The organism is Sulfitobacter sp. AS59, from assembly GCF_038899995.1.
In the GTDB taxonomy this organism is placed as follows: domain Bacteria; phylum Pseudomonadota; class Alphaproteobacteria; order Rhodobacterales; family Rhodobacteraceae; genus Sulfitobacter.
Map to the genome: position 1 here is coordinate 1 of NZ_JBBMQK010000007.1, position 57,671 is coordinate 57,671.

A 57,671-nucleotide genomic window follows, 5' to 3' on the forward strand; every position below is an offset into this window, starting at 1 on the left:
CAAACAACCCCGATCAGCAGGTGCAAAGAGTAGCTTAATTTATCTCAGATCTTGTCCAAGGAATGGGGAGTAGCTCACTGTGATGCGCGCAACAGAAGTTGCTCTTGAGCTACTTCTGGCATCCCCATTTGGGAAACTCTTTCAGCTTCTGCCAAAACCGCGGGTTTTGTCGCTTCCAAGACGCACTCGAGACGTCGCAGCAAAGTAAATGGTAATATGATACGTCCGTATTGGCTTTGCTTAAAGTCGCCGCGCAGAAGATCGGCCAAAGACCAAATGTAAGACGCGAGGTTATTGGTTGATTGTGTCACGGGCAACTTTCTCAAATAACATGTGGATTATGCAGGAAGCAAAAACACTCATATTAAGAAGCTACCCTCGCCAGCCTACGCATGCCACCGAGAACCGACCGGCCAATCAACATTAAGCGCAAATTTTCACCGGCATGACCAGGCATTGCAACCCAATTGACGAGTGCACGGAAATTGCGGAACCAACTTACGTGTTTAGCCTGAAACATTTGGGCACTTTGTAGCGGTTCGTTGATTGCTTCATAGCTTGCAAAACCTTCTTGCTCGAGAGTTCGCAACTCGACGTGCCAATCATATTTTCCTATGTCGCGTTCGAATTTATCAAAGTTGATCCACATACCCGCTTGCTGGCTGGCTTCCGCAATCTTTCTCACTAAATCTTGCAAGTAATTTCTTCGTCTCAAAAACGTTTGGCCAATGTCATATTTAGTAGCCGAGCCGATCGGTTTGGCCATCAGATTTAAGGAACCACAAATGCCGCCCGCCACCGACTAATCCTCGCGCTTTCATCGGGAAGCGCGAAGCTCAGCAGCCAACGATCACATGACCCTCCCAGCAATCCTGACACGACCGGAAAGAAATCCGGATTTTAATCTACACTCAGGAGACATCATGTATCATACGACCATCGTTCCCAATGGCGAAGTCGCTCAAAAGAAGCCCTGTAAAATCGCTATGCGTGCGTTTTTTCTGGAACATCCAGAAGCTCTCGAACATGTAGCTGTGCTACTCGGTGGACGCCGCGGCGCACGACTTATCAACACGATCCAGAACGCGCTTACACAACCTGGGCCGGTCACGCATCGCTTACGTTGTAATTTCTTCGACCTCCGTCGCCTGCTGTTTCTGGAGCATGCTTACGATGAAAATTGGGAAGACGATGTATGTTCCGTATTGCCCGAACCCGATGATCCAATCGTCCCGACAATCTGCTTACTCGCCGATGGTTTAGATCAAGCGTTACTAAATGCCGGGCTGATCAACATGAGGGTTGCCAAGACTGATTGAGTTGTCGCCCGCACCGCTGACCTTAATCAGGGGTGCGGGGGATACTCCTAAGAGAAATATTTGGCTGATCGATACTTTCTACTTCGTTCGATCGGAAAACGACCAACATCATGAATACCAGCACGTTGACCCACTCGGAGAAATCGACAAAAGGACCCAACCACCGAAACACCTACCTCCATCCATGCCGGGATTATGACGCCGCAGAAAAGGCACTCGATCCAGCTTACCCCATCGCATGAACAGGAGGTTTCTCATGCTTAGTAATACCACTGAAAACGCCAAACAGGCCGCATATGACAGAATTGCGGACACTGAACGACACTTGCGCCGCCACGGTGCCGCCCTTTGCGAATTATTTAACGTTTTCGATGCCCCGTCAGGCTTCGATGCGCTCTGTGACTTGCATGGCATCTACGGAAATCAGCGCCCTCAAGCAGCGGCGATCAAAGCCGCTCTCGAAGAAATCAAAGTCGCCTTGGCAAAGCAAACATCACAGGTTGCCGATACTGTTGCCCACGACCTGAATTTCGATGCACACGCAGCGTTGTGCTGGCATGGCGCACGGATCAGCGAACTGTATGCAAGATTTCACCATGCCGAATAATGCTGGCGTGGGTTGTCAGCTTCAAAGGATACGCCGTAGCCGAGATCCGAGCCACGGTGCCCCCTATTTGGATCGGGATATCTGCAGTATTACTATGTGGCTCTTGGAGAAGTACCAAGAGCCACATGTGCATCTCTGGATCGATCGTTATTACTTTCAAAGCAGTTATTTAATTGCCCGCTTGCTGTTGGATGTGCCCGATGAGCGAAACGAACCGCTAACTAAAGCCGCATTGGAAGCCTTCTCGGCGCTTGGCTACCAAATCTTCGACAGCGGAGAGACAACCTATCCTTACCCCTGTTGTGACGGAAGCCATTCAAAGCACGATGCTTTGCGTGCCTACGCACACATCGAGACAGCGATCAGAGCGCAGGTTGCACCTTGGTAGTCCCGAGGAGGACATTCGCAGATAAGATTTATTTGAAATCTAACCGCCAACGCTCGCTCTTTTACTCAAGTTTGGGATCAGACAAATATAAATATCATTAGTTATCAGTGTGTTATTAGATATTTCAAAAATATTTTCAGTTTCTACAGTTTTCGGCTTCTGGATTTTCCAAATCAGCCAATTTTCTAATCATAACCAGTGCGCTTTGCACATGGTCGAACAGATAAGGAACGAAAAATTGAAAACCACACAGAACAAAAATGGTTCAAACACGAACCCAGTAGTGGATGACCTCCTTCGCGTGAGCACCCGAAGTGATCTGCCTGCACGCACTACCACAGCGCGCACGCCAGGCGTTGGCGCAAAGAATCACTTCTCCTGTGCTTTTGTGTATGGTCCGGGCGCGGGCTGCGTCATGAAAACTGACAGCCTCACAGAAAAGCGCCTGGCGTTGGTGTTACTTGCCCGAGCCGAAGTTGCTGACTTAGAGAACCAAGTGCTGTTCCACTGGATCGATAAGGATGGGACGGAGAAAAAACACTTCTTCGACTTCCGCGCCACGATGATGGACGGCAGCCGCGTCGCGATTATGGTGAAGTATCACAAGAAGCTCGAACAGGAAGGTTTTCGTGATGAGATCGCCTGCATTGCCTCACAAGTCACGCCAGATTTCGCGGACCGCGTGACTCTGGTAACGGAAAAACATCTCGATCCGATCGAGTTACACAATGCAACGCTTTTCAATGCCGTCCGCGATCCGGATCCCGCTGCAGATAGCGTCATGCGCGATGCTGTTGCCAACCTGGTAGGTGCGGTGAAAATCAGCGATCTGATAGCACACACTGGCCTTGGCGGCCGAGGATTTCGCGCGATTACGCGCCTCATTGGCAATCGCGAGGCCTCTCTTCAGCGCGCGGCACGTATCGATTACAACAGTTTTATTATCCGGAGTGCAGCTTAATGCTCGATATTCAACCAAGCCCCACACTGCCTCGTTTCACCTTCGGAAAATACGATGAAGTGATAATGGATGGCATCTCGTACCGCATCACTGATTTCTCCGACGATGGTTACGTGTTTGTCCGCACCAATGGATCCGGGGTCGCGGAGGCCTTTTCCCATGCGGTGCTGTCGCAGCGTGTTACACTCGGCAACCTCGAGCACCGACGCGATGCCTTCCTTCCGGAACACGCCAAACGCCGCCTTAAATCTCCATCACAAGTGCTCTCGACTCTCACGTCAAAGCAACATCAAAAAGCCAAGCGTCCGGAAGCTCTGGTCCGCGCGTTTTTCGAGATGGAAGCCGCAGGAAAGGTAAAGCGCACAGACAAATCCATCGAGGCCGCTCTTCCTCAAATCCAACTTAGAGCAGGTGAGATTCTCTCTATCCCAAGCGAAGGCGATATCGGCAAAGCTGGCAGCAAGACGATCATTGTTCCCAAAATCAGTGCAAGCCGACTTCGCAAGATCGTCACAGCTTTCAGCCGCGATGGTATTTCTGCTCTCTACAGCCAAAACTCCAACAATCGCCGCAGCCGCCGCATTGGCCCCGACGAACTCGAACTCCTTGCGAAAACCGTTCGAAATTTTCTCATTATGGAACAGCCCTCGATCGCGCAGATCGTCGAGGACGTAGAACACGCCTTCATCGCCGAAAACCTTCAGCGAGAAGAGGCTTTCAAGAAGAATGGGAAGGGCAAGTCGCCTTTGGTCACACCATCGCGCGAAACGGTCCGCTTGGCAGTAAAGAAACTTGACCCTTTCGAGGCCGACATCGCGCGTTTTGGTTTGGAAGAGGCCCGCAAGCGAAACGCACCAGTCGGAAAGAGCCTTGAACTTACACGGCCGCTCGAACGGGTCGAAATGGATGAATGGAAGGTAGACCTGCGCGCGCTTATGTCCGCAGCGGGTATTTGGTCTTTCCTAACCGATGAGGAGAAGATCAGCTTGGGCTTTGAAGAGGGCAAGAAGGCACGCTGGTGGCTGACTGCCGCCATATGCTCGACCACGCGCTGCGTCCTTGCCATGAAACTCTCGAGGGCTCCGAACAAGCGTAGCGCGATGCAGACAATTGATATGATCGTACGCGACAAAGCTGTCTGGGCAGATGCGGTCGGCGTGCTGACCCCTTGGAATATGTCTGGCACACCAGAATTGATCGTCACCGATTGTGGATCCGCATTCATCGATTTTGATACCCGTGTTGGGGCGACAGATCTCGGGATTAGCATCGAAGCCGCGCCAGCCGGTATTCCCGAGCTCCGAAAACATATCGAACGCTTGTTCGGCACTATGGCGAACAACTTTGCTGGACGTTTCACAGGTCGAACGTTCAGCAATACCGTGGTGAAGGGGGACTATGACGCAGGGGCACGTGCAGCATTAACGACTGAAGACCTGAGCGAAGCGCTGATCCGGTGGGTTGTCGATATATACCACCGCCGCCCCCATGCTGGACTGGACGGCGAAACGCCACTCAACTGCTGGAACAGACTCGTCAACCAGTATGGCGTCGCGCCGATGCCTTCTGTCGGATTGCGTCGCAAGGCACTGGGCACACGCTTGAAGCGTACTGTGAGCAAGAAGGGGATTAAGGTGCTCGGCATTTGGTATCACTCCAAGGCCCTTGCACGTTGGTTCATGCATAATTCCTCGAAAGAGGTACGCACTCGCTGGTACTCCGAAGATATCGGGGCCATCGCCGTCGAAATCAACGGCGAATGGATCGAAGTACCGTCTGTGTTCGAGAAATACCGAGGTGAACGCGCCCAAACCTGGTTGCTGGCTCTGCGGGAAATCCGCGCATCGGTCGCGGCACAGAAGTTAGTGGATCAAATGGTCATCTTCAAGGCGATGACCCGCATTAAGGAGATCAACGCCAACGCAATGGCGCGACAAGGCATGGTGGTCGATGACTACTCCCCAGAGCGCGTCAAATCGCTGGAAGACACGCTGCTCATTGGTTTCGAAGTCGACGAGATGCCCTGTGACACATCAACCCAGCCCGCAACGGATGGCTTGGGCTTGGAGTTGTCCACCGCAACAACTGCGAACCAGCACCATGCGCTACCTGCTACGGCTGCCTTAAACATCAAGGCTCCGCCCGCAGAAGAGCCCGACGATGATTGGTCCTTGGAAGAAAAGTAAGTCTTCAAAATAGCCCATCCATTAAGCCCCCACAGCCCGAAACGGCTGCGGGGGCTTTTTTGCTCGCCCTGCCGAATCCATATGAAGGGACCACGCGTTAAGCAGCGCGCAATATTGTTGAGTATGGAGTATTCTCGCAACGGTCATATTCGTTTCCAAGTGTACTAAAAAACTGCCCGCACTAAGTCGCGACTTGCGGAAGCGCAATGGCCGCTCCGAGCCCACTTCGACTGATGCTGCGCTACGCGTGAATGTCAGCTTATGATCGAAGGTGTTCCAGAATTCAGGCTAATTCGACGGAACAACGTAGTCAAAAAGCTGCTGGAACGGTATTCGATTTGCCGGATGCTTCGGACTTCCTTCGCGAGCTTTCTTGGTAAAGCTGCAATATCCGTGCAGCAATGACCAAATTGTAATCTCAAGCGTCAAGGGTCCAGTATTCGTGTCTCGAAGGGGTGCGCAGCACTGTTCCAAAATTTCGAATGAGGCGTGAGATTTCGAGCCAAGATCTGGATCACAGAAATCTATCTGGCCAGAATTAAACATCAATCCATAGAGGGCCTGATTCGACGCAGAAAATTCCAAGTACCCTTCACATATGGAATAAAGGCGATCTCGGTTCAGGTTCGATGCACGACTCAGGTGAGCAAGCATTGTCGCAGCAAACATTTCATGTCCGCGTGCCGCAATCGCAGTGAGCAGTCCTTCTATACCGTCAAAGTGATGAGCCGGTGCCGCGTGAGAGACCCCGGCGCGTGCGGCACATTTACGGAGTGTCAGCGCATTTGCACCGCCGCTTTGTAACAACTCTATTCCCGCGCTGATGAGCGTTTGGCGCAAATCTCCGGCACGCTTCGTCTTTTCATTCAAGTTCATATAAGTCCAATACTTTTACAACTTGACAGTGTCAAGGTGATTGACGTACATGGTGAGCTTTACAGTGTCAAGGAACGCCCAGCGATGTTGCCAAAAATGAAGATTCAACGAGGCTTGTTTTGGTTTTTGTCCATTGCTGTCGCACTCGTGTCTTACCGGTTTGTCGTACTTGGGATGAAGACAGGGTTTCCGAACATGGCCCACCAATTGGTGTCGTCCAATTACGCGTTTTACATGCATGTCATCTTCGCCCCTATCGCGCTTGCCATCGCTCCGTTCCAACTGTCCGAGAAGTTTCGGGCCAAGTCGCTCAGTCGGCATCGGTTGTTGGGCCGTATATATGTTGGCGCAGTTTTGGTGGCTGGCCTGAGCGGTATCATGATCGGTTTCGACGCTATGCATGGCCCAATTGCGCAAGCGGGGTTTATCTTACTGGCCGTAATCTGGCTTGTGGTGACGTTTAAGGCAGTCAAATTCGCGAGACGACGCGAAATTGGCTTGCACCGTGAATGGATGATCCGCTCAATCGCGTTAACTTTCGCAGGTGTAATGTTGCGTGTTTGGCTTCCCGCTCAACTCATCTCAGGTGTCCCATTTGACGTGGCATATCAGGTTGTGTCCTGGCTTTGTTGGGTACCCAACCTAATTGTGGCTGAGTACTTTGTGCGAGAACTGAGAAACACCAAAAGCAGTCATTGATCTTACATGGCGTCAGCGTCGCTTTGTCCGCATAGCCGACACTCGAGATGGAACCGATCCCACAAATTTTCTCGAGGGTGAGTATCCGTTCAAACCACGGCTTCACGCCGCTCGCACTTTTTCTCCGCTGCACCACATTCGGTCAGGGATTTGGTGAATTACAGCTCACTTTCCATATTTTGCCAAGCCAAGCCCAACCGAAAGCTGAGGGCCCGACCTGATCAAGCCCAGCAGGCCACCATTCTTAATCATAAAAAATGGTACTTTCAGTTTCCGCCGACGACTGAACGCACCTATGTTCCACTCAAGGTACTAAAAAGGGTCAATTCCTAAGTTGGATGATTAAAATCCCAAATCGGCTTCGAATTCGTCAGTGGCCGCCCCTAACTTGTAGAATGGCCACTTTCACTACGAAAATGGCCAAAACAAGCTTGTGGACATACCAGAAAACCCGCTACAGCACTAGCCGCACTTACTATGGCCGCAGCTGCCACATGTCATACAGCCTTCGACCATGCGCAAATCGTATTGACCACAGCTGCTGCATGCTTTGCCCCGAGGTGGGGCTAGGCCCACGACTTGGGCGCTTGGGTCGGATTTCAGCCCCTGCCCCTCGCCAGCAATAAAGCCGGTGGCGATCAGGTGTTGTTCGATCACCCCACCAATCGCGGCCAGCATTGACGGGATGTATTTGCCGCCCATCCATGCGCCGCCGCGCGGGTCGAACACCGCTTTCAGCTCTTCCACGACAAAGGATACATCGCCACCGCGACGGAACACGGCCGAGATCATGCGCGTCAACGCAACGGTCCAGGCAAAATGCTCCATGTTTTTGGAGTTTATAAAGACCTCAAACGGACGACGATGGCCGCCGATCACCACATCATTAACAGTGATGTAAAGCGCGTGCTCGCTATCGGGCCATTTGATTTTATAGGTCGCACCTTCCAGCTCTTCCGGGCGGTCCAGCGGCTCGGACATATACACAACCTCGCCACCGTTCTGGGGCGTGGCTTGCGCTGCGGTTTCGCCGGGCGCGCTGTCCGTGCTTTCAGAAACCGATAGAACCGACCCTGTCACATCATTGGGGCGGTAGGTCGTGCAGCCTTTGCACCCTTGATCCCACGCCGCCATATAGACGTCTTTGAACGCGTCAAAGCTGATGTCTTCGGGGCAGTTGATTGTCTTGGAAATGCTGCTGTCGACCCATTTTTGCGCGGCGGCCTGCATTTTGACATGATCCAGCGGTGCCAGCGTCTGTGCGTTCACAAAGTAATCGGGCAGTTCGGCATCGCCTTTTAGATCACGCCACATCTGAACGGCGTAATCGACGACTTCTTCTTCTGTGCGGCTACCGTCTTTTTGCAGCACTTTGCGCGTGTAGGCATAGGCGAACACCGGCTCGATCCCGGAACTCACGTTGCCAGCATAAAGGCTGATCGTGCCTGTCGGCGCGATGGAGGTCAGCAATGCGTTGCGAATGCCGTTTTCCTTGATGGCACTACGCACATCCTCATCCATCTGCTGCATCGTACCAGAAGCCAGATAGGCATCGGCGTCAAACAGCGGGAACGCACCTTTTTCCTTTGCCAGATTGACCGACGCCAGATAGGCGGCGCGCGCGATCACCTTCAACCATGCTTCGGTTTGGGCTGCTGCCTCGTCCGATCCATAGCGCAATCCAACCATCAACAACGCGTCCGCCAGCCCGGTGACGCCAAGCCCGATGCGCCGCTTGGCTTTGGCTTCGGCCTCTTGGGCGTCCAGCGGAAATTTCGACACGTCCACCACGTTGTCCATCATGCGCACAGCCGTGGCGACCAGCTTGTCCAAGGCATCAACATCCAGATGTGCCGCGTCACTAAACGGATCAGCGACCATGCGGGCCATGTTGATCGACCCCAGCAGACATGCCCCATAAGGCGGCAAAGGTTGCTCGCCGCAAGGGTTGGTCGCTGCGATGGTTTCGCAATAGCTCAGGTTGTTGGCACTGTTGATCCGGTCGATGAAAATCACACCGGGCTCTGCAAATTCATAGGTGGCCTTCATGATCCGGTTCCATAGATCACGCGCCTGCACGGTCCGGTACACCTTGCCACCGAACACAAGATCCCAAGGCGCGTCCGCCTTGACCGCATCCATGAACGGATCCGTGATCAAGACCGACATGTTGAACATACGCAACCGCGCAGGATCAGACTTGGCAGCAATAAATTTTTCAACATCGGGGTGGTCACAACGCATCGTGGCCATCATCGCACCGCGGCGCGACCCGGCAGACATGATGGTGCGGCACATTGCGTCCCACACATCCATAAACGACAACGGACCGGACGCATCAGCAGACACGCCCAAAACATCCGCCCCCGCAGGCCGGATGGTCGAAAAATCATAGCCGATGCCGCCGCCCTGCTGCATGGTCAACGCGGCCTCTTTCAACATGTCGAAAATGCCGCCCATGCTGTCAGGTACAGTGCCCATGACAAAACAGTTAAACAGCGTCACACGGCGTGCAGTACCCGCACCTGCAGTGATGCGCCCTGCTGGAAGGAATTTGAAATCCTCCAAGGCTTCAAAAAACGTATCTTCCCAAACATCTGGCTGTTTTTCGACCTGCGCCAGGTCACGCGCAATCCGCCGCCATGTGTCTTCGACAGTCACATCTTTTGGCGTACCATCGGCGTCTTTGAACCGGTATTTCATATCCCAGATTTGTTCGGCGATGGGGGTGGCGAATCGTGACATACTCGGTTCCTTGGTGCTTTTCGGGATGGATTCCGTCATACCTCAAATCGCCCCCAAAGCACAACAGCTTGAAGGTGATGACAGACAAGCTACATTATGTGCGCAAGGCGGAGAGATTCTTTGGATAAATACGTAAATATCTTAAAATTATCGGTAGGTACCGAAAATACCGATGATCTGGCCGCTTGGCAAAAGACAAAGCGCGCGCAGGCCCCGGACGGCCTGCCCCGTCACGTTACCCGCATGTGGCCGAAACGCGAGACGGAATTAACCAATGGCGGATCGGTTTTCTGGGTGATCAAGGGCGTTATCCAATGTCGGCAAAAGATCATCCGGCTGGACGAACATACCGGGCTAGACGGCATTCGCAGATGCGCGATCGTTATGGATCCAACAATTATCCGCGTGCAAAGCAGCGTGAAACGCCCCTTCCAAGGCTGGCGCTACCTCAGCCCGGACGACGCGCCCTCTGATCTACCAAAAGGTCGCGAGGAAGAAGAACCGCTTCCCACCGAATTAAACCGCGCCTTGGCGGAAATCGGTGTGCTCTAAACTTCAAAGACGCCATATGCGGCAAGGTTGGAATTTGAGTTTATTTTGCAAAATGAAATAGCTGCAGACCTAGCCTTTCATTTTGCCCACAAAACTCCCGCCGGAGGCAAAATTAAAAATGTAATCGCGCGTAAGCGCGGCCTTTGGGTTACGCCAGCTTTTTCAGCAATGCCGCAAGGGTCTGGCGTTCTTCATCATCCATATCGGCCGTACGGCTGCGCCACAGCGTCGCTTGCGACTTTAGGATCAGACCATCCGACAGAATTTTCAGATGGTTCGCCCGCAAGGTTTCGCCGCTTGATGTGATGTCAGCGATCGCTTCTGCGGTTTCGTTTTTCACAGTGCCTTCCGTCGCGCCCTGACTGTCGACCAGCGCATAATCCGCGACCCCCGCACCGCGCAGAAACTCACGCACCAGCCGGTGGTATTTGGTTGCGATCCGCAGACGGAACCCGTGTTGCTCGCGAAACGCTGCGGCTGCCGCGTCGAGATCATCCAACGTATCCACATCGCGCCATGCGGCAGGCACCGCAATAATCAAGTCAGCGTGGCCAAAGGCAAGCTCCTCAACCGGCATCACCAGTTGATCCCACAGTGCCAGCTTTTCCTCGATCAGGTCCGTACCCGTCACCCCAAGGTGAATGCGCCCTGCGGCCAGCTCGCGCGGAATTTCCCCGGCTGACAACAGCATAAGTGACACGCCATCGATGCCGCCAACCGCAGCCGCGTATTCGCGGTCCGATCCTGTGCGCTGCAAGGTGATGCCGCGCGCCGCGAACCATTCGAATGTTTTTTCCATCAACCGGCCCTTGGACGGCACACCAAGTTTGATCGTCATTGCGCAGCATCCAATTCCAGCATCAGCCCCGGGCGCATCACCCCACCGACAGCGGGAATTTCATCGCCCTGCCCCAACCGTTTGGTCAGCGCATCATAGCGGCCACCGCTGGCAATGGCGGGTAAATCGGGCCGTGCTTCGACGCGGAAGCCAAAGACGAACCCATCATAATATTCCATCGACGCGCGGCCATAGCTTGCCTCGAACGCCAGTTGATCCGTATCGATACCACGGGCCGCCAACGCATCTGCACGCGCCACGGCCAAATCTACAGCACCTGCAATCGCGGGCAAATCAACCGCTATGTCGTGCAAACGGCTCAGCGCATGGGGCATTACTTCGCGCACGTCCAACAACGCTGCAATCAGCGCCACTTGCTCTGCCGACAAGGCAGGTGCTTGCGCATCCTCGCGCAGGGCATCAATCCGCGCATTGATCTCTTGCGCGCTGCGCAAACCGATCATCGGCGCATCGTTTTCTACCGTCCCGGCCAGCAACGCAGCCCGAGAGGCCGGCACCGGCGTCTTGCCCGAGAAACGGTCCAGCAAGCTACGAAACCGTCTGGGCCGCCAGATATGCCGCATCAACGCGGCCTTACGGCGCTCCGTTGTGTCCAACCCTTTGACCGCGGCCATCAAAATACCAATGTCGCCCGTCACAGGTTTCACAGGCAGTCCGCGTAGCGCTTCAGATATCAGCGCAAACACTTCGGCATCCGCCGCCGCCGGGTCCGCCCGATCAAACACTTCGTAGCCGACTTGGATAAATTCATTAGCCCGCGCGGGATCATGTTCCTGACGGCGGAAAACCTCGCCTGCATAGGTATAGCGCGCCGGGTCCGCGCCATGCGCCATATGCATCTGGACGACAGGTACCGTATAATCAGGCCGCAGCATCTGTTCACCGCGCAGCGCGTCTGATGTCACATAGGCACGCGCCCGAATGTCTTCACCATACAAATCCAGCAATGTTTCAGCAGGTTGCAAGATCGGCGGCTCCACCACCATCGCGCCCTGCGCCTCGAACATCGCACGCAGTTGCGCCGCCTTGGCAAGCGTCTCTGAACGGGTTGGCATCAGCGGTCCAGCTCCAGTATTTCACGCACCTTAGCAACCAGATCGGCGCGCGGCACTTCATATTGGCTGGGCCGGTCCTTCCATTCCTCAAGCGTCGCGTTTTCTGCAATCTTGGCCCCCAGGATCAGGTCCTTGATCTGGATCATGCCGCTGTCAAATTCATCCCCGCCCGCAATCACCGCGACAGGGCTGCCCCGGCGATCTGCGTATTTCAACTGGTTGCCAAAGTTCTTGGGATTGCCCAGATACACCTCGGCGCGAATGCCCGCCTGACGCAGTTCAGCCACCATCGCCTGATAGTCGGCCATACGCGCCTTATCCATCACAGTGACCACAACAGGGCCGACGGTATCACTGCTCAACCGCCCCTTGGCATGCAGTGCTGCCAACAGGCGATCCACGCCAATCGATACGCCGGTCGCGGGGACTTCTTGGCCGGTAAAGCGCTTGACCAGATCGTCATAACGCCCACCGCCCGCAACAGAGCCAAAGTTCCGCACGCGGCCTTTGTCATCCTTGATCTCGAATGTCAGCTCGGCCTCGAACACGGGGCCGGTATAATAGCCAAGGCCACGCACGACCGACGGGTCAATCTCGACCCGATCCGGGCCATAGCCACCTGCCGCCATCAGATCGGCGATGGTCTCAAGCTCTTCTACGCCTTGCAGACCAGCGGCAGACCCTTCGACCAGATCGCGCAGCCGCGCCACAGTTTCTGCACCCGTATCACGCTTGGCCTGCATGAACCCCATGACTACATCGGCCTGCGCCTCGCTCAGACCAGCACCGTCGGTAAAGTCACCACTATCGTCTTTGCGCCCCTCGCCAAGCAAGGCACGTACGCCGTCAAGCCCAAGCCGGTCCAGCTTATCAATCGCGCGCAAGACAATGCCGCGCTCGGCTGCAAACTTCTCAGGGTCCGACGGGTCGAGCACGCCGGCCACTTCCATCACACCGTTCAGTACCTTGCGGTTGTTGACGCGCACGATGTAATCGCCACGCTCGATCCCGACCTCTTCCAAACAGTCAGCCAACATCGCGCAAATCTCGGCATCGGCAGCCACCGAAGGCGCGCCAACCGTATCCGCATCACATTGATAAAACTGACGGAACCGCCCCGGACCGGGCTTTTCATTGCGCCAGACAGGGCCCATCGCGTAGCGACGATAGGGTGTCGGCAAATCATTGCGGTGCTGCGCGTAAACTCGGGCAAGCGGCGCGGTCAGATCATAGCGCAACGCCAGCCAGTCACCCGGCTTGTCCGCGTCCGCATCTTCTTGCCACGCAAAAACCCCTTCGTTGGGGCGGTCCACATCAGGCAAAAACTTACCCAAGGCCTCAACCGTCTCAACGCCAGAACTTTCAAGCGCGTCAAACCCGTAGCGATGATAGACCCCTGCAATCTTGCGCAGCATCTCGGCGCGCTGCGTTACCTCGGCGCCGAAATAGTCACGAAAGCCTTTTGGCGTTTCTGCCTTGGGGCGGGGGGTCTTCTTTGGCTTGGCCATGGGATCACATCCTGCGGGCTGAACTTTGCGCTTCGCGTCTACCCCACCCCCCCGACAAGAGCAAGCAAACCACACGCCTTTCACATCCACTGACCTTGGGCCTTCTCTGGCTTGAAAATATCCTCGGGGGTCAGGGGGCAGACAGCCCCCTGACGGTTGTCAAAGGGGCTGACCTCACCTATCTGCGCATTAACCAAACAAGAATGATCAGAATATGGACAAGCTAGAAGAACAAATGGCCCATCTTATCCGCACAGTTGATGATTTGTCGGATGTGGTTGCCCGTCAGGAAAATGAAATCGCAATACTGACCCGTCGCGTGCATATGTTGATGCAACGCGAAGGTGAACGCGAGGCGGCAGGCAGCGAAGGTGTCGTGATCGGCAACGAACGCCCGCCACATTACTGATCTAGCCGCCAACTCGCTGGCTAGATTTCCTCGACTTCCAAAACCCCGCTTAGGGACCGGATCGCGCCTTTGATCTTGGGCGTGACCGGATATTCCGCGCATAAATCCACTTCGACTTCGCCGGGTAGGCTTGGATCCATCAGGCACAGTTGGATCGGCCCTTTCCCAGCAGATTTGGCCGCCGTACGCGCACCTGCCAGCACCTCTGCCACGGCTTGAATGGCGACGGCTTCATCCACGAAAATCCGCAGCCCCATGTTGCCTGCATCCGCCACGACCGAGTCGATCGGCGCAACCGACCTGCCCAGCAGTTTCAACTGGTCGCTTTCCATGGTCGCCTCGACCATCACCACAACCTTTGATCCGGTCTCAAGGTGATCGCGCGCCAATTCAAGCGTATCCGAGAACAGTGTAACCTCATAGGCACCCGTCGGATCAGATAGCTGCGCAAAGGCAAAGCGGTTGCCACGGGCAGATTTACGTTCCTGCCTGCCTGCAACGATCCCGGCGAGCCGCGCGTTCATCGCCCCTTTGACCGACACCTTTTCCGTCAACTCATCCAAGGTCAGGAACGGCACGCCGCCGCTACCTGCCTTGCGTTTCATCGGGCCCATATAATCGTCCAGCGGATGACCGGATAGATAGAACCCGACGGCCTTGAACTCTTCGGTCAGGCGCTCTGCGGCCTCCCAATCATCGCAGGGCAGGATGCGCGGTTCGGGCAGATCATCACCCGCCTCGCCAAACAGCGACACCTGATTGCTGGCCTTTTGCTCGTGGATCGCGGCGGAATAATTCACCAATCCGTCCAACGCATTCCAGACCCGGCGGCGGTTGCTGTCAAGCTGGTCAAACGCGCCCGAGCGGGCCAGCATCTCCAACGGCCGCTTGCCCACACGTTTCAAATCGACACGCCGCGCCAGATCAAAAAGCGTGGCAAAAGGTTTATCCACACAGTCGACCTTGCGGCCTTCGGTGATCAGTTTCATCGCCTCGACGCCCACGTTTTTCAACGCGCCAAGCGCATAGACCAGCGCGCCATCGACCACCTTGAACGTCGCGTCAGAGCGGTTCACGCAGGGCGGCACCCATGGCAGTTCCAGCCGCTTGCGCACCTCCTCGAAATAAACCGCCAGCTTGTCGGTCAGGTGGATATCGCAGTTCATCACACCGGCCATAAATTCGACCGGGTGGTTCGCCTTTAGCCATGCGGTTTGATAGCTGACCACAGCGTAGGCCGCTGCGTGGGACTTGTTGAAACCGTAGTTGGCGAATTTTTCCAAAAGGTCGAAGACTTCAGACGCTTTTTTCTTGTCCACGCCATTGGCCATCGCACCTTTTTCGAACTTGGGGCGTTCCTTGGCCATTTCTTCGGCGATCTTTTTACCCATCGCCCGGCGCAACAGGTCAGCGCCACCAAGGCTATAGCCCGCCATGACCTGCGCGATCTGCATAACCTGTTCTTGGTAAACGATAATACCTTGGGTCTCTTCCAAGATATGGTCAATCGACGGATGCACGGATTCGCGCTCTTTGATCCCGTTTTTGACCTCGCAATAGGTCGGGATATTCTCCATCGGGCCGGGACGATAAAGCGCCACAAGGGCCACGATGTCCTCGATACAGGTCGGTTTCATCCGTTTCAGGGCATCCATCATGCCGCTGGATTCCACCTGAAACACCGCTACGGTCTTGGCGCTGGCATAGAGCTTATATGACGCCTCATCATCCAGTGGGACGGTGGCAATATCGTCGATCAATCCCTCTGGCGGCTCGAACAATTCGGTCCCGTCCGCGGCAATATGCAGATGCCGCCCCGATGCCTTGATCTGATCCACCGCATTTTGAATGACGGTCAGGGTTTTCAGGCCCAAAAAGTCGAACTTGACCAAACCGGCCTGTTCCACCCATTTCATGTTGAACTGGGTCGCCGGCATATCGGATCGCGGATCCTGATAGAGCGGCACAAGCTGATCCAACGGCCTGTCGCCGATCACCACACCCGCCGCGTGGGTCGATGCGTTACGCAGCAACCCTTCGACCTGCTGACCGTAATCCAGTAGCCGCGCGACGACCTCCTCATTGCGGGCCTCTTCGCGCAAGCGTGGCTCGTCTGCCAACGCTTTTTCGATGCTCACCGGCTTTACGCCCTCAACCGGGATCATCTTGGACAGGCGATCCACCTGACCGTAGGGCATCTGCAAAACGCGGCCGATGTCCCGCACCGCCGCCTTGGACAGCAGCGCACCAAAGGTGATGATCTGCCCCACCTTATCGCGCCCGTATTTGCGCTGCACGTATTGGATCACCTCCTCGCGGCGATCCATGCAAAAATCGATGTCAAAGTCGGGCATAGATACGCGTTCGGGGTTCAGGAACCGTTCAAACAGCAGTTGATAACGCAGCGGATCAAGGTCGGTGATGGTCAGCGCATAGGCCACCAGTGACCCCGCGCCCGACCCACGGCCCGGCCCCACCGGAATATTCTGATCCTTCGCCCATTTGATAAAATCCGCAACGATCAAGAAATAGCCGGGAAAGCCCATGCCCTCGATAATGCCCAGCTCGAAATCCAGCCGCTTTTCGTATTCCTCTACGCTGGTCGCATGTGGAATAACTTTCAGCCGTTCCTTCAGCCCGTCATGGGCCTGACGCTTCAGCTCTTCGATCTCGTTATCGGCAAATTTGGGCAAGATCGGATCGCGACGATAGGCCATAAAGGCGCAGCGCTTGGCGATCTCAACGGTATTTTCAATCGCCTCAGGCAGATCGGCGAACAGCGTCACCATCTCGGATTGCGATTTGAAATAGTGCTGCGCCGTCAGCCGGCGGCGATCCTGTTGCTGATCGACATAGGCACCGTCGGCAATACAGATCAGCGCATCATGCGCCTCGTACATCGTTGTTTTCGGGAAATAGACGTCATTGGTGGCGACCAAGGGGATACCCATCGCATAGGCCATCTCGACAAAACCGCGCTCAGTCAACCGCTCGGCCTCGGGCTGCCCGTTCTCGTCTGGATGCCGCTGCAACTCGACATAGAGCCTATCGCCGAACGCCCCGTGCAAGCGTTTCATCAACGCCTCGGCTGCGGGCCGCTGTGCCCCTTGCAGCAACTGCCCGACAGGTCCACCCGCGCCCCCGGTCAGGCAGATGATCCCCGCGCTATATTGCTCAAGCTCGTCTAATGTCACCTCGGGCAGCGCGCCGCCCTTGTCGATATAGAGGCAGGAGTTCAGCTTCATCAGGTTTTCATAGCCCGCCTCCGACTGCGCGAGCAGCACAACAGGGGCGGGATCGCGGGGCTTCTCGCCCGGTTGGGCTGCCACATAGGCCAAATCAACCTGACAGCCGATGATTGGCTGAACACCGGCACCGGACATGGCAACGGAAAATTCCAACGCCGCAAACATGTTGTTGGTATCGGTCAGCGCCATCGCGGGCATATCCGCCGACTTGCATAAATCGGGCAGCTTTTTCAGCCGCAACGCCCCCTCCAGCAGCGAATATTCGGAATGGGTGCGCAGGTGAATGAATCGGGGTGTGTTTGCCATACCCCAAGCTTAAGCGACCAAACCCCAAGCCGCCATACCCGCTGTCACGTCATGCCCATAATTTCGACGGACCCTCACTAAAACCCCGGCGGGATACCGGAAAACCCTTGCCAATGCCCTGCCCCAGCGCATAGCTTCGATCAGCATTTGCCCGCGCCGCGTTCTACGTCGCATCGAACCTCGCGCATGTTTAGGGCTCCGGTACCGCGGCGGAACGAACCTATGGACATCACTTTTCTCCTCAACGGGGAAGTCGTGTCGCTGACCGGCATTTCTCCGACGACAACCTTGCTTGACTGGCTGCGCGAAACCAAACACCTGACCGGCACCAAAGAAGGCTGCAACGAAGGCGATTGCGGTGCCTGCAGCGTGATGATCAGCGATCAGTCTGGTCACCGCGCCCTGAACGGCTGCATCCTGTTCCTGCCGCAGATCAACGGTAAATCCGTCACCACCGTCGAAGGCCTCAGCGCCCCAGACGGCACACTGCACCCCGTGCAACAAACGATGATCGACCATCACGGCAGCCAATGCGGATTTTGCACCCCCGGCTTTGCCGTCACCATGGCCACCGCCCACCTCAACGGGGCAACTGACCACGACACACAACTCGCCGGGAACCTGTGCCGCTGCACCGGCTACGCCCCGATTATTCGCGCCGCAGAAGCTGCCGAAAACCAAGCCGTGCCCCAGCACCTTAAAGCCCTTAGAATTCCAAATGGACAAAAATCCTCGGGGGGTCCGGCGCAGCCGGATGGGGGCAGACAGCCCCCTCAACATATCCAACCCACCACAACCGATGAACTGGCCCGCTGGTACGCCGCGCACCCCGATGCGACACTGATTGCGGGGGCCACAGATGTCGGCCTTTGGGCCACCAAACAATTCCGCGACCTTGGGGCCACAGCTTTTCTGAACCAGCTCACCGATCTGCGCGGCATCACCGACGCAGGTGATCACTGGCGTATTGGCGCGATGACCACGATCACGGAAATTGAATCCCACTTCGCCCCCCATCATCCCAGCCTTGCCACCATGCTGCGCCGCTACGGGTCAACCCAAGTGCGCAATGCCGCGACCATCGGTGGCAACATTGCAAACGGGTCCCCCATTGGGGATGGCCCGCCCGCCTTGATCGCTATGGGGGCCACCTTGCACCTGCGCCACGATGAAAGCCGCCGCAGCCTCCCTCTCGAAGATTTCTTTATCGACTACGGCAAGCAAGACCGCGCACCCGGCGAATTTGTCGAGGCGATCACGATCCCCAAGCAACCTGACACGCTGCGCTGCTACAAACTCAGCAAGCGTTTTGACCAAGACATTTCTGCTGTGTGTGGCTGCATAAATCTCACCCGCGAGGGCGACACCATCACTGACGCCCGCATCGCCTTTGGCGGCATGGCAGGCACCCCGAAACGCGCGGCCCGGACCGAGGCGGCGCTGATCAACCAACCGCTTACCGAGGCAACATTCCGAGCTGCAATGCAAAAGATCTCTGAAGATTTCCAACCGCTCTCGGACATGCGCGCGTCTGCCAGCTATCGCTTGCAAACCGCCCAAAACATGGTGCTGCGCTATTTCTTTGATATCCAAGGCGTCGAAACAGACGTACAGGCGGTGTCCGCATGAGCGTCGCCAAGCCCCTGCCCCACGATGCGGCGAAACTCCACGTGACGGGTGCTGCCCGCTATGTGGATGACATTCCAACGCCCGCAAATACGCTCCACATTGCCTTTGGTCTAAGCAAATCCGCCGCGGGCCGTTTGATTTCGATGGATCTAAGCGCCGTGCGCGCCGCACCGGGTGTGGTTGCGGTTTATACGGCGGATGATCTGGCCTTTGCCAATGATGTGTCCCCGTCGAACCATGACGAACCTTTGCTGGCAGCAGACGCTGTGCATTACGCAGGTCAGCCCTTGTTCATGGTGGTAGCCACCAGCCATCTCGCGGCCCGCCATGCCGCCCGCCTTGGGCAGATCAAGATTGAGAAAACCGATCCTATTTTGACAATCGAACAGGCGCTCAAAGCAGACAGCCGGTTCGAGGACGGCCCGCGCATTTACCAAAAGGGCGATGCCGCCTCAGCCTTGAAACAGGCGCGCCAAACCCTTGCGGGGTCTATCAACATTGGTGGACAAGAACATTTCTACCTCGAAGGACAAGCCGCCCTTGCCCTGCCTCAAGACAACGGCGACATGGTCGTCCATTCCTCAACGCAACACCCGACCGAAATCCAACACAAAGTCGCCGAAGCCCTTGGCGTGCATATGCATGCGATCCGCGTAGAGACGCGGCGCATGGGCGGCGGGTTTGGCGGCAAGGAAAGTCAGGGGAACGCGCTGGCGATTGCCTGCGCCGTTGCGGCCTCCAAGACCGGGCGGCCCTGCAAGATGCGCTATGACCGTGACGACGATATGATCATCACGGGCAAACGCCATGATTTCCGGATCGATTATACCGTTGGTTTCGATGCCAAGGGCAAGATCACTGCGCTGGATTTCACCCACTTTACCCGCTGCGGCTGGGGCATGGACCTCTCCCTGCCTGTGGCTGATCGCGCGATGCTGCACGCGGATAACGCCTATCATTTGGATAACATCCGCATCACCTCGCACCGCCTACGCACCAATACGCAAAGCGCGACGGCATTTCGCGGTTTCGGCGGCCCGCAAGGGATCGTCGGCATTGAACGTGTGATGGACCACATCGCCCATCATCTGGATGCTGACCCGCTGGCCGTGCGCCGTGCGAATTACTATGCAGACGCGCCAAATGATCAGGTGCAAACGACGCCCTACCACCAGCCTGTGAAGGACGGGATCATCAATGCGCTAACCGACCGGCTGGTCGCCTCATCCGATTACGTCGCGCGTCGTGCGGCCATTGATGCGTGGAACGCCAGCCAGCCCGTCCTAAAACGCGGCATCGCGCTGACGCCGGTCAAATTCGGCATCTCATTTACCCTGACCCATCTCAATCAGGCAGGTGCATTGGTGCATGTTTATAACGACGGCTCCATCCACCTGAACCATGGCGGCACCGAAATGGGCCAAGGGTTGTTTCAGAAAATCGCCCAAGTCGCAGCCAGCCGCTTTGGCGTCGATGTCAGTGCGGTTAGGATTACAGCGACGGATACTGGCAAGGTGCCCAACACCTCTGCCACCGCTGCGTCCTCCGGCACCGATCTGAACGGCATGGCGGTACAAGCGGCCTGCGATACGATCCGCGACCGGATCACGACGCATCTGGCACAAGTGCACGGCGTCGCGCCCGATGCTGTGACATTTGCGGATGGCATGGTTACCATCGGCGACGGGCAAGTCACCTTCGGCGAGGCCGTCATGTCAGCCTATCTGGCCCGCGTTTCGCTCTCCTCAACCGGGTTCTACAAAACGCCAGACATCGAATGGGATCGCATCACGGGGCGCGGCAGCCCGTTCTTTTACTTTGCCTATGGGGCCGCCGTGACCGAGGTCGTGATTGACACGTTGACAGGCGAAAACCGCATCCTGCGGGCAGATATTTTGCACGACGCAGGCGCGTCCCTGAACCCTGCGCTAGATATTGGCCAGATCGAAGGCGGATACGTGCAAGGGGCCGGCTGGCTGACCACCGAAGAACTGGTATGGGATGATCAGGGCAACCTAAAAACACACGCCCCATCGACCTATAAAATACCCGCCATTTCGGATCGGCCCGACATCTTTAACGTTGCCCTTTGGGATCAACCGAACCCGGCGCAGACGGTGTACCGGTCCAAAGCCGTGGGCGAGCCGCCCCTGATGCTGGGCATATCGGCGTTAATGGCGCTCTCGGATGCGGTGCGCGCCTGTGGGGCGACTTACGCGGATTTGCAAACACCAGCGACCGCCGAGGCTGTGCTGAACGCCACCCTCAAGGCCCGCGCATGAGCGACGCCATATACATAGAAATCACCGCGACGCGCGGCTCCACCCCGCGCGATGCGGGCACCGCGATGAAGGTGACGGCGAACGACACCGCAGGCACCATCGGCGGCGGTGCGCTGGAACACCAGGCCATTTTGACGGCCCGCGAAATGCTTGGGCAGGGGCGCAAGGCGCAAACGCTCACGGTGCCGTTGGGCCCGAACCTTGGGCAATGCTGCGGCGGGGCTGTCACGTTGAACTTCACCGACGGCCAACGCCAAACCGATCCCATCGCGGTACCGCCAAAGCTGCGCATTACGGACCATGCGCCGCTTGATCTTTGGCTCTGGGGCGCGGGTCATGTGGGGCGCGCAGTTGTGCGCAACAGCCCGAAAGGCGCGTTTAACATCACATGGATCGATACTGACTTCGACCGTTTTCCCGCTGATATTTCCCCTGACATCACCGTCCTGCCCGCCGCCGATATGCCGCGCATCGCCAAGCATGCGCCGCTCTCTGCGCACCACCTGATCTTTACCTATTCCCATGACATTGATCTGGCGCTTTGCGCGGCTTTGTTGGACCGGACAGCCGCCAGCATCGGCCTGATCGGTTCAGACACCAAATGGGCACGTTTTCGCAAAAGATTGCGCGCGGCGGGCCGCGATCCCGCGCCCATCATCTGCCCCATCGGTGATAAATCACTTGGCAAAACCCCTGACGCTATTGCAAACGGGTGCCTGAGCAGGCTTCTTGACCAAGCGAAAACCAAGGAATTTCTATGAACCCTCCCCCCCTTCTTGCGCTTTCGGGCCTGACCAAGGCCTATCCCGGTGTGGTTGCCAACGATGATGTGTCGCTGACAATCGCCCCCGGTGAAGTTCATGCGCTGCTGGGGGAAAACGGTGCTGGCAAATCGACGCTGGTCAAGATGATCTATGGTCTAGTCAAGCCGGACAGCGGCACGATGCAGATGCATGGTGCGGCGTTCCACCCCAATGAACCACGCGCGGCACGAGCGGCGGGCGTTGGCATGGTGTTCCAACATTTTTCGCTATTCGATGCGTTAAGTGTTGCGGAAAACATAGCGCTTGGGATGGAGGATGCACCAAAGTTAGGTGCGTTGAGCAAGCAGATCCGCGACGTGTCCGAAGCCTACGGCCTGCCATTATCCCCCGACCGCGTTGTGGGTGATCTCTCTGCGGGTGAACGTCAGCGGGTCGAGATTATTCGCTGTCTTTTGCAGGACCCCAAGCTGTTGATCATGGATGAACCCACATCGGTTCTGACCCCGCAAGAAGTTGAAATTCTGTTCAAAACCCTACGCAAGCTTAGCGCCGAGGGGACGGCAATTTTGTACATCTCGCACAAGCTCGAAGAGATCCGCAGCCTGTGTGACAGCGCCACCATTTTACGATTGGGCAAAGTCGTCGGCCATTGCACACCGTCGGAAACATCCGCACGCGATATGGCGGAAATGATGGTGGGCAGCATCCTGAAAACGCCGTTGCGTACGGGTAAGACACCGGGGGATGTGTTGCTCGACTTGCAAGCCTTGAATGCGAAATCGCCATCGGCCTTTGGCATGCCGCTACGCGACATATCGGTTCAGGTACGCGCTGGCGAGGTTTTGGGCATCGGCGGTGTCGCGGGCAATGGTCAGGATGAATTGCTTGCCGCACTGTCGGGCGAAAACCTGTCTCATTCGGGTATGGTCTTTTTCAAGGGCGACGACATTGGCCAGCTTGGCCCCATCGCGCGGCGCGGCCTTGGTATTCTTGCCGCCCCAGAGGAACGATTGGGCCACGCTGCCGCCCCCGATATGACGCTGACCGAAAACGCGATGCTCACCGGTGCCGTGCGCGAGAAGCTAGAGCGTCGCGGCATGTTAAACTGGCCCGCCGCAACGCGCTTTGCCGAGCGGATCATCAAGGAATTCGACGTCCGCACCCCCGGCCCCGGTAACGCGGCGCGCTCGTTATCTGGGGGCAACCTGCAAAAATTCGTCATCGGTCGCGAAGTTTTGCAGCGCCCTGAAGTGTTGGTTGTGAACCAACCAACCTGGGGCGTTGATGCATCAGCCGCCGCGTCGATCCGGCAGGCCTTGCTGGATTTGGCCGAAAACGGTGCCGCGGTCATTGTCATCAGTCAGGATCTGGACGAGTTGATGGAGATATCAGACCGGTTCGCCGCGCTGAACGAAGGCCGCTTGTCAGAGCCGCGCCCGGCGCAAGGTCTGACGGTGGACGAGATCGGGTTGATGATGGGCGGTGCCCATGGGATGGAGGTCGCGCATGTTTGATTTGGTGCAAGTGGGGGTTTCACACCCGTCGCCCATTGGGCTTGAACCAATGGCGCATAAAATCTGCCCCCCCGTGGGATATTTAAGAGCCAGAGAAGGGGCAGCCCAGTGATCAGATTGGAAAAGCGGCCGCAGGCAAGTCAGGCGTTTTCTTGGGCGGCACCCATTTTGGCTGTTTTGGCGACGATGTTTTTTGGCGGGCTTTTGTTTGCCGCTTTGGGCAAGGACCCATTGGCATCGATCGAGACGATCTTCTGGGAGCCTTTGTTCGGTGATTTCGCGTTTTATTATCGCCCACAATTGCTAATCAAAGGCGCACCTTTGGTGTTGATCGCCATCGGTTTGTCCCTCGGCTTCAAGGCGGGCATCTGGAATATTGGCGCGGAAGGCCAGTATATTATGGGGGCCATTTTCGGGGCGGCGACCGGGTTGGCGTTTTACCCGACCGAAAGCTTCATGATCTTTCCGTTGATGATTTTGGCCGGTGCATTAGGCGGCTGGATTTGGGCCATGATCCCGGCGCTGTTAAAGGTCAAATTCGGCACCAACGAGATTTTGGTATCCTTGATGCTCGTCTATGTGGCCGAGCAATTTCTATCCTCAATGGCGCTTGGCCTTTTGAAGAACCCCGAAGGTTTCGGGTTTCCGGGCAGTCGCAATTTGCAACAATATGCATCGGCCCATAATGCAGAGTTGATCGCAGGGTCAGGCATGCATTGGGGTGTGGTTGCGGCATTTGTCGCCGTGATCTTTGCCTATGTATTGCTGGCGCGGCACCGGCTTGGCTTTGCCATTCGTGTCACGGGCGAGGCACCGCGCGCAGCCAAATTCTCTGGCGTAAATCCGACACGTTTGGTGTTGTTTTGCATGGGCATGTCCGGTCTGCTTGCAGGCCTTGCCGGCATGTTCGAGGTCGCAGGCCCAGCAGGGCAAATCACCATTGATTTCAACGTGGGCTATGGGTTCACCGCCATTATCGTGGCGTTTTTGGGTCGACTGCACCCCATCGGCATTTTGCTGGCAGGCGGGTTGATGGCGTTGACCTATATCGGGGGCGATATCGCGCAAAGCCAGCTGGGTCTGCCCGCCGCTGCCATTCAAGTGTTTCAGGGCATGCTGCTGTTTTTCCTGCTCGCCTTTGATCTTTTCACCAATTACCGGCTGCGCATTGGCCGGGCGGAGGTCGCGTAATGGATCTGTCAGCCATTAATCCAATTCTGTTCGTTGCCGGCTTTCTGGTCGCAGCGACGCCGCTGATCTTTGCCGCATTGGGCGAACTGGTCGTTGAAAAATCAGGCGTCTTGAACCTGGGCGTCGAGGGCATGATGATCATGGGGGCCATTTGCGGTTTTGCCACTGCCGTGGAAACCGGATCGCCGCTGCTTGGCTTTGCTGCGGCGGCTATTGGCGGTGCGCTTCTTAGCCTGCTGTTTGCGTTTCTGACCCAGATTACCTTGGCCAATCAGGTGGCATCTGGGCTGGCGCTGACGCTCTTCGGGCTGGGGTTTTCAGCGTTGCTGGGCCAAAGCTATGTCGGGATCAAACCGCCACGACTGGCCGAAGTGAACTTTGGCCCCTTGCACGATATCCCGGTTATCGGCCCGATATTATTCTCGCATGATATTATTCTGTATCTGGGGTTCGCTTTGGTCGTCGTGGTCTGGGCTATGTTGAAATTCACCCGCGCCGGGTTGATCCTGCGTGCGGTGGGCGAAAGCCACGATGCGGCGCATGCGCTTGGCTATAAGGTGGTGCGCATCAGAACCTTGGCGATTATGTTTGGCGGGGCCTGCGCGGGGTTGGGTGGGGCCTATATCAGCCTGATCCGCGTCCCCCAATGGACCGAAGGGATGACTGCTGGCGTAGGCTGGATTGCACTCGCCTTGGTCGTGTTTGCCAGCTGGAAACCATGGCGTCTGCTGCTGGGTGCCTATTTATTTGGCGGAATCACCCAGTTGCAGCTAAATCTACAAGGTGCAGGCGTTGCCATTCCGGTCGAGTATCTGGCAATGTCGCCCTATATCATCACCATCCTTGTATTGGTGGTTCTTTCCGCGGATAAAAGCAGTGCTCCGGCATCGCTTGGCCGCACTTTCCATGCCTCGTCTTAACGGGGTTACACTTCAAAATGCCCTATAAAAGGGCAGAATATTCAGGGGACTATGTTATGAAACTATCAACACTCCTCGCCAGCGCTGCGCTGGCGATCGGTCTTGCGGGCGGCGCTTATGCCGACGACAAGATCAAAGTCGGCTTTGTCTTCGTGGGCCCCGTGGGCGACGGCGGCTGGACGTATGAGCATAACCAAGGCCGTTTGGCCGTTGAAGCCGAATTCGGCGATAAAGTCGAAACCGTGTTTGTTGAAAACGTGGCCGAGGGCCCCGATTCCGAACGCGTTATGACGCAAATGGCGCTGGACGGTGCTGATCTGATTTTCACCACATCCTTTGGCTATATGGACCCGACGATCAACGTTGCGGCCAAATTTCCAGACGTGAAATTCGAACACGCCACCGGGTACAAGCGCGCCGATAACGTTTCCACATATTCCGCGCGTTTCTACGAAGGTCGTGCCATTCAGGGCCACATCGCGGGCAAGATGACCAAGTCGAACATCATCGGTTACATCGGATCCTTCCCGATCCCCGAAGTTATTCGTGGCATCAACTCTGCCTATATCCACGCGAAAAAGGTTAACCCTGACGTCGAATTCAAGATCGTTTGGGCCTACACATGGTTCGACCCCGCAAAAGAAGCGGACGCAGCCAAGGTGCTGATCGAACAAGGCGCTGACGTTGTATTGCAGCACACCGATTCCACCGCGCCACAGGCAGCAGCCCAAGAAGCAGGCAACGTGATCACCTTTGGTCAGGCCTCCGACATGGCGCAATATGCACCCATGCCGCGCGTGTCTTCGATCATTGATGATTGGGCCCCTTACTATGTTGCACGCACCAAGGCCGTGATGGATGGCACATGGACGTCGACAGACACATGGGACGGTATCGGCGCAGGCATGGTTGGCATCGGTGAAATCACAGACGCGGTACCTGCAGACGTGAAAGCCGAAGCATTGGCGCTGAAGGCGTCCATCGCTGACGGTTCGTACCACCCGTTCACCGGCCCGCTGAAAAAGCAGGACGGCACTGACTTCTTGGCAGATGGCGAAACAGCTGATGACGGCACACTTGCTGGCATGAACTTTTACGTTGAAGGCATCACAGGCGACATCCCGAACTAATCAGACCCGCTTTTGAAGTTTTAAAAGGCCCTGCACATGCGGGGCCTTTTTTCATGTCGGGGCCTGCTTTGTGCGTTTACCTGCGGGGCGCGCGATCAATCAACCGGTCTGCCGCCATCCCCGAAAGCCACATCGACACCAAAGCCACCCAAGCGGTCAGTGCAAAGGTCGACCCACCCGTGACCCCTGCCCCGATGGTACAGCCGCCCGCTGTCATCGCACCAAAGCCCATCATCGCGGCCCCCGCCAGATAGCGTTGCATGGACCGCGCGCCATCCCAGCCCTGCCAGATCAATCGCCCCGCCATCAGTGCTGACACAAACGCGCCCACGGCCACGCCCGGAACCAGACCAACATCGAATTCCAGCACAGAATTTGCAGTCAAAAGATACATCAGCGTATCCGCAGACGGTCCCGAAAAAGTCAGACTGCCAACTGGAACGGGATCAAAGCTGATCTGCGAGAGGGTATAGGTCAGGTACCAGCCCACAGCGACGGAAAACCCGACCCCGCAACCGAACAAAAGCGTGACCCAAGACACCCGATTTCTAAATGCGATGATCAGCGCCAAAGCCGCAAAGCCGATGCCTATTGCGATGCCGCTGCCCGTGGGCATGTGTAGTGCCCAAAGGATATTCGGGTTCGGCCCATGGGTGATCCATCCGCCCGATATCCATTCGCGCAGGGGCGACAAAGTGCCCTCAAGGCTCATCTGCGCGACCACAGCAAAGACCAGCCCCGACAGGATCGCGCGCAGGTTGCCTGTTGCCCCCAACACCAGTAACCGCCCCGGACATCCGCGCGCAAGGATCATGCCGATGCCAAAGATCATGCCACCGATCACGGCCCCCGAGATCGTACCGGGGGAGGCAAGCCAACGGCTGGTGCCCAGATCAATGACGCCGGTGGCGTGCATTACCTGCGTCCACAGCAGCCCGGTTGAAAAGGTCAAAAGCCATACCGCCATGCGCGGCCCCAAAGTGGCGCGCGCGACTTCGACGGCGGCAGCGCGCAGACAGAACCGGCTTTGCTCGGCTGATAGGCCAAAGATAATGCCCGTGACCACACCGGCCAACGCCGCGATCCCCGGCTCGCCCACTGTTTCCAAGACTGATGTCATATCCATAAACACATCCTATTTTCCGCATGTATCGACGATAGATGCGTTTCGGACATTGATCTGTGTCATGGCCGCCCGCAAAACGCCTGTCGATACGGTGATCTCGGGGCAAGCTGCGCATCATTGCGCTACCCATTGCGCGGCAAAACGCTATCGTCGGACCATGATAAAAATCCATCACCTTAACAGGTCCCGCTCTCACCGTATTTTGTGGCTGCTCGAGGAAATCGAACAGCCCTACACAATTGTCCCGTACAAGCGCGATGCGGTCACGAACCTTGCCCCGCCCGAGCTGAAATCGGTTCACCCGCTGGGCAAATCACCAATGATGGAAATCGACGATATGTTGGTTGCTGAAAGTGCCGCGATCACCGAAACGCTCTGCGCGCGCTTTGCGCCGCAGATGATCCCTTCGCCTGATACCACTGCGTATTTGCAGCATCTTGAGATGATGCATTTTGCCGAAGGGTCCGCGATGACGCCGATCCTGTTGAACCTCTATGTCAGCCGGTTGGGCGATGCGGGTGCTCCGTTGCACCCAAGGATCAAGGATGAACTGCACAATCACTTTAGCTATATGGACAGCCTCGTGCGTCCATCCGGCCATTTCGTCCAAGACAGCCTATCGGCTGCCGACATCATACTAAGCTTTCCGGCAGAGATCGCGATGCGTGGCGGAGATGGTGCCGCGCGTTATCCGGCACTGGCCGGTTTTGTTGATATGATCCATGCCCGCCCCGCCTATCAGCGCGCCACGGAAAAGGGGGCAATAAAGGACTAAGATCGCCGTTGCGAAGGGGGACGTGCCGTGTCACGGTTTGGGCATGAAACACACCCTGACCAGCCCAAACGGCACCCCCGCCAGCCGCCTTGCCTTTGGCACCATGCAATTTGGCGGGCGCGCGGATGCGGATGCCTCTCGCGCCATGTTCGATGCCTGCCTTGATGCGGGCATCACCCATTTCGATACCGCCCATGTTTATACCGACGGTGCCTCGGAAACGCTGCTGGGCAGCTTTCTGGGGGACCGCCGCGATGATCTGATTATCGCGACCAAGGCAGCGTATGAAGGCGGGGCGGGCCGCGCCAATCTGCTACAGTCCTGCGAGACGTCCCGCAGTCGGATGAAGCTCGACTCGCTTGATGTGTTGTACCTGCATCGCTTTGACCCCGACACGGATATGCACGAGACGTTTGAAACCATGGCCGAGCTGAAAACAGCCGGGCATATCCGCCAAATCGGCGTGTCCAACTTTGCCGCGTGGCAGGTCGTCAAGGCGGCTGGGATCGCCGCTAAATTCGATCTGGAATTCGCCGTGATGCAACCGATGTATAATCTGGTCAAACGTCAGGCCGAAGTTGAAATTCTGCCAATGGCCGATGATCTGGGCATTTTGGTTGCCCCCTATTCCCCCCTTGGTGGCGGGTTGTTGACCGGAAAATACGCCAAGGGAGAGGCAGGTCGCCTGACCCAAGATGATCGCTATGCTGCGCGATACGCCCCTGATGCGATGCACCAGACGGCTTCGGGCTTGTCCGATTTGGCCGCCGATATGGGCATACACCCCGCAACCTTGGCTGTTGCATGGATCGCGGCCCACCCTACAGCCCCATCGCCGATTATCTCTGGCCGGTCGGCGGCGCAGCTGGCCCCGTCGCTGGCAGCAATGACGTATGACATGCCCGCTGATGTATACGCCAAGATTACCGCGCTTTCGCCCACACCGCCCCCCGCCACGGACCGTATTGAAGAACAAACATGACAAAGATCATTGTGATAGGCGGCGGGATCGCGGGCATATCTGCTGCAGCGCGGCTGTCAGCCGATGCCGATGTAATGCTGATTGAGGGGGAAAAGGCGCTTGGATATCACGCCTCGGGCCGCTCTGCCGCGTTGATCGAACAGAACTATGGCGCGCCGTCTGTCCAAGCGCTGAACCGTGCCAGCGTCGACTATCTGGGCCACGCCAACGGCGGGTATCTGACGCAGCGCGGCTTGATGATCATCGCAGACACCCACGAGGAATCGGCATTAGACGACGATTTAAAGACGATGGGGTTGGAACGGATCACTCCGGATGAGGCACTAAAGATGGTGCCGGTGCTTGATCCTAAAAAGGTGGCTTTCGCTGGCTACCACGCCGATGCCCATGATATTGATACGGACCGTCTGATGCAGGATTTCGCCAAGGTCCTGCGCAGCAACGGCGGCAGCATCCTGACGGGGCAACCTGTAACCGCAATCACCCATACGCCGCAGGGCTGGGAGGTCACGTTAGGTAGCGAAATACTGCACGCCGACAAGATCGTGAACGCGGCAGGGTCATGGGCCGATCAGATTGCTGTAATGGCAGGCATCCGGCCCGTTGGCATTATTCCTTACCGTCGATCCATGGCACGGATCGCGACCCCCGGCGGGCATGACCCTGCCCGCTGGCCGATGTTCTTTGGCGTCCACGAAACATGGTACGCAAAACCTGATGCGGGCGCGCTGATCATTTCACCCGCAGACGAAGACCCCGTTGAACCCCATGATGCATGGGCCGACGACATGGTGCTGGCCGAGGGTTTGGAGCGGTACCAAAATATGGTCGCGGTCCCCCTGACAAAACCAATATCGACATGGGCAGGCCTGCGCAGTTTTGCCCCTGACCGGACGCTAGTGCTGGGCCCCGATCCCGACCAGCCCGATTTCATCTGGTGCGCCGGGCAAGGTGGTTATGGATTTCAGACCAGCCCCGCAGCATCGCAGCTGGTGGCGGATCTGACCTTTGGCCGCCCCTCATCCCTACCCGATGAAACCGTCGGTGCCTTGCGCCCCGACAGGCTGCGCCCATGACCCCGAAACTGCCGCCCAGCGCCAGTGTTGCCCTGCCCACAGAGGATGCAAAACTGCATGCCCCCGCCGCTGACCGGAACCGCGCCGCCTTGGTTGAATTGCTAGGCAATCATGCGTCGCGGCATGGGCAGGCCTTGGAAATCGCGAGCGGCACCGGTCAGCATATCAGCGCCTTCGCAACGGCTTTTCCAGACCTTCACTGGCAACCGACCGAACCTGACGCAGCACGCCGCGCCAGCATCGACGCCTATACCGCCCAGTCGCTTGCGAAAAACGTCGCCCCCGCGATTGCGCTTGATGCGACCCAAGCTGGCTGGCACGCGCAGTTTGCGCCGCAAAATGTGATCTTTCTGTCGAACCTGCTTCACCTCATTCCCGCAGACGCGGCACAGCGGCTGATCGCCGAAGCCGCACTTGCCACAGCACCCGGCGGTTGTTTCATCCTATATGGCCCGTTCAGGCGCGCAGGCCTACTGACCTCCGAAGGCGATGCAAGATTTGATCGCGAGCTACGCGATGCCGACCCAAAAATCGGGTATAAAGACACAACGGATGTCACCATCTGGCTGAGCGATGCGGGGTTCAGCCCGATTGATCAGGTAGAGATGCCCGCCAACAACCTGGCCTTTGTCGCGAGAAAGCCATGAACATGTCACCGCTGCGCATCCTTGTTACTATCGCGGTTCTTGCCGTCGCCGCTTGTGCAGCACCGCCAGTGTCCGTGCCGCTTGGCATGGTAACGACCGCAAACTTCAGCGACCGCAAACCACATGATTGGGCTCGGCGCACCCCGCAAAGCTATGCCGTGCACGGTATCGACGTCGCGCGGTTTCAAAGCCCGCTGAACTGGGGCCAAGCCCGCGTAAATGGCGTAAACTTCGCCTTTATCAAAGCGACTGAAGGCGGTGATCTGCTTGACCCCATGTTCGCGGACCACTGGCGGGGTGCGGGGCGATCAGGCGTCGCGCGCGGGGCCTATCATTTCTATTATTTCTGCACGACACCCCAAGCGCAGGCGCGGTGGTTCATCCAGAATGTGCCGAAAACACCCGGCATGTTGCCGCCGGTGCTGGATATGGAATGGAACCCGTTTTCCCCCACCTGCACCCTGCGCCCGCCAGCCCATATCGTGCGGCGGAATGCGCAAATATTCTTGCGCATTCTCAAGGCCCATTACGGGCAACAGCCCATCGTCTATACCACCCCTGATTTCTACGAAACAAACCAGATGGGCCGCTTGGGTGGGACAGAGTTCTGGCTGCGCTCAACCGCCGCCCACCCATCCGAGAAATACCCGAACGAGCGTTGGACATTTTGGCAATACACCAGCACCGGCCGCGTGCCCGGTGCCTTGGGTGATCTGGACATTAACGTATACGCAGGCACCCCGGCGAGCTGGGCAAACTGGCTGGCCCGCCGGCAAATCCGCTAATCGCGCTTGTGGTCGCGCGTTAACCGTCCATTCGAATGGTGGCATTTTTCGGATCATAAGGGCTGTCTTCGACCACCTCTGCATCCCACAGCTGATCAAACATTTTGACCTTCAGCTTGGTCCCAACCGCGGCTTGTTCGGGTTTGACATAGCCCATGCCAATCGACTTGCCGAACGCCACCGAATACCCGCCCGAGGTCAAGCGCCCCACACGCGTGTCACCATGGTACAAAACCTCCCGGCCCCACGGATCAGCGTCATCCGGCCCATCAATCAGCAAGGTCACGCATTGCGCACGGATGCCGTGTTCCTGCATCGCATCCTTGCCGTAGAAGTCCTTGGACAGGTCGACAAACCGTGGCAGATCAGCCTCAAGCGGGGTCGCATCGCGGCCCAGCTCTGTCCCAAATGCACGATAAGACTTCTCCTGACGCAGCCAATTTTGTGCCCGCGCGCCGACCAGCTTCATCCCGTGCTTTTCGCCCGCCTTTTCCAGCAGATCAAACAGATGGTTTTGCATTTCAATCGGGTGGTGCAATTCCCAACCCAATTCACCGGTATAGGCCACGCGAATGGCGCGCACCGGCACCATGCCCAGTTCGATATTGCGCATGGTCAGCCACGGGAAACGCTTGTTGCTCAGCACGGTTTCCGGATCGGCGTCCTTGATCACCTCTTTCAACACATCGCGCGATTTCGGCCCGGCGATGGCGAAAACCCCCCATTGGGTGGTGACGTCATGGCATTCGATATAGCCGAAATCAGGGGCCTTATCCGCGATTGCCTTGCGCAGATAGTCACTATCATAGGCCGTCCACGCCCCCGCCGAAACGAGATAGTATTCGTCTTCCGCCAACCGGACGATAGTATATTCCGTGCGTGTCGTGCCATGGCTGGTCAGCGCATAGGTTAGGTTGATCCGGCCCACCGACGGCAGCTTGTTACAGGTAAACCAGTTCAGGAATTCCGTGGCACCCGGCCCTTTGACCAGATGCTTGGTGAACGCTGTTGCATCAATCAGGCCCACGCCCTCGCGGATCGCCTTGGCCTCCTCGACCGCATATTGCCACCAGCCCCCGCGCCGGAACGACCGGCTGGCGTGGTCATCAAATCCCATCGGCGCGAAATAGTTCGGGCGCTCCCAACCGTTTACATGGCCAAACTGCGCGCCCCGTGCTGCCTGACGGTCATAGGAGGGCGATGTGCGCAACGGGCGGCATGCAGGGCGTTCTTCGTCGGGGTGGTGCAGGATATAGACATGCTCATACGCTTCTTCGTTCTTGCGCGCGGCATATTCCGTGGTCATCCAGTCGCCATAGCGTTTGGGGTCCAGCGATGCCATGTCGATCTCGGCCTCGCCCTCGACCATCAGTTGCGCCAGATAATACCCCGTACCGCCCGCCGCTGTGATCCCGAATGAAAACCCTTCGGCCAGCCACATGTTGCGCAAGCCCGGTGCGGGCCCAACCAGCGGGTTACCATCGGGCGTGTAACAAATCGGACCGTTGAAATCATCCTTCAACCCGCAGCTTTCAGCGGATGGAATACGATGGTTCATCGCCATATACTGGTCTTCGATCCGGTCCAGATCCAACTGGAACAAGTCAGCACGGAAGCTATCCGGCACGCCATATTCAAACCGCGCCGGCGCGTTTTTCTCATAAACGCCCAAAATCCAGCCGCCGCGTTCCTCGCGCACATAGGATTGCGCGTCAGCGTCACGAATAACGGGGTGCTCGACATTGCCCTCACCCTTGCGGAATTCCACCAACTCCGGGTCCTGATCCATAACGATAAACTGATGCTCAACCGGAATGGCTGGCATCTTGATGCCGAGCATCTTGGCGGTGCGCTGCGCGTGGTTGCCCGACGCGGTCACCACATGCTCTGCGGTGATCACGACCTGCTCGTCTGATGGCACCAGATTGCCACCGCGCTCGACCATCTTGGTCACGGTCACTTCCCACGCTTCACCATTCCAGTGAAACGCATCCGCCTGCCATTTACGCTCAATCACAACGCCCCGCTGGCGCGCACCCTTGGCCATCGCCATGGTCACATCGGCAGGGTTAATATAGCCATCCGTCTGGTGATAGATCGCACCTTTCAAATCCTCGGTGCGGATCAGCGGCCATTTCGCCTTGATCTGTTCAGGGGTCAGCCACTCATAGGGCACACCACAAGTCTCGGCCGTGGCCGCATAGAGCATGTATTCATCCATACGTTCATCGGTCTGCGCCATGCGCAAATTGCCCACGACGGCAAAGCCCGCGTTCAACCCGGTCTCTTCCTCGAGCGTTTTATAAAACTTGATCGAATAGTCATGAATATGCGTGGTCGCATAGGACATGTTAAAATACGGCAACAACCCCGCCGCATGCCACGTTGACCCGCTGGTCAACTCGTCACGCTCCAGCAGCATGACATCATCCCATCCCGCACGGGCCAGATGATACGCAATCGACGTGCCAACAGCACCGCCGCCAACAACCAATGCTTTGACTTGAGTTTTCATGTATCCAATGCTCCGCCGGACTAAGGGTTGCGCCGATATTTAACAGCCCCAGCGTAAAACGCACAGCCCAGCCGACCCATGACAGCCCAAATGCGACGCGGCCCGAAAAACCAGCCCGCAAACCCTTTCCAAATGGAAATAAATCCCCGCCGGAGGCATCAAACGCCCCTGCGGGACGCAGGGGCAAACATCATGCCGCGCGCCAGCGCGCCCTTTGGATCAGCTTGGCAGGATTTTACCGGGGTTCATGATATTGTCCGGGTCCAGCGCACGCTTGAGCGTGCCCATCACATCCACCGCAGCACCAAGTTCAGACACCAGATAGGGGCGTTTGCCCTGACCGATGCCATGCTCGCCGGTGCATGTCCCCTCCATCGAGATCGCCAAACTGCTCAGCCAGCTCACAAATTCCTCGGCGCGGGCAACCTCGTCCGCATCATCCATGTCCAGCAACAGCGACGCGTGGAAATTACCGTCGCCCGCGTGGCCGACAATCGGCGCGATCAGCCCCAATTCATCCGCCTTGGCATTCGCGGCCCCCACCGCATCGGCCAAGCGCGAGATCGGGACACACACATCCGTCGCGACCGCCTTGCAGCCGGGGCGCAGCGCCAGCATTGCCCAATAGGCGTCATGACGCGCCTGCCACAGTTTGTTGCGCTCCTCGACTGTGGTTGTCGCTTGATAATCAGAACCGCCGTTTTCATCCGCTAGCATGCTAAAGGTATCGGCCTGCTCGGCGACCCCTGCTTCCGATCCATGAAACTCCAGCAGCAACATCGGCGTTTCGGGCAGCGACAGCTTGGAATAGCCATTCACCGCCTTGACCACCATCGCATCCAACAGCTCGATCCGGGCGACCGGCAGCCCGAACTGGATGACGCTCATCACCGTTTCGCAAGCCGCTTCAAGGCTCGGAAACGAACAGCGCGCTGAATTGATGGCCTCTGGGATGCCCTGCAATTTCAGGGTGATTTCCGTGATAATGCCCAATGTCCCTTCGGACCCGACCATCAGCCGTGTCAAATCATACCCGGCCGAGGATTTGCGTGCCCGCCCGCCCGTGCGGATCACGGTGCCGTCCGCCATCACGGCCTCGACCGCGATCACGTTGTCCTTCATCGTGCCATAACGCACAGCGTTTGTGCCCGACGCCCGTGTCGCCGTCATACCGCCAAGCGATGCGTTGGCCCCGGGGTCGATTGGAAAAAACAGCCCCTGATCGCGCAAATGCGTGTTCAGCGCCTCGCGGGTCACGCCCGGTTGCACGCGACAATCAAGATCACCTGCGTTAACCTGCAACACGCGGTCCATCTGCGACAGGTCAATCGAAATGCCCCCCGCAGGCGCGTTTACATGCCCCTCTAGCGACGTGCCGGTGCCAAAGGCGATCACAGGTACTTTATGTGCCGCGCAGACTTTTATCGCGTCCGAGACGTCTTGCGTTGAGCGGGCAAAGATCACGGCATCCGGGGCCTGAGTCTTGATCCACGTCGTTGTATGCCCATGCTGTTCACGGATCGCCTGACCGGTCTGAAACTGCTCTGCAAATTGCTGTTTTAGAATGCCCAAAACGGTGGCAATGCCAGTTTCGTTTCTCGGCAAATCTGTCGGCTGTACCATGTAGTCGTCCCTTGGTTATTGACCAAGGGCGATGCCTTCGCGGCGCGGATCGGCACCGCCGCTTAGACCGTCACCGATGGCGATCATATGAAGGCCCGATGTCAGCGCCCGCGTCGCTGTTTTGTAGCCGAGGTTTTCCAACGCGTCGACCGAAACCGCCATGTCAGTGCCCTCTTCCAGATCATAAGTTCCGAACCGGTTCACGGCATGGGGCAGATTTGCCGCTTGCTGCACATCCAGCCCCCAATCGATATGCGCGATGATCGCCCCCGCCACATAGCCGATGATGCGGCTGCCACCCGGGCTGCCGACGGCCAGCACCGGTTTACCATCTTTCATCACGATCGTCGGGGCCATTGATGAGCGGGGCCGTTTGCCCGGTTCAACCCGATTGGCAATCGGCACGCCATCCACATGGGACCTGAACGAGAAATCGGTCAATTCATTGTTCAGCAAAAACCCACGCACCATCAAACGGCTGCCAAAGCCGTTTTCGATTGTTGTGGTCATGCTGGCCACATTGCCCATGCCATCCACAATCGAGATATGCGAGGTCGAGGGCAGTTCAATCGCCATGTCATCCGCCCAGTTCAAAGCGTGATCAAAGGTGGGCGAGCCGGGGGCAACTTGGGGCAGCGCGTCATCGCCCGCCAACAGCTTGGCGCGCTCTGCCAGATAGCTGGGGTCCAGCATACCTTGGACCGGAACGGGGACATAGTCGCTGTCGGCGACATAACGGCCACGGTCCGCAAAGGCCAAGCGCGACGCGTCGCCGATCAGGCGCAATACATTTGGGTCTTGGGGTCCGGCGCTTAGATCGTACCCTTCAAGAAGGCCCAATATCTGCCCGACCGCCAAAGCGCCCGAGGATGGCGGACCCATCCCACAAACGTCATGTGCGCGGTAGGCGGCGCAAACCGCGTCGCGTTCACGGACCTGATAGATCGACAGATCCACCGCTGATAAAACACCGGGATTGCCTGCCGCCCCTTGGACCGTGGCAACGATATCAGCTGCGATGTCGCCTGTGTAAAAGGCATCTGCCCCCTGATCCGCCAGTATCGCAAGCGTGTTTGCGTAGTCAGGGTTTTTCAATGTCATCCCCGCCGTGATCGGCTGACCGCCAGGCAGGAAATACGCGGCCGTGGTGGCAGAGCTTGCCAGCCGTTCCGCGTCGCTCGCCACAAGGCCCGCAAGACGTGGCGATACGGTGAACCCTTTTTCCGCTAGGTCCGTCGCGGGGGCCAGCAGGTCGGCCCAATTCTGCGTGCCCCAACGGGCATGGACCGCCTCAAGCAGCGCAGGTGTGCCGGGGGTGCCGACAGACCGCCCACCAACTACGGCGTCAAAGAACTTGAGCGGCGCGCCCGTCTCATCTTGAAACAACTGTGGCGTCGCGGCCAAGGGGGCCGTTTCGCGGCCATCTAGTGTTGTGATTTCACCGCTGGCTGCATCGTACCACACCAGAAACGCGCCGCCACCAAGGCCCGAGCTTTGCGGCTCAACCAGCCCAAGTACCGTCTGCACCGCCACCAACGCATCCGCCGCTGTGCCGCCCGTGGCCAGCACATCCGCGCCCGCCTGAACCGCATGAGGGTTGGCCGCTGCGACCATCCAGTTCTCCGCCAACACCGGTTTTCCCGCGTCTTTGGCAGCAAAGGCAGCGGTCACCTCAGCCGATATCGCCTCGAACGCCCCCGCTCCTGCTGCCTCTGGTGCCACAGTATCGGCGGCCTGTTGGGCAAGCGCCCCACCGGCCAAACATATTGCTACGGCTGTTAGGGTCATGCGCATGGGGGGAACTCCGTCTTTGTTAAAGGGGGTTACAGCATTGAGGGGACAACCTGATCCGGCGGGCGGTGGCCGTCTTCGAAGGTCTTGATATTTATGATAACTTTCTCGCCCATCTCGATCCGGCCTTCCAGCGTGGCGGACCCCATATGCGGTAACAGTACCACGTTATCCAATTCGCGCAGGCGCGGGTTGATGTCGGTGCCGTGTTCATAAACGTCCAAACCAGCGCCCTGCAATTCGCCAGCCCGCAGCATCCGCGTGAGGGCGTTTTCGTCGATCACTTCGCCGCGCGAGGTGTTCACGATCACCGCTTCGGGCTTCATCAGTTTCAGGCGACGGGCATTCATCAGATGAAAGGTGCTGGGGGTGTGCGGGCAGTTGATACTCAGCACATCCATGCGCGCAACCATCTGATCCAGGCTTTCCCAATAGGTGGCACCCAGTGCTTCCTCGACCTCGGGGCGCAAACGGCGGCGGTTGTGGTAATGCACTTGCATGCCAAAGGCCGCAGCCCGGCGTGCAACAGCCTGACCGATCCGGCCCATACCCAAAATACCCAAACGGCGCCCACTGACCCGACCGCCCAGCAACGCCGTAGGGGCCCAGCCTTTCCAGTCGCCCGATTGCATCTGCGCCATGCCTTCGGACATGCGGCGCGTCACCGCCAGAATAAGCGCCATGGTCATGTCGGCGGTATCATCGGTCAGAACACCGGGGGTGTTGGACACAAGAATGCCGCGCTGGCGGGCTGTCGTGACATCGATATGGTCAACGCCAGCGCCATAATTCGCAATCAGTTTCAACTGTTCACCCGCTTGCCCCAGCAGGGCCGCATCGATTTCATCTGTGACGGTAGGCACCAGAATGTCAGCCGACTTCATAGCCGTAGCCAGTTCAGCGCGGCTCATTGGCGTATCATCTTCGCGCAATGTCACCTTGAAAAGTTCCGACAATCGCTTCTCAACGACCTCCGGCAACCGTCGCGTGACTACAACACTTAGCGGTTGCTTTGACATTTTGAGCCTCCCAAATCTGGCTTTGCGCTTTGCTTGGTGGCATGGTGTCCCAAGCGGCGACGAGGCACAAGAACTTCGCGGCGTAAAAGAGCACAAAATCAACAACCAAAGACCAAGCAGGCCGTCATGACACCCAAGTTCCGTTTCGCCCTATTGGGGGCGCTTGTATCGATTCAACTGGCTTTCAGCACCGCCCAGGCGGCAGAGGAGGTTGGCCAGGTCACCAATCTGCCCGTGCCACGCTACGTGTCGATGAAGGCCGCCGAAGGCAATGTCCGGCGCGGGCCGTCCCTGACCCACAGGATCGACTGGGTCTTCAAGCACCGCGACATGCCGCTGCGTATCACAGCGGAACATGGCCACTGGCGCCGCGTCGAAGACCGCGATGGCATGGGCGGCTGGGTGCATTATTCGCTGTTATCCGGCACCCGCACTGTATTGATCGAACAAGACAAAATGAAACTCTTGACCCGCCCGGACCCGAACGCCCCTGTTGCCGCTGAATTCGAAGTCGGTGCCATCGCACGGCTGGAGGAATGCAGCCTTGAATGGTGCTTTCTGCGCGCGGGCGGCTACAAAGGCTGGGCTCCCAAGGCACGGCTTTGGGGCGTTGGCACCCGCGAGATACGCGACTAGGGTTGCGCAGCGGTCTTTGGACCGACCACATCTGACAAGACAAGGATACAGCCATGCGCGCGATCACCTATTCCACGTTGGGCGAAGCCCGCGATGTTCTCAAGCTGGTTGAGATGGAGACCCCTTCCCCAGCCCAAGGCGAGGTTTTGGTGCGCCTTGCCATGTCCGGCGTGAACCCGTCAGACGTCAAATCGCGGCGTGGCAGACCGGGTATGACAAAGCCGCCCTTTGATCAGGTTATTCCCCACAGCGATGGCGCAGGCGTGATCGAGGCGGTTGGCAAAGGTGTCGATGCCGCGCGTATTGGACAACGGGTCTGGATATGGAACGGCCAATGGCAGCGCCCCTTTGGCACCGCCGCTACGCATATCGCGCTTCCCTCTGCCCAAGCCGTTGATCTGGCCGATGAGGTTTCGTTTGAGGCCGCGGCGAGCTTTGGCATTCCTGCCCTCACCGCCTGCCACGCCGTTTTTAACGGTGAAGACGTCAAGGGCCAGACGATCCTGATCCAAGGCGGCGCTGGCACTGTGGGCTATCTGGCCGTGCAACTGGCCAAATGGGCAGGCGCACGTGTGATCGCCACCACTGGCAAAGATGGCGCGCGCCGCGCACAAAAAGCCGGGGCCGATGTGGTGCTGGATTATGCCTCCCCCGATTTATTGGAACAGGTTCTCGCCGCCAATGATGGCAAGCCGGTCGATACGGTGATCGAGGTCGAATTCGGCGTGAATATCGGGCTGGATGCCGAAGTGATCAAACCAAACGGGCGCATTGCAGCCTATGGGTCAGCCAAGGAAATGACGCCTACCCTGCCTTTCCTGCCGCTGCTTTTCAAAGCGGTCACGATCGATATTATTCTGGTTTACCTTCTGACGGACGCCCAACGCCGGGTTGCCATCGACAAGGTCCATCAGGCCTTGGCCGACGGTGCGCTGGACTGTCCAGTGGAACAGATATTCCCGCTGTCAGAAACGATCCGCGCCCATGAGGCTGTCGAAGCAGGGGCACGAACGGGTGCCATTCTGGTGGATTGTTCCGCGTAAGATATCCGCGCGGGACGGAATTTTTCAAAAATTCCGGGCCGATTTCTTTGAAAGAAATCGCGCTATACCTCACACTATTCGGCAAACAGCATGGCTTGGACCTCAGGAGACACCCTATGAAATATCTAGCGCTGCTTCTTTGCCTGCTGTCACCGCTAAGCGTGGCGGCGCAAAATACGACCGTCCAACCCACCGGTGCTATCGCCGTTCAAGAAAGCACAGATGACGACCGCGCCATAGCACAGCGTATCCGTGAAATTATTGCCGAGCTCGACGGGTATAGCAGCGTCGATGTTGCGGTATCTGCCGGGATCGTGACCCTTACGGGAACCACCGTTGACGCCCAAACGGCCAAGCAATTGACCGATCTTGTCGGGCGGATCGAAGGCATTGTCGCCATCGAGAACGAGATTTCCGAAACCACAGATGTCAGTCAGCGACTGAACCCTGCACTGGACCGGTTCAAAAGCCGCATAGCCCAAACCGTGGCGTTTCTACCGCTTGCCGGGGTCGCGCTGGCGATTTTTGCATTTGTGGTCCTGTTGGGGTTTTTCATCGCCAGATGGCAGCAGCCGTGGGACAGGCTTGCCCCGAACGCGTTCATCGCTGACATATACCGCCAGATTATCAGGCTGGTGTTTATTATCGCCGCCTTGGTGCTTGCCCTTGATATCGTTGGCGCGACGGCCCTTTTGTCGGGCATTTTAGGGGCCGCGGGTATTGCGGGCCTCGCCATCGGGTTTGCGGTGCGCGACACCGTGGAAAATTTCATCGCCTCTATCATGCTGTCCGTGCGCCAGCCCTTTCGCCCCAATGACACAGTCGAGATCGAAGGCGACACCGGCAAGGTGATTCGACTGACCAGCCGCGCCACGATCTTGCTGAGCTTTGATGGCAACCACATCCGTATCCCGAATTCGACCGTCTTTAAGGCGCGCATCGTGAATTTCACCCGCAACGCAGAGCGCCGGTTTTCGTTCGAGCTGGGCATGGCCCCCGACACCGATTTCGCAGCAGCCCGCACATTGGGGCTAGAAACATTGCTCGCCTTGCCCTTTGTCCTGAAAAATCCGGAACCAAGCGTTTGGATTGAAACAATCGGTGACAGTACCATTTCACTGCAATTCACCGCTTGGGTGAACCAGACAGACACCAGCATTAACCTTGCCCGTGGTGAGGCTATCCGCCTGACAATCGCGGCCTTTGACCAAGCCGGCTACGCCATGCCTGAACCCACCTATCGCGTGGTACAGCCATCGCAGACCACCCCAGCAGAGCCTGAGACCAAGGCCAGACGCGATTCGCCCACACCGGCCACCACAGCCCCACAAGACGTCAACGCAAACGCCGAGAAAGCGCTGGAACAGATCGTCGATCAAGAGCGCGCGGGAACAGAAGACGACTTACTCACGGAAGAAGCCGCAAACGAATGAGTTTCAGCCAAAACTCTGCATTTTTTCTCCATTCAGGTCTTGCACCATCCCCGATCCCGGACTAAATAACGGCCAGTGATGGGATGTGGCCTAGCGGTAGGGCACCTGTTTTTGGTACAGTAGATCGTAGGTTCGAATCCTACCATCCCAGCCACTACTCTTCTGAACATTGATGTAAGAACGCCAGCGACCCGCTCGTGCTGATTGTTGATCAGCTGTGCGTCTTTGCGTTTCAAAATGTAGGTTGAATAATTGCCAGCTAAAGCTCCGCGCTTTTTAACGGATCATTTGCTGATGACACCGTTTCATGATGTCCGATTGGATATTACCCAAGAAAATACCCCCGCGCCTCTTTAGTTAAGCAGCGCGGGGGCGGGGGCAGATTTATGCCGCGACGTCGAAGCGGTCAGCGTTCATGACTTTGACCCAGGCTGCCACGAAATCCTTGACGAATTTTTCGGCATTGCCATCTTGGGCGTACACTTCGGCATAGGACCGCAGGATCGAGTTGGACCCGAACACCAGATCCGCACGGGTTGCGGTCCATTTCACATTCTCGGTGCCACGTTCGCGGATCTCATAGATGCCGCCGTCAACAGGATGCCAAGAATAGCGCATGTCGGTCAGGTTGACGAAGAAATCAGGTGTCAACGCGCCAACGCGGTCTGTGAACACGCCGTGTTTGGTACCACCATAGTTGGTCCCCATGGCACGCATACCACCGATCAGGACTGTCATCTCGGGGGCGGTCAGGCCCATAAGCTGCGTGCGATCCAGCAACATTTCTTCGGGGCTGGTCACATAGTCCTTCTTCATCCAGTTGCGATACCCGTCGGCAAGCGGCTCAAGCGGTTCAAAGGAGGCCGCATCCGTCATCTCGTCTGTGGCGTCGCCGCGACCCGGGATGAACGGAACCGAAATGTCGAAACCTGCGGCTTTTGCAGCGTCTTCGACACCTTGGCTACCGGCCAGAACGATCACATCAGCGATGCTTGCGCCGGTGTCGTTGGCAATGCCTTCCAGCACGCCGAGAACCTTGGCAAGACGCGCAGGTTCGTTGCCTTCCCAGTCTTTCTGGGGGGCCAGACAAATGCGCGCGCCATTGGCACCGCCACGCATGTCAGAGCCGCGATATGTGCGCGCGCTGTCCCATGCGGTTGATACCTTTTCTTCCAGCGACAAGCCGCTGTCTGCGATGCGTGCCTTGACGGCTTCGACATCATAGCCGGTGTTGCCCGCAGGCACCGGATCTTGCCAGATCAGCGTTTCTTGGGGCGCGTCCGGGCCAAGATAGCGTTCTTTGGGGCCCATATCGCGGTGGGTCAGCTTGAACCAAGCGCGTGCGAAGGTGTCTTTGAAGTACTCGGGATCAGCCATGAACCGTTCGCAGATCTCGCGATAGATGGGGTCCATCTTCATCGCCATATCCGCGTCCGTCATGATCGGGTTGCGGCGGATTGTTGGGTCGCTCGCATCAAGGGGCTTGTCTTCTTCCTTGATGTCGATCGGTTCCCACTGCGACGCGCCGGCAGGGCTTTTCTTGATCTCCCATTCGTATCCGAACAGCAGCTTGAAATAGCCCATATCGAATTTGGTCGGGTCTGTTGTCCAAGCACCTTCAAGGCCGCTGCTGATCGCCATGCTGGCCGTGCCAGTCCCCTTTGGGTTGCCCCAACCGAAACCTTGCGTTTCGATTTCACCGGATTCTGGTTCAGCGGCAAGGGTCGCCGCATCGCCATTGCCGTGGCATTTACCGACTGTGTGACCACCTGCGGTCAGTGCGGCGGTTTCTTCGTCGTTCATCGCCATCCGCTTGAATGTCTCGCGCACATGCAAACCCGATCTGATAGGGTCGGACTGGCCATTCACCCCTTCTGGGTTCACATAGATCAGGCCCATTTGCACAGCAGCCAACGGGTTTTCCATGGATGCGGGGTTTTCCATATCTTCATAGCGGCCATCGCTGTCGGCCAGCCATTCTTTTTCCGCACCCCAATAGGTGTCGATTTCCGGGTGCCAGATGTCTTCACGGCCAAAGGCGAAACCGAATGTTTTCAGGCCCATTGATTCATACGCGATGTTACCCGCAAGGATCATCAAGTCGGCCCAGCTAAGCTTGTTGCCGTATTTCTTTTTAATCGGCCACAGCAAGCGGCGTGCTTTATCGAGGCTGACGTTGTCAGGCCAGGAGTTCAAAGGCGCGAAACGCAAGCTGCCCGTGCCGCCACCGCCGCGACCATCGGCCAGACGGTATGTGCCGGCCGAGTGCCACGCCATACGGATCATGAAGCCACCATAGTGGCCCCAGTCAGCAGGCCACCATTCTTGGCTGTCCGTCATCAGCGCGTGCAGGTCTTGCTTAAGCGCCTCGACATCAAGTTTCTGAACCTCTTTGCGATAATCAAAATCCGCATCCATCGGATTCGTTTTGCTGTCTTTCTGGTGCAAAATGTCGAGGTTCAGCGAATTGGGCCACCAAGACATTACAGAGGATTTGCTGGCCGTATTACCGCCGTGCATTACCGGGCATTTGCCCATCGAACCGTTATCATTGCCGTCCATGTTCATCTCCGATTGGTATGTGATCTGGTGTTTGTTTTAGAATGGCGCAGTGGGTGCAGACATCAAAACATCGCTCCAACAGGAATTCAGCAAGAGGGGTCCGGCGTCACCGCTTAGGCGCAGTCCTACACCATCCTGCACATTAAGAAAAATTGCATTTTCTAATCACCGTGATAATCAGGGGTTATGGATATAACGATCAAACACTTACGATATTTCGAAGCATTGGCCCGGCACCATCACTTTGGCCGGGCGGCCGATGACTGTGGCATTTCGCAACCTGCCCTATCCGTACAGATCAAAGCGCTGGAAGACATGGTCGGCACGCCGCTGGTTGAACGATCTGCAAAACGGCTGCGCCTGACTGGCTTTGGCGAAACATTTGTCGCGCGAGCGCGGGAAATACTGCAGTCCATGGATGAATTGGGCGATCTGGCGCGCGCCTCGCACAGCCCACTGATCGGGCGGTTGCGCTTTGGTATTATCCCCACCGTCGCGCCCTATTTCCTACCCCGTTTCATCAAATGCCTGTCCCAAGATTACGCAGGCCTGGATTTGCGCCCACGTGAAGCCGTCACACAAAAACTGATTGAGGGGCTGCTGGGCGGGCAGTTGGACACAGCCATCGTGGCCCTGCCGATATCAGAGCCGACCCTGCACGAAGAGGTGCTGCTGGACGAGGAATTCGTACTGGTGCGCCAGATCGAAGACCAAAACAAACCTGTGCCTAATTCCCAATTGCTGCGCGAAATGCGCCTGTTGTTGCTGGAAGAGGGGCATTGTTTTCGCGATCAGGCGTTGTCCTATTGCAGCATGCCATCCGCCGTGCCCCGTGATCTGATGGAGGGTAGCTCCCTATCAACGTTGGTTCAGATGGTCAGCGCGGGGATCGGGGTCACGCTTATTCCCGATATGGCCGTGCCGATTGAAACCCGTTCAGCCGAAGTATCCATCGCGCGTCTGCCACCACCGCGCCCGTCGCGCACGATTGGGATGGTGTGGCGTAAAACAAACCCGCTTGCAGGGCAGTTGAAACATATCGCGCAAACAGTCCGGGAGACCTGCCTGCCTGCGTAAACTTAGTGGGGCTTTGGTGGTGTGTTCAAAGCCGCTTCGGCCGCATCAATCGCGGCCTCAACGTCTTCGGGGTCGCGGCTTGGCGTTGCATAGCTGCCGTTCAGCCATTTGGCCAAATCAATGTCGGCGCAGCGGCGCGAACAGAACGGGCGATAGGCGGGCGACGTGTCGTCAGAACAGATCGGGCAGCTCACTTTAGAACCTCGGCTATGGGCAGGCGTGCGCGTTTGCGTTGCAGTTCATAGTGACCCAAAGGCGTCCACCCGATCAAGGTGGTTTCAACATCATCCGTACGAAATGCCTGACGCAAGGCGGTCTCGAACGGGCGACGGTCTTTCTTGGGCATGGGTGCCAGATCAAGGGTGATCTGCCCGCCCAAGCCGCGCAGACGCAATGCACGTGGCAAGGCGCGGGCGCAGGACATATTGGCCTTGATCCCAGCAGCCAGCGACACATCAGCGCCAGTGTTTACATCCACCGCCACCAATGCGCGGGTCGGTTCAACATACATCGACGCCCCGCCCTCAAGCTGAACGCGAGGCTGCCGTAGGTCTTCAACATCGTCCAGCACACCGTGAGCATCAAAGCTGCCGGGTTCGGTCACGACATCAGCCGGTGCCACCCAATCACGCCACGCCAGAATATGCGGGCCATCACCTTCGGCAAGCAATTCCATCTCTGTCGCCTCGTCGCCCAACACCTTGTCGGCGAGGGTCAGCATCGCATCAATGTCATCGGCAATGTCATCGCCATCCGCACCCGCGCAAGACGACCGCAAGATCAGGCCATGGGTCGCGCCTTGGGCAGCCTCGTGGGCAACCTCAAGCAGGCGGTCGCGCTCTTCCTCGTCACGGATGGACCGCGAGATATTGGTGCCGGGTGCGCCGGGCGTCACAATCGCATAGCGGCTTTTGAACAAAACCTTTTGTGTAACGGGGATCGCCTTGCCGGGTTCGGCATAGCCGGACACCTGAACCAAAATCGGCTGGCCGGGGGCAAGCCCTTTGATCTGGCGCAAGAACGCAGACCCGTCGGGCGTTTTCAGGAACATACCGCCCTGCCCTTTGACGGGACGGTCAGCAATCGCACGGTAAATCGTACCGGGACGCGGGCCATCGCTGTCGACCAACAGATCGTCCAGCTTGCCATCCACCATCAAAGCGGCGGCCTCGACCTCGCCCAGATGGTCCAGAATGATCGTGCGACCTTTCATGATGTCTCTCCGTCAAAGATATAGCCCGCTGCGCGCAGCAGGTTTGCAGTTTCGGCAAGGGGCAAGCCCACGATGCCGGTAAATGATCCGCTGATCCACGGGATCAACGCGCCTGCGGGGCCTTGGATACCATAGCCGCCCGCCTTGCCCTGCCAATCGCCGGTGGCAAGATAGGCGGCCAATTCTGCATCAGATAGCCGTTTCATGCGCACGGTGCTGACCACGTCGCGTTCCCACAACCTGTCGCCGCGTTTCACCGCGACGGCTGTGATCACCTTGTGACGCCGCCCCGACATCAGCCGCAAGAAACTGGCGGCCTCGTCAGCGTTTTCGGGTTTGCCCAGAATGCGGCGGCCAACCGCCACGGTGGTATCGGCGCACAGCACGATATCATCGGGGCCAGCGGGCACTGCCGCCACCTTTTCACGGGCCATACGCGCGCAATAGGGGCGCGGCAATTCGGCTTTCTGCGGGGTTTCGTCGATATCGGGTGCGCGAATATCATCGGCCACAACGCCAATTTGCGCCAGCAATTCCTTGCGGCGCGGACTGCCTGATCCGAGGATAAAGGTCATATGCAAACCCAAAGCGCCAACCGCGAACCCGCAGGTTCTCGGTAAAGCACGTTATTTAAAGCGATAATTGATCCGGCCTTTGCTCAGATCATAGGGGGTCATTTCCACCTGTACTTTGTCGCCTGCCAGAACACGAATGCGGTTTTTGCGCATTTTGCCTGCCGTGTGTGCGATAATCTCATGGCCGTTTTCAAGCTCGACCCGGAATGTCGCATTCGGCAGGAGTTCCTTGACGATACCGGGGAATTCGAGCGTGTCTTCCTTAGCCATGGTCTCTCCTTGAACACTTTGCCCTGCAAATGCAGAGCGCAGGCTTAAATGGGCGCAATTTTCCCATTTTTCAAGACCTATTCACAGCAAAGACGTGTTTATCGCCACGCTATCGCGGCCAGCCTGATCTGCCCAGTGCCTGCGGTTCAACACGACACCATCGGCGCGCACATTGGCAATTTGCGCTATATCCACCTCGGCATAGGTCCATCCGGGCACGTTGATCTGCGCCGCAGCCAGCACACCCGTGGATGGAAACCCGACGTCAGGCGGGCAAAAAATACCCCCCGCGCCATAGGAATCGCCCAAAGCGTCGGACCAATCAGCAGGCCCGACACAAGACGACATGGCGGTGATGCACTGATTCTCGAGCGCGCGGGCCATGGACCCGATGCGCACGCGCCAGTATCCGGCCAAGGCTTCGGTCACGCTGGGCACCGCGATGATGTCGCAATCTGCCAGCGCACGACCCAAAAGCGGGAATTCGCTATCGTAGCAGATCAGAATGCCAATCTTGCCGATCGCCGTCTCGAAAACCTGCAAGGGGTTGCCGCCGACCACGCCCCAAACCTCGCGCTCGAAACGGGTCATGATCTGTTTGTCTTGTATGCCGATTTTACCATCAGGCGTAATCAACCGCGCGCGATTCACCGGCCGTGTGGCCGTAGCCGCGGGTGCCGATGCTGCAACGATGTGGACCCCATATTCAGCTGCCAACCGCTGGTGCAATGCATCCGCGTCGGCCAAGCGATCAGAAACGGCAAATAACGACGCCTCAAGATCGCCTGCAACATCCAGCCCTGCCAGCGTGGCCAGTTCCATCGCGCCATATTCGGGGAAAACCAGCAGATCGGCCCCGTTCCCAGCGGCGGTTGCGACCCAATTGGCCAGCTTGTCTTCATAATGGGCCCAACTGGTCAGGATATCTTGGGTGTAGGCGGCTGTGGCTATTTTCATCACTTGGGTCTCTGTCAGGTTTCGCGGCAATCGTGCGCTTGTTCTGCAACCGCTTCAATGGTCAAATGACCCGAGTCGATCTATTTTGATTTCCTGAAACTATCGGCACGACAAGGCCAGCCAGCAACGATCTATCCGAAAGCGTTTTTGAAAACTGAAAACTGCCAAAAGGCGACTACGATGTTCAAAAAAGGTGTAACACTGCGCGGCATCGAAGTGTTCGAGGCATTGGCCAGCACGGGATCCGTCGCCCAAGCCGCTGCGGCGACCGGCCTTAGCCAGCCAGCCGTCAGCCAACAAATGACCAACCTAGAGGCCGCCATTGGCGCGCCCTTGATGGATCACAGCCGCCGCCCCATGCGCCTGACCCCGCAGGGCGAAAGCTTTCTAAAACATGCAAGTGCTGCATTGGCGCAGCTGCGGTTGGCGCAAACGGAACTGACGGTGATGGATCTGGCCAACCTGTCGGATCTTAGCCTCGGCGTCATTGATGATTTCGAGAATGACCTGACGCCGCGCCTTGCCACCATACTGGCCGACAGTATGCAAGGCTGCAGGTTTCGAATGATCACGGATGGCAGCAAGCGATTGATACAGGCCGTTCAAGACAAAACCTTGCACATGGCCATCGCCGCCACCAGTGGGGATGCCAAGAGCGGGCTGATTGAAATCCCCCTCGCCCGCGACCCTTTCATCATTGTTGCCCCCGGTGACAATGCCGTGCCGCCTGCCGACCTGTTGTCAGGCCACGCGCCGCTGCCGTTTATCCGGTATGACGCCGATCAGATGATCGCGGAACAGATCAACAATCATCTGACACGCAGCAATATCACCCTCGCTTCGCAGTTCGAGATCGGGAGCCATCTGGCGCTGATGGCCATGGTCGCACGGGGGATTGGCTGGGCGATCACCACCCCCTTTGGCTATGGCAGGGCAGAACGGTTTCACGGCGCACTACAAGCCTACGCACTGCCTGCATCGGGGCCATCGCGGCAAATATCGCTGTTTGCCGGTGCGGATTGGACGGGCCCCGTGCCGCAAAACATCGCGGACACCATGCGCCAACTGCTTCAGACCCATATGATCGCGCCCACACTGGCGCAAATGCCATGGCTTTCTAGCAGTTTTCACACCCTCGACGGGTAATGTATTAAAAGACATCGAAAGGCAGCAAAGATGAGCAAGATTGTCATTCTCACCGGTGCCGGTATTTCAGCTGAAAGCGGCATCGAAACATTCCGCGCCGAAGATGGGTTGTGGGCACAGCACCGTGTAGAAGACGTGGCCACCCCCGAAGGCTTTGCCCGCGATCCCAAGCTGGTCGTCGATTTCTATAACGCCCGCCGCAAACAAGCATCAGAGGTCGCGCCGAATGCCGCACACAAGGCGCTGGCCAAGCTGCAACAGTACCATGACGGCGAGGTCGTGATCGTCACCCAGAATGTGGATGATCTGCATGAACAAGGTGGCGCGGCAGCGGTGATGCATATGCATGGCGCGTTGAAATCCGCGCTTTGTGCAGCTTGCGATCATCGCTGGCCCGCGCCCATGGTGATGGCCCCCGGCGATGCCTGCCCGAAATGCCACGCCCCTGCGGCGCGGCCTGACATCGTTTGGTTCGGCGAAATGCCCTATGATATGGAGGTGATTTTTGACCATCTTGCCAAGGCCGATATTTTTGCGGCAATCGGCACCTCGGGAAATGTGTATCCTGCTGCGGGGTTCGTCGCGGACGCGCGGCGCAACGGGGCGCATACGATTGAAATGAACCTTGAACGCTCTGCCGTTGGGAACCAGTTCACCGAACACCGTACCGGCCCCGCCACCCGCGTCGTCACAGACTGGGTCGAGGAATTGTTGGGCGGCAGCAGCGTGCCGAAGCGGCCAGAGTTTAGGTAAAACCCACCCTCTGGCCGCCTGACCGCGTCTTATTCAGACGCTTTGCCGTGGCCGGAATGATCCATGGTGCCGTGGTCCATTTTGCTGTGGTCCATGGCACCGTGATCAGGCTGACGCTCTTGATCGACCATGATTTCGATGTCGACTGCGCCGGCTTTTTCAAACTCAAGCGTCACATTGATCATTTCGCCCTGCTCCAACGGGCGCGTTAGGCCCATAAACATCAGGTGGTCGCCGCCGCGCTGGAATGTGTGGGCCTCGTCGTTGGCGATCGGCACGCCACCTTCAATCTCGCCCATACGCATCACGCCATTGGAATCCTCGGCATGCTGGTGCAATTCGACTTTCGCAGCCACATCCGACGATGCGCCGATCAGCCGGTCATCGCTGCCTGAATGGTTCATCAGCACCATAAATGCCGCACCCGAGGTCGAGGCCGCGGTCGAGCTGCGCGCGTAAGCGTCATGCACCATCATGCCTTGGGCCGCCAAAGGGCCAGCAGACAGCAGAACAATCGCGCAAACCGCGCGGGTAAAAGAAGTAAGTTTCATTGGGTATTCCTGTATTTTGAGATGTCTAGATAAGGTGTTTCTTAGACAGATACAGGGGGTGCCCGCGTATCAGGCCAGTGCTGCGGGCGAACAAATTGCCGCGCGCCGGGCTGCGATACGAATACGCGAAAAACAATCAGCTGCGCGGGCGGGTCAAGAAGCGTTACGGCACCATCGACCAAGACATTCAGCGCCGCGTCAGGACAAATATGCGGGGCCGAGGTCGGCTGACCCTCGGCATCCAGATAAATCGCGACCGGCCCCGTGCCGGTACACAACACCATCTGCCCGGTTGCCGCAGACGCACCGCGTGCGACGGCCATGCTTTGACTGGTCAGACCCAATACAAAGGCAAGCAAGACAGCAATGAAGGAGCGGTTCAACATATCGCAAGCCTTAGCGCAGATGCTGCGAGGTTTCGATATGTAAAAACGACGCAACCCCGGCGGTTAAGCCAGGGTTGCATAGAAAAACTTTAGAACGTCTTAGGAAAGAGCGTCAGCAGTCGCGCTGGACTTTGCAATCGCCTTTTTCACTTTCAAAGCGTTGCCGGACAGCTCGGTGTCCTTTGCTTTGGCCATAAACTTGTCCAGACCACCGCGGTGATCGACAGTGCGCAAAGCAGCCGCAGAAATGCGGAACTTAAAGCTGCGGCCCAACGATTCGGACTGCAAGGTCACGTCGTTCAGGTTTGGCAAGAACCGACGGCGCGTGCGGTTTTTGGCGTGGCTTACGTTGTTGCCCGACATCGGGCCTTTTCCGGTCAATTCGCAAACGCGCGACATGGGTTCATCCTTTTGCTACAGAGGTGTCATCGGCGATCCGACGCAACACCCGATTGGGCTGCACAAGGGCAACCCTGAAATTGGTTGTCAGGCTTTAGGCGGAATCACCAGCGGGGTCAACCCAAGGCGACGCGGTTCCTTGCGCTTTTCCTTTTGCACTTACCAGAAAGATTTGGCATCTGTGGCGCATGAGTATCCAGTCACGCGCCCTTCTTGTACATTTGTTCACAGCAACCGGCGCGATATTCGCCATGTTGGCCATGTTAGCAGCCGCCGACCAAGAATGGGATATGATGTTCCTATGGTTGGTTGTCGCCTTTTTTGTCGATGGAATCGACGGCCCCCTGGCCCGAAGATATAATGTAAAGACGAACGCCCCTGAGTTTGACGGGGTGTTGCTGGATCTGATTATCGATTATCTGACCTATGTGTTTATCCCCGCCTTTGCCCTGTTCAAATCGGGCCTGATGGACGGGTGGAGCGGTTGGGTCATGATCATTATCATCACCTTCGCCAGTGCCATGTATTTCTGCGACACCCGCATGAAGACAAAGGACAATTCGTTCTGGGGCTTTCCCGGATGCTGGAACATGCTGGTGTTGGTGCTGTTCGCCCTGTCACCCCCTTGGTGGGTTTCGTTGATCTTGGTGACGTTCCTTGCCATCACCATGTTTGCACCCCTGAAATTCGTGCACCCGGTTCGGACAGAACGCTGGCGCGTCGTGACGCTGCCAATGGCGCTGGCCTGGACGTTCTTTGCAGGCTGGGCGGCTTGGGTCGATTTTCACCCCGACAGCTGGGCGCATTGGGGTCTGATCCTGAGCAGCCTCTATCTGACCTTTGCCGGTGTCGCGCAACAGTTCCTATACGAACGCACCCCGTAGGGTGGGTGCCAACCCACGCACGCGCGGCACGCAAACCAAGCCCCTAAATCAGCAGCCCCGCCGCCCCTTCGTGGCGCAGCAAGGCGATTTTCGTCTCAACACCCCCTGCCCCTGAATATCCTGTCAGGCCCTTTGCCCCCATCACACGGTGGCACGGGATGATCACAGGGATGGGGTTTTGCCCGCAAGCCTGCCCCACCGCCTGCGCGGGGGCGTTTAGTTCTTTCGCGATGTCGCCATAGGTACGGGTTTCGCCAAAGGGGATCGCGAATATCGCGTCACATACCGCAACAAGGAAATCGCTCCCCTCCACCCGCAGGGGAAGCGTGAATTCCGTCAGCGTGCCAGCGTCAAAACCGGCTAGCTGACGAACAGCTTCCTCCAACAGGTCGCTGCTGTCTTGGCTCTGAACGTCCCCCCAAGACAGGCGCGTGATTGCGCCTGTCTCTTCGGTCACTGTCAGGGTGCCGAATTGCGCCTTTATGGACCGTTGCAGAACCACCTAAACGCCATTGGGGTGCAACCCCGGCTTAAGACACCGCATCGTCGCACCGTTTACACACGGCCGGGTGCGTGTGCGTGCCAACATCGGGCAGCACTTTCCAGCAGCGCGCGCATTTCTCGCCCTCGGCCTTGGCAAACACCACGGCGACCCCTGCCACATCATCAGATGTCCACGCCCCTTCAGGTGCGTCCCCAGTCGTCAGAGTGATCTGGCTGGTGATGCACAGATCGGCAAAGGTTTCGGGGTTGGTGATGACCTCGGCATATTCAGGCGCAAGATAAACGGTCGGTGCCGCCTCAAGCGAGGATCCAATCACCTTGGCTGTACGTTGTTCTTCCAACGCACCTGTGACCACGCGGCGCACTGCACGCACTTTTTCAGCGCGGGCCGCCAGCACATCATCGCGCCATTCGGCAGGCGTTTCAGGGAAGTCCTGCAAATGCACCGACGCGTTTTCACCCCCATGACGCTCCAACCAGACTTCCTCCATCGTGAAGACAAGGATCGGGGCCAGCCATGTGGTCAAACGGTTGTAGAGATGATCCAGCACGGTCAGCGCGGCCAGTTTGCGTGTCGTGTCACCGTCGCAATACAGCGCATCCTTGCGGATATCGAAATAGAAGGACGACAGATCAAGCGTTGCAAATTCGAACACGGCGCGGAACACGCCTTGGAAATCGAACTTGGCATAGCCTTCGCGCACGACACCATCCAGAATGGCCAGTTTGTGCAGGATCAGGCGTTCCAGCTCGGGCATATCTTCGACGGCGACGGCTTTGGATTTGTCGAAATCCTTGAGCGACCCCAGCATATAGCGCATCGTGTTGCGCAAACGACGATAGCTGTCCGCGACACCTTTCAGGATTTCATCCCCGATCCGCTGGTCCGCGGTATAGTCTGTCTGCGCCACCCAAAGACGCAGAATATCCGCGCCATATTGCTGCACAATCTTCTCGGGCACGATGGTATTGCCGATGGATTTGGACATTTTCATGCCCTTGGCATCCAGCGTAAAGCCATGCGTTACCACATTGCGGTAAGGCGCGTGGCCCGTGGTGCCAACCGATTGCAACAGCGACGAATGGAACCAGCCCCGGTGTTGGTCGGTGCCTTCCATGTAAACATCCGCAATGCCGTCCTTGGTGCCATCCGGGCGGTCGCGCAGAACAAAAGCGTGTGTCGAACCGGAATCAAACCAGACGTCCAGAATATCGAACACTTGGTTATAATCTTCGGGGTTCACGATCCCGCCCAAGAAGCGTTCTTTCGCGCCGTCCTCGTACCAAACATCCGCCCCGTCCGCCTCAAACGCTTCGACGATCCGTTTGTTCACTTCAGGATTGCGCAGCAGGAAATCAGCATCCGTCGGCAGCGTGCCTTTCTTGGTGAAACATGTCAGCGGCACACCCCACGCACGTTGACGCGACAGCACCCAATCGGGCCGTGCCTCCATCATCGAATGCAGGCGGTTGCGACCCTTTTTCGGGACCCAGTTCACGTTATCAATCTCGGTCAGGGCACGTTCGCGGATGGTCTTGCCAAAGGTATCCAACCCATCGCCAACGGGCTTGTCGATGGCCGCAAACCACTGCGCGGTGTTGCGATAGATGACAGGAGCCTTGGACCGCCACGAATGCGGATAGCTGTGCTTGATCTTGCCACGCGCCAGCAGCCCGCCAACCTCGACCAGCTTGTTGATAACGGCGGTGTTCGCATCACCTTCCTTGCCGTTCGGCTTAAGGATAGCCTTGCCACCAAAGAACGGCAGATCCGCGCGGAACGACCCATCTTCGATCACGTTATAGGTGATCACCTGCTCCAGCATGCCCAGATCACGGTAGAGCTCGTATTCCTCAAGACCGTGGCTTGGCGCACAATGCACAAAGCCCGTGCCTTCGGTGTCGGTCACGAAATCAGCCGCGCGGAAATCACGGATATCATCCCACTCGCCATTGCTGCCTTCGGCACCAGCCAGCGGGTGCTGCAACTTGATTTTCGCGAGATCGTCTTGTGTCACATCACACAGACGGCGCACCATGGTTTCATCCAGACGCGCACGACCAAAGACATCCATCGCCATGCCGTCAGACAGAATGTAACGATCACCGATGCTGACCCAAGATTCCTCGGGGCGGCCCGTTACTTCGTACAGACCATAGGAAATATCCTTGCCATAAACGACAGCCTTGTTGCTGGGCATGGTCCAAGGCGTCGTTGTCCAGATCACGACCTGCGCACCGTCCAACGTTGCATCGCCTGTGCCCACAACCTTGAACTTCACCCAAATGGTAAAGCTTTCCTTGTCGTGATACTCGACCTCGGCCTCGGCCAGTGCGGTCTTCTCAACCGGCGACCACATCACGGGCTTGGACCCCTGATAAAGCGTGCCATTCATCAGGAACTTCATGAATTCTTCGGCGATCACACGCTCGGCGTGGAAATCCATCGTCAGATACGGGTCAGCCCAATTGCCGGTGATGCCCAGACGCTTGAATTCTTCGCGCTGGATGTCCACCCAACCGGCGGCAAATTTGCGGCACTCGGCGCGGAAATCATTGATCGGCACGTCGTCCTTATTCTTACCCTTCTGGCGGTACTGCTCCTCGATCTTCCATTCAATCGGCAGGCCGTGGCAATCCCAACCGGGGATATAGCGCGCGTCAAAACCCATCATCTGATGGCTGCGCACGATCATATCCTTGATCGTCTTATTCAACGCGTGACCGATGTGCAGATGCCCGTTCGCGTAGGGCGGGCCGTCATGCAGGGTAAAGGGTGTGCGGTCCTGCTTTTCACGCAGCCGGTCATACACGCCAATAGCCTCCCAGCGTGACAGCCACTCAGGCTCGCGCTTGGGCAGGCCTGCGCGCATCGGAAAATCGGTCTTGGGCAGGTTCAGCGTGGATTTGTAATCAAATGTCTCTGGGGTGTCGGCGCACATAGGGGGCGTCCTTTGGCAAACGGAGTATGGGAATGGATGTTCAGGTGCGGTGCGACTATCTCGAACACCTAAGGCCCGGCGTCTCGTGGGATCAGAGCGCCGGGAAAATAATTCGAATAATGATCACGGATATCCGGCTCATAACGCGCCTTATAAGCCCCCCCATCAAAAGCGACAAGCCCCCACGCCCCTTGTTCTCTGGCTCTTAAATATCCCGGGGTTTGGGGCAGCGCCCCAATCCTGAACCCCGATCAACCCTCTGCCTGTGATCCCTTGCCAAACAGCCCAGACAAGGCGCGCTTGATAATGCTGCGCACCTTCGGCTTACGTCCTTGAGAAAACGGCATCGGGCGACACACTTCCATCGCGGCAACACCAACCCGTGCCGTCAAGGCACCGTTCACCAGCCCCTCGCCAAAGCGCCGCGAAAGCTTGGCCAGAATCGTCCCGCCAAGGATAGGCTCTAGCATGTCATCCCCCACCGCGACAGCGCCGGTGGCGACCAAATGCGACATCACCACCCGCGTCAGCCGCCATGATCCAAAGAACCCTGATCGCCCGCCATAAATCTCGGCAATGCGGCGGATCATACGCAGGTTGCTGGTCAGGGCTGCGGCCACATCGGCCAACGCCAGTGGCACCAATGCTGTCACCGTCGCCACCTGCCGCGCTGCGGCCTCGACCTCCCGACTGGCGGCGATGTCCAGCGGGCCCAGCAATTCCGCCTCAGTCAACGCCAGCAGGCTTTGTGCATCCAATTGATCCGCGCGCAATTCGGCCAAACGGTCGCGGCCCCAGCGGGTATCCTCGCGGCCCTGATACAGTGCGACCAGCCGATCCGTCACAGACCGCG

Annotated in this window: 52 protein-coding genes and 1 tRNA gene (1 of these 53 running past the window's edge); 28 read left to right on the top strand and 25 right to left on the bottom strand. The window is 57.5% G+C overall.

Features of this window, described 5'->3' with window-relative positions; all coding sequences use genetic code 11:
• Positions 1-74: 74 nt before the first annotated feature.
• Together WNY39_RS14660 and WNY39_RS14665 are read right to left on the bottom strand one after the other, a co-directional pair.
• Positions 75-311: a type I restriction-modification system subunit M N-terminal domain-containing protein gene (locus tag WNY39_RS14660; RefSeq protein WP_342846664.1), complete on the bottom strand. Its 237-nt coding sequence runs from the start codon at positions 309-311 to the stop codon at positions 75-77.
• A 53-nt stretch (positions 312-364) separates the two neighbouring features.
• Positions 365-799, bottom strand: a complete 435-nt coding sequence (locus WNY39_RS14665; protein WP_342846665.1) for a hypothetical protein — start codon at positions 797-799, stop codon at positions 365-367.
• 124 nt (positions 800-923) lie between these two features.
• On the opposite strand from WNY39_RS14665, the gene WNY39_RS14670 reads away from it, so the two are divergent.
• The 5 genes from WNY39_RS14670 to WNY39_RS14690 all read left to right on the top strand — a co-directional run bounded on the left by WNY39_RS14670 (position 924) and on the right by WNY39_RS14690 (position 5,461).
• Entirely contained in the window at positions 924-1,319 is a 396-nt protein-coding gene (locus WNY39_RS14670; RefSeq protein ID WP_342846666.1) for a hypothetical protein, read from the top strand.
• Between the two features lie 256 nt (positions 1,320-1,575).
• Positions 1,576-1,926, top strand: a complete 351-nt coding sequence (locus tag WNY39_RS14675; protein ID WP_342846667.1) for a hypothetical protein — start codon at positions 1,576-1,578, stop codon at positions 1,924-1,926.
• Positions 1,901-2,314: a hypothetical protein gene (locus WNY39_RS14680; protein ID WP_342846668.1), complete on the top strand. Its 414-nt coding sequence runs from the start codon at positions 1,901-1,903 to the stop codon at positions 2,312-2,314. The genes WNY39_RS14675 and WNY39_RS14680 overlap by 26 nt, the downstream gene beginning before the upstream one ends.
• A 238-nt stretch (positions 2,315-2,552) precedes the next feature.
• Positions 2,553-3,275: a hypothetical protein gene (locus tag WNY39_RS14685; RefSeq protein WP_342846669.1), complete on the top strand. Its 723-nt coding sequence runs from the start codon at positions 2,553-2,555 to the stop codon at positions 3,273-3,275.
• Complete coding sequence (locus WNY39_RS14690) at positions 3,275-5,461, top strand: Mu transposase C-terminal domain-containing protein (RefSeq protein WP_342846671.1); 2,187 nt, start codon at positions 3,275-3,277, stop codon at positions 5,459-5,461. The genes WNY39_RS14685 and WNY39_RS14690 overlap by 1 nt, the downstream gene beginning before the upstream one ends.
• Before the next feature lie 288 nt (positions 5,462-5,749).
• Here WNY39_RS14690 and WNY39_RS14695 read toward each other — a convergent pair whose 3' ends face one another.
• Positions 5,750-6,337 carry a TetR/AcrR family transcriptional regulator gene (locus WNY39_RS14695; protein ID WP_342846673.1) on the bottom strand — a complete coding sequence of 196 codons (588 nt, stop codon included), beginning with the start codon at positions 6,335-6,337 and terminating at the stop codon, positions 5,750-5,752.
• Positions 6,338-6,421: 84 nt separating this feature from the next.
• Between WNY39_RS14695 and WNY39_RS14700 the strand changes: the two genes are divergently transcribed.
• A complete protein-coding gene (locus WNY39_RS14700) occupies positions 6,422-7,036 on the top strand; it encodes a DUF2306 domain-containing protein (RefSeq protein WP_342846675.1) in 615 nt (204 codons plus the stop codon).
• A gap of 462 nt (positions 7,037-7,498) precedes the next feature.
• Here WNY39_RS14700 and WNY39_RS14705 read toward each other — a convergent pair whose 3' ends face one another.
• Complete coding sequence (locus WNY39_RS14705; protein WP_342846677.1) at positions 7,499-9,781, bottom strand: adenosylcobalamin-dependent ribonucleoside-diphosphate reductase; 2,283 nt, start codon at positions 9,779-9,781, stop codon at positions 7,499-7,501.
• Between the two features lie 120 nt (positions 9,782-9,901).
• Here WNY39_RS14705 and WNY39_RS14710 point away from each other — a divergent pair, with 120 nt between their 5' ends.
• A complete protein-coding gene (locus WNY39_RS14710; protein ID WP_342846679.1) occupies positions 9,902-10,333 on the top strand; it encodes a DUF1489 domain-containing protein in 432 nt (143 codons plus the stop codon).
• Positions 10,334-10,481: 148 nt separating this feature from the next.
• Here WNY39_RS14710 and hisG read toward each other — a convergent pair whose 3' ends face one another.
• From hisG to hisS, 3 genes are read right to left on the bottom strand one after another with little or no spacing between them, the layout of a single operon-like run.
• The gene (gene hisG, locus WNY39_RS14715) at positions 10,482-11,171 is read right to left on the bottom strand and encodes an ATP phosphoribosyltransferase (RefSeq protein ID WP_342846681.1); all 690 of its coding nucleotides are present in this window, start codon (positions 11,169-11,171) and stop codon (positions 10,482-10,484) included.
• The gene (locus tag WNY39_RS14720; protein ID WP_342846683.1) at positions 11,168-12,247 is read right to left on the bottom strand and encodes an ATP phosphoribosyltransferase regulatory subunit; all 1,080 of its coding nucleotides are present in this window, start codon (positions 12,245-12,247) and stop codon (positions 11,168-11,170) included. Before WNY39_RS14720 ends, hisG begins: the two co-directional genes overlap by 4 nt.
• Positions 12,247-13,755 (bottom strand): histidine--tRNA ligase, encoded by a 1,509-nt coding sequence (gene hisS / locus WNY39_RS14725; protein ID WP_342846685.1) that lies wholly within the window; start codon positions 13,753-13,755, stop codon positions 12,247-12,249. Before hisS ends, WNY39_RS14720 begins: the two co-directional genes overlap by 1 nt.
• 214 nt (positions 13,756-13,969) lie before the next feature.
• Between hisS and WNY39_RS14730 the strand changes: the two genes are divergently transcribed.
• Positions 13,970-14,164 (top strand): SlyX family protein, encoded by a 195-nt coding sequence (locus tag WNY39_RS14730; protein WP_342846687.1) that lies wholly within the window; start codon positions 13,970-13,972, stop codon positions 14,162-14,164.
• Between the two features lie 20 nt (positions 14,165-14,184).
• Here WNY39_RS14730 and dnaE read toward each other — a convergent pair whose 3' ends face one another.
• Positions 14,185-17,718 (bottom strand): DNA polymerase III subunit alpha, encoded by a 3,534-nt coding sequence (dnaE, locus tag WNY39_RS14735; protein ID WP_342846689.1) that lies wholly within the window; start codon positions 17,716-17,718, stop codon positions 14,185-14,187.
• A gap of 222 nt (positions 17,719-17,940) precedes the next feature.
• On the opposite strand from dnaE, the gene xdhA reads away from it, so the two are divergent.
• The 7 genes from xdhA to WNY39_RS14770 all read left to right on the top strand — a co-directional run bounded on the left by xdhA (position 17,941) and on the right by WNY39_RS14770 (position 27,148).
• Positions 17,941-19,347: a xanthine dehydrogenase small subunit gene (xdhA, locus tag WNY39_RS14740; protein ID WP_342846690.1), complete on the top strand. Its 1,407-nt coding sequence runs from the start codon at positions 17,941-17,943 to the stop codon at positions 19,345-19,347.
• On the top strand, positions 19,344-21,629 hold the full coding sequence (gene xdhB / locus WNY39_RS14745) for a xanthine dehydrogenase molybdopterin binding subunit (protein WP_342846692.1): 2,286 nt from the start codon (positions 19,344-19,346) through the stop codon (positions 21,627-21,629). The genes xdhA and xdhB overlap by 4 nt, the downstream gene beginning before the upstream one ends.
• Positions 21,626-22,390 carry a xanthine dehydrogenase accessory protein XdhC gene (xdhC, locus tag WNY39_RS14750; RefSeq protein WP_342846694.1) on the top strand — a complete coding sequence of 255 codons (765 nt, stop codon included), beginning with the start codon at positions 21,626-21,628 and terminating at the stop codon, positions 22,388-22,390. The genes xdhB and xdhC overlap by 4 nt, the downstream gene beginning before the upstream one ends.
• The gene (locus tag WNY39_RS14755) at positions 22,387-23,907 is read left to right on the top strand and encodes an ABC transporter ATP-binding protein (RefSeq protein ID WP_342846696.1); all 1,521 of its coding nucleotides are present in this window, start codon (positions 22,387-22,389) and stop codon (positions 23,905-23,907) included. The genes xdhC and WNY39_RS14755 overlap by 4 nt, the downstream gene beginning before the upstream one ends.
• A gap of 108 nt (positions 23,908-24,015) precedes the next feature.
• Positions 24,016-25,098: an ABC transporter permease gene (locus WNY39_RS14760; protein ID WP_342846698.1), complete on the top strand. Its 1,083-nt coding sequence runs from the start codon at positions 24,016-24,018 to the stop codon at positions 25,096-25,098.
• Entirely contained in the window at positions 25,098-26,018 is a 921-nt protein-coding gene (locus WNY39_RS14765) for an ABC transporter permease (protein ID WP_342846700.1), read from the top strand. Before WNY39_RS14760 ends, WNY39_RS14765 begins: the two co-directional genes overlap by 1 nt.
• A gap of 56 nt (positions 26,019-26,074) precedes the next feature.
• Positions 26,075-27,148 (top strand): BMP family ABC transporter substrate-binding protein, encoded by a 1,074-nt coding sequence (locus WNY39_RS14770; protein WP_342846702.1) that lies wholly within the window; start codon positions 26,075-26,077, stop codon positions 27,146-27,148.
• A 76-nt stretch (positions 27,149-27,224) separates the two neighbouring features.
• Here the strand turns inward: WNY39_RS14770 and WNY39_RS14775 are convergent, their stop codons facing one another.
• Positions 27,225-28,274 carry a YeeE/YedE family protein gene (locus WNY39_RS14775; RefSeq protein ID WP_342846704.1) on the bottom strand — a complete coding sequence of 350 codons (1,050 nt, stop codon included), beginning with the start codon at positions 28,272-28,274 and terminating at the stop codon, positions 27,225-27,227.
• 61 nt (positions 28,275-28,335) lie between these two features.
• Between WNY39_RS14775 and WNY39_RS14780 the strand changes: the two genes are divergently transcribed.
• From WNY39_RS14780 to WNY39_RS14800, 5 genes are read left to right on the top strand one after another with little or no spacing between them, the layout of a single operon-like run.
• Positions 28,336-29,049: a glutathione S-transferase gene (locus tag WNY39_RS14780; RefSeq protein WP_342846706.1), complete on the top strand. Its 714-nt coding sequence runs from the start codon at positions 28,336-28,338 to the stop codon at positions 29,047-29,049.
• 43 nt (positions 29,050-29,092) lie between these two features.
• Positions 29,093-30,031, top strand: coding sequence for an aldo/keto reductase (locus tag WNY39_RS14785; protein ID WP_342846708.1), 939 nt, complete (start codon positions 29,093-29,095; stop codon positions 30,029-30,031).
• Positions 30,028-31,107 (top strand): FAD-binding oxidoreductase, encoded by a 1,080-nt coding sequence (locus WNY39_RS14790; protein ID WP_342846710.1) that lies wholly within the window; start codon positions 30,028-30,030, stop codon positions 31,105-31,107. Before WNY39_RS14785 ends, WNY39_RS14790 begins: the two co-directional genes overlap by 4 nt.
• On the top strand, positions 31,104-31,754 hold the full coding sequence (locus WNY39_RS14795; protein WP_342846712.1) for a DUF938 domain-containing protein: 651 nt from the start codon (positions 31,104-31,106) through the stop codon (positions 31,752-31,754). The genes WNY39_RS14790 and WNY39_RS14795 overlap by 4 nt, the downstream gene beginning before the upstream one ends.
• A 2-nt stretch (positions 31,755-31,756) precedes the next feature.
• Positions 31,757-32,539, top strand: a complete 783-nt coding sequence (locus WNY39_RS14800; RefSeq protein WP_342846922.1) for a GH25 family lysozyme — start codon at positions 31,757-31,759, stop codon at positions 32,537-32,539.
• A 19-nt stretch (positions 32,540-32,558) separates the two neighbouring features.
• Here WNY39_RS14800 and WNY39_RS14805 read toward each other — a convergent pair whose 3' ends face one another.
• The 4 genes from WNY39_RS14805 to WNY39_RS14820 all read right to left on the bottom strand — a co-directional run bounded on the left by WNY39_RS14805 (position 32,559) and on the right by WNY39_RS14820 (position 39,487).
• Complete coding sequence (locus WNY39_RS14805) at positions 32,559-35,054, bottom strand: FAD-dependent oxidoreductase (RefSeq protein ID WP_342846714.1); 2,496 nt, start codon at positions 35,052-35,054, stop codon at positions 32,559-32,561.
• A gap of 219 nt (positions 35,055-35,273) precedes the next feature.
• Positions 35,274-36,677 (bottom strand): FAD-linked oxidase C-terminal domain-containing protein, encoded by a 1,404-nt coding sequence (locus WNY39_RS14810; RefSeq protein WP_342846716.1) that lies wholly within the window; start codon positions 36,675-36,677, stop codon positions 35,274-35,276.
• Between the two features lie 15 nt (positions 36,678-36,692).
• A complete protein-coding gene (gene ggt / locus WNY39_RS14815; RefSeq protein WP_342846718.1) occupies positions 36,693-38,471 on the bottom strand; it encodes a gamma-glutamyltransferase in 1,779 nt (592 codons plus the stop codon).
• A 29-nt stretch (positions 38,472-38,500) separates the two neighbouring features.
• Positions 38,501-39,487: a D-glycerate dehydrogenase gene (locus WNY39_RS14820; protein ID WP_342846720.1), complete on the bottom strand. Its 987-nt coding sequence runs from the start codon at positions 39,485-39,487 to the stop codon at positions 38,501-38,503.
• Positions 39,488-39,613: 126 nt separating this feature from the next.
• Here WNY39_RS14820 and WNY39_RS14825 point away from each other — a divergent pair, with 126 nt between their 5' ends.
• From WNY39_RS14825 to WNY39_RS14840, 4 genes are all read left to right on the top strand, one after another.
• Complete coding sequence (locus tag WNY39_RS14825) at positions 39,614-40,123, top strand: SH3 domain-containing protein (RefSeq protein ID WP_342846722.1); 510 nt, start codon at positions 39,614-39,616, stop codon at positions 40,121-40,123.
• 53 nt (positions 40,124-40,176) lie between these two features.
• Positions 40,177-41,166, top strand: coding sequence for an NADPH:quinone reductase (locus WNY39_RS14830; RefSeq protein ID WP_342846724.1), 990 nt, complete (start codon positions 40,177-40,179; stop codon positions 41,164-41,166).
• A gap of 116 nt (positions 41,167-41,282) precedes the next feature.
• Positions 41,283-42,599: a mechanosensitive ion channel family protein gene (locus WNY39_RS14835; protein ID WP_342846726.1), complete on the top strand. Its 1,317-nt coding sequence runs from the start codon at positions 41,283-41,285 to the stop codon at positions 42,597-42,599.
• 79 nt (positions 42,600-42,678) lie between these two features.
• Positions 42,679-42,753, top strand: a tRNA-Gln gene (locus tag WNY39_RS14840).
• A 230-nt stretch (positions 42,754-42,983) separates the two neighbouring features.
• On the opposite strand, the gene katG is transcribed toward WNY39_RS14840, so the two are convergent.
• On the bottom strand, positions 42,984-45,161 hold the full coding sequence (katG, locus tag WNY39_RS14845) for a catalase/peroxidase HPI (protein ID WP_342846727.1): 2,178 nt from the start codon (positions 45,159-45,161) through the stop codon (positions 42,984-42,986).
• A 186-nt stretch (positions 45,162-45,347) separates the two neighbouring features.
• Between katG and WNY39_RS14850 the strand changes: the two genes are divergently transcribed.
• Complete coding sequence (locus tag WNY39_RS14850) at positions 45,348-46,238, top strand: hydrogen peroxide-inducible genes activator (protein ID WP_342846728.1); 891 nt, start codon at positions 45,348-45,350, stop codon at positions 46,236-46,238.
• A gap of 2 nt (positions 46,239-46,240) precedes the next feature.
• Here WNY39_RS14850 and yacG read toward each other — a convergent pair whose 3' ends face one another.
• The 5 genes from yacG to WNY39_RS14875 all read right to left on the bottom strand — a co-directional run bounded on the left by yacG (position 46,241) and on the right by WNY39_RS14875 (position 49,253).
• Complete coding sequence (yacG, locus tag WNY39_RS14855; protein ID WP_342846729.1) at positions 46,241-46,432, bottom strand: DNA gyrase inhibitor YacG; 192 nt, start codon at positions 46,430-46,432, stop codon at positions 46,241-46,243.
• Entirely contained in the window at positions 46,429-47,451 is a 1,023-nt protein-coding gene (locus tag WNY39_RS14860; RefSeq protein ID WP_341233454.1) for a ribonuclease E/G, read from the bottom strand. Before WNY39_RS14860 ends, yacG begins: the two co-directional genes overlap by 4 nt.
• Positions 47,448-48,026 carry a Maf family protein gene (locus WNY39_RS14865; RefSeq protein WP_342846732.1) on the bottom strand — a complete coding sequence of 193 codons (579 nt, stop codon included), beginning with the start codon at positions 48,024-48,026 and terminating at the stop codon, positions 47,448-47,450. The genes WNY39_RS14860 and WNY39_RS14865 overlap by 4 nt, the downstream gene beginning before the upstream one ends.
• A gap of 51 nt (positions 48,027-48,077) precedes the next feature.
• Complete coding sequence (gene infA / locus WNY39_RS14870) at positions 48,078-48,296, bottom strand: translation initiation factor IF-1 (RefSeq protein WP_005851736.1); 219 nt, start codon at positions 48,294-48,296, stop codon at positions 48,078-48,080.
• 81 nt (positions 48,297-48,377) lie between these two features.
• Positions 48,378-49,253 carry a carbon-nitrogen hydrolase family protein gene (locus WNY39_RS14875; protein ID WP_342846735.1) on the bottom strand — a complete coding sequence of 292 codons (876 nt, stop codon included), beginning with the start codon at positions 49,251-49,253 and terminating at the stop codon, positions 48,378-48,380.
• A gap of 180 nt (positions 49,254-49,433) precedes the next feature.
• Between WNY39_RS14875 and WNY39_RS14880 the strand changes: the two genes are divergently transcribed.
• Positions 49,434-50,399, top strand: coding sequence for a LysR family transcriptional regulator (locus WNY39_RS14880; RefSeq protein ID WP_342846737.1), 966 nt, complete (start codon positions 49,434-49,436; stop codon positions 50,397-50,399).
• A gap of 30 nt (positions 50,400-50,429) precedes the next feature.
• Positions 50,430-51,152: an NAD-dependent deacylase gene (locus WNY39_RS14885; protein ID WP_342846739.1), complete on the top strand. Its 723-nt coding sequence runs from the start codon at positions 50,430-50,432 to the stop codon at positions 51,150-51,152.
• A gap of 29 nt (positions 51,153-51,181) precedes the next feature.
• Here WNY39_RS14885 and WNY39_RS14890 read toward each other — a convergent pair whose 3' ends face one another.
• From WNY39_RS14890 to rpmB, 3 genes are all read right to left on the bottom strand, one after another.
• Entirely contained in the window at positions 51,182-51,703 is a 522-nt protein-coding gene (locus WNY39_RS14890; protein WP_342846741.1) for a copper chaperone PCu(A)C, read from the bottom strand.
• Positions 51,704-51,744: 41 nt separating this feature from the next.
• Positions 51,745-52,089, bottom strand: a complete 345-nt coding sequence (locus WNY39_RS14895; protein ID WP_342846743.1) for a hypothetical protein — start codon at positions 52,087-52,089, stop codon at positions 51,745-51,747.
• A gap of 99 nt (positions 52,090-52,188) precedes the next feature.
• Positions 52,189-52,488: a 50S ribosomal protein L28 gene (gene rpmB, locus WNY39_RS14900; protein ID WP_341233447.1), complete on the bottom strand. Its 300-nt coding sequence runs from the start codon at positions 52,486-52,488 to the stop codon at positions 52,189-52,191.
• Positions 52,489-52,676: 188 nt separating this feature from the next.
• On the opposite strand from rpmB, the gene WNY39_RS14905 reads away from it, so the two are divergent.
• Positions 52,677-53,372 carry a CDP-alcohol phosphatidyltransferase family protein gene (locus WNY39_RS14905; protein ID WP_342846747.1) on the top strand — a complete coding sequence of 232 codons (696 nt, stop codon included), beginning with the start codon at positions 52,677-52,679 and terminating at the stop codon, positions 53,370-53,372.
• A 43-nt stretch (positions 53,373-53,415) separates the two neighbouring features.
• On the opposite strand, the gene WNY39_RS14910 is transcribed toward WNY39_RS14905, so the two are convergent.
• From WNY39_RS14910 to WNY39_RS14920, 3 genes are all read right to left on the bottom strand, one after another.
• The gene (locus tag WNY39_RS14910; RefSeq protein ID WP_342846749.1) at positions 53,416-53,874 is read right to left on the bottom strand and encodes a methylated-DNA--[protein]-cysteine S-methyltransferase; all 459 of its coding nucleotides are present in this window, start codon (positions 53,872-53,874) and stop codon (positions 53,416-53,418) included.
• A gap of 28 nt (positions 53,875-53,902) precedes the next feature.
• Complete coding sequence (gene ileS, locus WNY39_RS14915) at positions 53,903-56,818, bottom strand: isoleucine--tRNA ligase (RefSeq protein WP_342846751.1); 2,916 nt, start codon at positions 56,816-56,818, stop codon at positions 53,903-53,905.
• Positions 56,819-57,069: 251 nt separating this feature from the next.
• On the bottom strand, positions 57,070-57,671 hold the 3' portion of the coding sequence (locus tag WNY39_RS14920) for a TIGR01620 family protein (RefSeq protein ID WP_342846753.1). It continues 412 nt past the right edge of the window; only the last 602 of its 1,014 coding nucleotides appear in the window; its start codon lies beyond the right edge, outside the window; its stop codon occupies positions 57,070-57,072.

Bases quoted from the DNA above. Each gene is read 5' to 3' on its own strand.
- WNY39_RS14670 (WP_342846666.1), top strand. From the start codon at position 924: ATGTATCATACGACCATCGTTCCCAATGGCGAAGTCGCTCAAAAGAAG.
- WNY39_RS14675 (WP_342846667.1), top strand. From the start codon at position 1,576: ATGCTTAGTAATACCACTGAAAACGCCAAACAGGCCGCATATGACAGA.
- WNY39_RS14680 (WP_342846668.1), top strand. From the start codon at position 1,901: ATGCAAGATTTCACCATGCCGAATAATGCTGGCGTGGGTTGTCAGCTT.
- WNY39_RS14690 (WP_342846671.1), top strand. From the start codon at position 3,275: ATGCTCGATATTCAACCAAGCCCCACACTGCCTCGTTTCACCTTCGGA.
- WNY39_RS14695 (WP_342846673.1), bottom strand. From the start codon at position 6,337: ATGAACTTGAATGAAAAGACGAAGCGTGCCGGAGATTTGCGCCAAACG.
- WNY39_RS14700 (WP_342846675.1), top strand. From the start codon at position 6,422: ATGTTGCCAAAAATGAAGATTCAACGAGGCTTGTTTTGGTTTTTGTCC.
- WNY39_RS14705 (WP_342846677.1), bottom strand. From the start codon at position 9,781: ATGTCACGATTCGCCACCCCCATCGCCGAACAAATCTGGGATATGAAA.
- hisG (WP_342846681.1), bottom strand. From the start codon at position 11,171: ATGACGATCAAACTTGGTGTGCCGTCCAAGGGCCGGTTGATGGAAAAA.
- WNY39_RS14720 (WP_342846683.1), bottom strand. From the start codon at position 12,247: ATGCCAACCCGTTCAGAGACGCTTGCCAAGGCGGCGCAACTGCGTGCG.
- hisS (WP_342846685.1), bottom strand. From the start codon at position 13,755: ATGGCCAAGCCAAAGAAGACCCCCCGCCCCAAGGCAGAAACGCCAAAA.
- WNY39_RS14730 (WP_342846687.1), top strand. From the start codon at position 13,970: ATGGACAAGCTAGAAGAACAAATGGCCCATCTTATCCGCACAGTTGAT.
- dnaE (WP_342846689.1), bottom strand. From the start codon at position 17,718: ATGGCAAACACACCCCGATTCATTCACCTGCGCACCCATTCCGAATAT.
- xdhA (WP_342846690.1), top strand. From the start codon at position 17,941: ATGGACATCACTTTTCTCCTCAACGGGGAAGTCGTGTCGCTGACCGGC.
- xdhB (WP_342846692.1), top strand. From the start codon at position 19,344: ATGAGCGTCGCCAAGCCCCTGCCCCACGATGCGGCGAAACTCCACGTG.
- xdhC (WP_342846694.1), top strand. From the start codon at position 21,626: ATGAGCGACGCCATATACATAGAAATCACCGCGACGCGCGGCTCCACC.
- WNY39_RS14755 (WP_342846696.1), top strand. From the start codon at position 22,387: ATGAACCCTCCCCCCCTTCTTGCGCTTTCGGGCCTGACCAAGGCCTAT.
- WNY39_RS14765 (WP_342846700.1), top strand. From the start codon at position 25,098: ATGGATCTGTCAGCCATTAATCCAATTCTGTTCGTTGCCGGCTTTCTG.
- WNY39_RS14770 (WP_342846702.1), top strand. From the start codon at position 26,075: ATGAAACTATCAACACTCCTCGCCAGCGCTGCGCTGGCGATCGGTCTT.
- WNY39_RS14775 (WP_342846704.1), bottom strand. From the start codon at position 28,274: ATGGATATGACATCAGTCTTGGAAACAGTGGGCGAGCCGGGGATCGCG.
- WNY39_RS14780 (WP_342846706.1), top strand. From the start codon at position 28,336: ATGGCCGCCCGCAAAACGCCTGTCGATACGGTGATCTCGGGGCAAGCT.
- WNY39_RS14785 (WP_342846708.1), top strand. From the start codon at position 29,093: ATGAAACACACCCTGACCAGCCCAAACGGCACCCCCGCCAGCCGCCTT.
- WNY39_RS14790 (WP_342846710.1), top strand. From the start codon at position 30,028: ATGACAAAGATCATTGTGATAGGCGGCGGGATCGCGGGCATATCTGCT.
- WNY39_RS14795 (WP_342846712.1), top strand. From the start codon at position 31,104: ATGACCCCGAAACTGCCGCCCAGCGCCAGTGTTGCCCTGCCCACAGAG.
- WNY39_RS14800 (WP_342846922.1), top strand. From the start codon at position 31,757: ATGTCACCGCTGCGCATCCTTGTTACTATCGCGGTTCTTGCCGTCGCC.
- WNY39_RS14805 (WP_342846714.1), bottom strand. From the start codon at position 35,054: ATGAAAACTCAAGTCAAAGCATTGGTTGTTGGCGGCGGTGCTGTTGGC.
- WNY39_RS14810 (WP_342846716.1), bottom strand. From the start codon at position 36,677: ATGGTACAGCCGACAGATTTGCCGAGAAACGAAACTGGCATTGCCACC.
- ggt (WP_342846718.1), bottom strand. From the start codon at position 38,471: ATGCGCATGACCCTAACAGCCGTAGCAATATGTTTGGCCGGTGGGGCG.
- WNY39_RS14820 (WP_342846720.1), bottom strand. From the start codon at position 39,487: ATGTCAAAGCAACCGCTAAGTGTTGTAGTCACGCGACGGTTGCCGGAG.
- WNY39_RS14825 (WP_342846722.1), top strand. From the start codon at position 39,614: ATGACACCCAAGTTCCGTTTCGCCCTATTGGGGGCGCTTGTATCGATT.
- WNY39_RS14830 (WP_342846724.1), top strand. From the start codon at position 40,177: ATGCGCGCGATCACCTATTCCACGTTGGGCGAAGCCCGCGATGTTCTC.
- WNY39_RS14835 (WP_342846726.1), top strand. From the start codon at position 41,283: ATGAAATATCTAGCGCTGCTTCTTTGCCTGCTGTCACCGCTAAGCGTG.
- katG (WP_342846727.1), bottom strand. From the start codon at position 45,161: ATGGACGGCAATGATAACGGTTCGATGGGCAAATGCCCGGTAATGCAC.
- WNY39_RS14850 (WP_342846728.1), top strand. From the start codon at position 45,348: ATGGATATAACGATCAAACACTTACGATATTTCGAAGCATTGGCCCGG.
- WNY39_RS14860 (WP_341233454.1), bottom strand. From the start codon at position 47,451: ATGAAAGGTCGCACGATCATTCTGGACCATCTGGGCGAGGTCGAGGCC.
- WNY39_RS14865 (WP_342846732.1), bottom strand. From the start codon at position 48,026: ATGACCTTTATCCTCGGATCAGGCAGTCCGCGCCGCAAGGAATTGCTG.
- infA (WP_005851736.1), bottom strand. From the start codon at position 48,296: ATGGCTAAGGAAGACACGCTCGAATTCCCCGGTATCGTCAAGGAACTC.
- WNY39_RS14875 (WP_342846735.1), bottom strand. From the start codon at position 49,253: ATGAAAATAGCCACAGCCGCCTACACCCAAGATATCCTGACCAGTTGG.
- WNY39_RS14880 (WP_342846737.1), top strand. From the start codon at position 49,434: ATGTTCAAAAAAGGTGTAACACTGCGCGGCATCGAAGTGTTCGAGGCA.
- WNY39_RS14885 (WP_342846739.1), top strand. From the start codon at position 50,430: ATGAGCAAGATTGTCATTCTCACCGGTGCCGGTATTTCAGCTGAAAGC.
- WNY39_RS14890 (WP_342846741.1), bottom strand. From the start codon at position 51,703: ATGAAACTTACTTCTTTTACCCGCGCGGTTTGCGCGATTGTTCTGCTG.
- WNY39_RS14895 (WP_342846743.1), bottom strand. From the start codon at position 52,089: ATGTTGAACCGCTCCTTCATTGCTGTCTTGCTTGCCTTTGTATTGGGT.
- rpmB (WP_341233447.1), bottom strand. From the start codon at position 52,488: ATGTCGCGCGTTTGCGAATTGACCGGAAAAGGCCCGATGTCGGGCAAC.
- WNY39_RS14905 (WP_342846747.1), top strand. From the start codon at position 52,677: ATGAGTATCCAGTCACGCGCCCTTCTTGTACATTTGTTCACAGCAACC.
- ileS (WP_342846751.1), bottom strand. From the start codon at position 56,818: ATGTGCGCCGACACCCCAGAGACATTTGATTACAAATCCACGCTGAAC.